Source organism: Streptomyces sp. I05A-00742, from assembly GCF_013055795.1.
In the GTDB taxonomy this organism is placed as follows: domain Bacteria; phylum Actinomycetota; class Actinomycetes; order Streptomycetales; family Streptomycetaceae; genus Streptomyces.
In genome coordinates, this window is the sequence record NZ_JABETO010000001.1 from 1 (window position 1) to 57671 (window position 57671).

The window sequence follows — 57671 nt, forward strand, 5'->3', positions numbered from 1 at the left end:
CCGTCGGGCGCGGCGAGCGCCCCGGGGGCGTTGCCGAGCAGCCCGCCGAGCAGCGCGGCGGCCAGCACGGTCACCCCGGCACGGCGCGGACGGCCGGCCGACGGGCCGGTGAACCGGCCGGTGCCGATGGCGCGGCCGGGCCGTGCCGAGCCCTGAACGCCCTGTTCGGAGCCCTGTTCGCCGTACGAGGGGCCGTCGCCCTGGAACCGCGCCACCTTCTCCTCGCCCCTCATCTGTCCTGCGTGAGCGATGAGCCCATCACCAGGGGAGGGGCGTGTCAACGCAGCTGACCGAACTGCCGGTAATGCCCGGCGTGCCGGGTGAGGCGGACGGTGGCGGAGCCGGGGCGGAATGGCCAAAGGCCCGTCAGCGGCCGTACACCGAAAGTAAGCTGACAAGCTCCCGGCCGTCGCCGGGGAGCACCGTGCCGACCGCCGTGCGATCCCCGGCGGCCCGCGCGGCCCGTTCCCCGCCGTCCTCTGGAGGCAGGCATGGACCGAGCACACCTCGCCGGACTGCACGGCGTGGCCACGTCCTACGAGCCCGCCCCCGGGCAGAGCGTCCCCGTCCCCGAGGACACCGTGGTCGCCGTCCTCGCCGCGCTCGGCGTCGACGCCTCCACCCCGAGGGCCGTCCGCGACGCCCTGGACGCCCACGACCGCGCCGGACGGAACCGCCTGCTGCCCCCGGCCGTGGTCCTGCGGGGCACCGCCCGGCCCCGGCCGCCGGGCCTCCCCGAGGACACCGCGCTGCGCGTGGAGACGGCCGACGGACAGGGCCTGGGCTGGGACGATCCGCTGCCCCTCGGCACCCACCTGCTCCGTGCCCGGACCCCCGACGGGCGCGCGGCCACCGCCCCGCTGATCGTGGCCCCCGACCGCGTCCCCCAGCCGCCCGAGCGCTCCCACGGCTTCCTCGTCCAGCTCTACTCCCTGCTCTCCGCCCGCTCCTGGGGCATGGGCGACCTCGGCGACCTGGCCGAGCTCGCCGCCTGGTCGGGACGCTCCTTCGGCACCGACTTCCTCCAGGTCAACCCGTTGCACGCGGCCGTCCCCGGCACCCCGGAGCGGCCCGCCGACCCGTCCCCGTACCGCCCGTCCTCCCGCCGCTTCCCCGACCCGGTCCACCTGCGCGTCGAGGAGATCACCGAATTCGGCTACCTCACCGGACCCGGCCGCGAGGAGGCCCTGCGCCTGCTCGCCGCGGCGGCGGAGCTGAACGACGCCGTCCTCCGCCGGGGCGAGCCGATCGACCACGACGCCGTCCGGGCCCTCAAACTGCGCGCCCTGGAGCTCGTCCGCGCCGTCCCGCTCAGCCCCGGACGCCGCGCCGCCTACTGCGACTTCCTCGCCGAACAGGGCCAGGCCCTCGACGACCACGCCACCTGGTGCGCCCTCGCCGAGGTGCACGGCCCCGACTGGCACGGCTGGCCCGGCGGCCTCCGGGACCCCCGGTCCGCCCGGACCGCCCGTGCCCGCGGCGAACTCCTCGACCGCGTCGACTTCCACTGCTGGCTCGCCTGGCTCACCGACCGTCAGCTGGCCACCGCCCAACGCGCCGCCCGCGACGCCGGCATGCGCGTCGGCCTCGTCCACGACCTGGCCGTGGGCGTCCACCCGGGCGGCTCCGACGCCTGGGCGCAGCAGGAGTCCCTCGCCGCCGGGATGTCCGTCGGCGCGCCCCCCGACGCGTTCAACTCCCGCGGCCAGGACTGGGGTCTGCCGCCCTGGCGCCCCGACGCCCTGCGCGCCACCGGCTACGCCCCCTACCGCGACCTCCTGCGCGGTCTGCTGCGGCACGCGGGCGCGCTGCGGATCGACCATGTGATGGGGCTGTTCCGGCTGTGGTGGGTGCCGGAGGGCCGCGAGCCGGGGCAGGGCACGTACGTCCGGTACGACGCGGAGGCCATGCTCGGCGTCCTCGCCCTGGAGGCCCACCGCGCCGGGGCCGCCGTCATCGGCGAGGACCTGGGCACCGTCGAGCCGGGCGTGCGCGAGGCACTGGCCGAGCGCGGTGTGCTCGGCACCTCCGTGCTCTGGTTCGAGCGCGACTGGTCGCGCGGCACCCGCCGCGCCGCGCCGCTGCCGCCCGAGCGGTGGCGCGAGGGCTGCCTCGCCACCGCGACCACCCACGACCTGCCGAGCACGGCGGCCCGCCTCACCGGCGACCACGTCGCCCTGCGCCACCGGCTGGGCCTGCTCCGCCGCCCGCTCGCCGTCGAGCAGCGCGAGGACGCCAAGTCCCTCGCCGAGTGGCTGGCCCTCTTCGGCCGGCTCGGCCTCCTCCCCGAGGGCCCCGGCGACGAGGAGGCGGCCGTCCGGGCCGTCCACCGCTTCCTGCTGCGCACCCCCGCCCGGATGGTCGGCGTCTGGCTGCCGGACGCCCTCGGCGACCGCCGCCCGCAGAACCTGCCGGGCACCTGGGACGAGTACCCGAACTGGCGCCTCCCCGTCGCCGACGCCGCCGGCCGGCCCGTCTCCCTGGAGGAACTCACCTCGTCCCCCCGGCTGCACGCCCTGATGGAGGAGGTCCGCGTCCTGACGGCCACCCCGGACGCGCGGGGTCCGCGAGGGTCCGATACGTTGAGCGCGTGAGCAATAAGAAGATGAACGCCAAGCGCGCCGGGGTCGTGTCCGCCGGCACGCTGCTGATGCTGCTGATGTCGTCCCCCGCGTTCGCGCTCACCCGCGACGACGGCGACGACCCGGGCCCCGGCCTCAGCGTGATCAACACGCTCGGCCTCTACGTCGCCGCGCCGATCGTGCTCTTCCTTGTGATCGCCGGCCTGACCATGGTCCTGGCCCGCAACTCCGACAACGTGCGCACGCACGACACGCACACGCACTTCCCGCGGACGTCGCGCTAGTCGCGGCCGGCCGCCACCCCTCTCCGTACCGCGCCGCGCCGCGGCGTTCCGGACGTCAGCCCGTTCCGGAACGCCGTGGCGCGGTGCTGTTCCCTCACGCCCCTCACCACCTTCACCAGCTGTCCCGCAGCACCCGCACGGTGTCGAGCACGGCCGTCGCCGCGAAGTCCAGGCCGAGGAGGAGCAGCACCAGGCCGATGGCGCCGACGACGGCGTGCGCCGGGAGGCTCATCCGGTCGCCGGGGGCGTAGCTCCGCTCGGGCGCCCGGGGGTCGTAGGTGATGCGCGTCGTCCTTCCGTCGTCGGACAGGGGCCAGCCCTGGCCCTCGTGGTGGTGCACCGTCCCCTCCCGGTCCGTGAACGCGTAGCGGTACGTGGCCGGTTCGCCGGTGCCGCTCCGGCGGGTGGTGCCGGTCAGCGATCCGGTGACCGTGACGCCCCGGAGGCGCAGGAGGCAGGCGGTGCGGACGGCGGAGGCTGTCAGGCGGGCGAGCAGGGTGCCCGGCACCAGGAGCGCCCCCGCGCATACCCAGTCGACGAGGGAGTCGACGGGGTTCTCCGAGGCCAGGACGACGACGGGGAAGGCGACCACGTAGAGGACCGTGAGGGTCCGGAGCGCCGGGACCCCGTCGGCCGACAGCAGGTCGCGCGCCGGGACGAGGGCGATCGTCTCCACGCTCATCAGCCGTCGGCCGTCCTGGCGCGGCTCCCCCCGAGGGCGGGCCGGGAGGGCCGACGCGAGGGCGGTGGCGAAGCCCCGGAGGGCCTCCGCGTCGTCGCCGCGCAGGGTGAGGATCTCACCCGCGCCATGAGCCGAGGTGAGCTCGATCCGCAGTGTGCGGTTGTCCTGTCCGGGCCCGTCGACGCGCTCGACGGCCTCGAACGGGATCCGGCGGCGCGATCTCTTCCGGACGAGCACGACGGCGTCGTCGTGGAGGAGGGCCCTGGTGCTTCCGGCCGGAAGGGCGGCCCGGGGAAGCCGGCCCGTGTCCGGAGGAAGCCGGCCCGTGTCCGGAGGAAGCCCGTCCGTGTCCGGAGGAAGCTCGTCCGTCTCCGTGGGAGGTCCGTCCCTCTCCGCTTCTTCGAACATCCGTGCACAGTAGGGCGCCCCCGGCCGTCCGGCCAGGGGCGCTCCGGGCGTCAGACGGAAGCGGCGGCCGCGTCCGCCGCCTGGGCCTTCAGCGCGCGCTCGACGCCCGCGCGGGACTCCAGGACGAGCCGGCGGAGACCGGCGGTGGGGTTGGCGGAGGCGAGCCAGGCGTCCGTCGTGTCCAGGGTCTCCCGGGAGATCTGGAGGCTGGGGTAGAGGCCGACGGCGATCTGCTGGGCGACCTCGTGGCTGCGGGTCTCCCAGATCTCCTTGACGACGGCGAAGTACTTCTCCGCGTAGGGCGCCAGCAGCTCGCGCTGGTCGGCCACGACGAAGCCGCTGATCACGGCCTCCTGGACGGCGTTGGTGAGCTTGTCGGACTCGACGACGGACGCCCACGCCGCGGCCTTGGCCCCGTCGGTCGGGCGCGCGGCGCGGGCCGCCGCGGCGTGCTGCTCGCCGGCCGAGGTGCGGTCGCGGTCGAGCTCGGCGGCGATGGCCTGCTCGTCGGCGCGGCCGGTGGCGGCGAGGCGGATGAGCAGGTCCCAGCGTAGGTCGGTGTCGACGGCGAGGCCGGTGACCAGCTCGGTGCCCTCCAGCAGACCGGCCAGGAAGTCCAGCTGCTCGTCGGTGCGGGCGGTGGCGGCGAACGCGCGGGCCCAGGCCAGCTGGTGGTCGCTGCCCGGCTCGGCGTCCCGGAGGTACGCCCACACGGACTCGGTCCACATCCGGAGGCCCGCCTCGCGCCAGTCCGGCGCCGCGTAGAGGTCGAGGGCGAGCTTGACCTGGCGCTGGAGCGACTGGACGACGCCGATGTCCGACTCCTTGGCGATGCCCGAGAGCACCAGCTCCAGGTAGTCCCGGGTGGCCAGTTCGCCGTCGCGGGTCATGTCCCAGGCCGAGGCCCAGCACAGGGCGCGGGGCAGCGACTCGGCGAAGTCGCCCAGGTGGGCGGTGACGACGCGCAGCGACTCCTCGTCGAGGCGCACCTTCGCGTACGACAGGTCGTCGTCGTTGAGCAGGACGACCGCCGGGCGGCGCTTGCCGGCCAACTGCGGGACCTCGGTGCGCCCGCCGTCCACGTCGAGCTCGATCCGCTCGGTGCGGACCAGCTTGCCGTCCTTCAGGTCGTAGGCGCCGATCGCGATCCGGTGCGGACGCAGCGTCGGCTCGCCCTTGGCGCCCTCGGGCAGCGGGGTGGCCTCCTGGCGGACGGCGAAGGAGGTGATGACCCCGTCGTCGTCCGTGGTGATCTCGGGGCGCAGGACGTTGATGCCGGCCGTCTCCAGCCACGCCTTCGACCACGTCTTGAGGTCGCGCCCGCTCATCAGCTCCAGCGCGCCGAGCAGGTCGGAGAGCTGGGTGTTGCCGTAGGCGTGGGTCTGGAAGTACGCCTGCACGCCCTGGAAGAACTTGTCCTCGCCGACGTACGCCACCAGCTGCTTGAGCACCGACGCGCCCTTGGCGTACGTGATGCCGTCGAAGTTGACGAGGACGTCGTCCAGGTCGCGGATCTCGGCCATGATCGGGTGGGTCGAGGGCAGCTGGTCCTGCCGGTAGGCCCAGGTCTTCATGGAGTTGGCGAACGTGGTCCACGAGTGGGGCCACTTGGAGCCCGGGGCCGCCGCCTGGCAGGCGATGGAGGTGTAGGTGGCGAACGACTCGTTCAGCCACAGGTCGTTCCACCACTTCATGGTCACGAGGTCGCCGAACCACATGTGGGCCAGCTCGTGGAGGATGGTCTCGGCCCGCACCTCGTAGGCCGCGTCCGTCACCTTGGAGCGGAAGACGTACTGGTCGCGGATGGTGACCGCGCCCGCGTTCTCCATCGCGCCCGCGTTGAACTCGGGCACGAACAGCTGGTCGTACTTGGCGAACGGGTAGGCGTAGTCGAACTTCTCCTGGAACCAGTCGAAGCCCTGCCGCGTCACCTCGAAGATCGCGTCCGCGTCCAGGAACTCGGCGAGCGACGGCCGGCAGTAGATGCCCAGCGGTACGGTCCGGCCGTCCTTCTCGTAGGTGCTGTGCACGCTGTGGTACGGGCCGGCGATCAGTGCGGTGATGTAGGTGGAGATCCGCGGGGTGGGGTCGAAACGCCAGACGTTGTCCGCCGGGGCCTTCGGGGTGGGCGAGTTGGAGATCACCGTCCAGCCCTCGGGGGCCTTGACGGTGAACCGGAACGTCGCCTTCAGGTCGGGCTGCTCGAACGACGCGAACACGCGGCGGGCGTCCGGCACCTCGAACTGGGTGTACAGGTACGCCTGGTCGTCCACCGGGTCCACGAACCGGTGCAGCCCCTCACCGGTGTTGGTGTACGCGCAGTCGGCCACCACGCGCAGCTCGTTCTGCCCGCCGTGCAGCGACGGCAGGGTGATCCGGCTGTCCGCGAAGACCGCGGCCGGGTCGAGCGTCTCACCGTTGAGCACGATCTCGCGCACGGTGGGGGCCACCAGGTCGATGAACGTCCTCGCGCCCGCCTCGGCGGAGTCGAACCGCACGACGGTCTCCGAGCGGAACGTGCCGCCCTCCTGGGCGCCGGAGAGGTCGAGCTCGATCTCGTACGCCTCCACCGTCAGCAGCGTCGCCCGCCGCTCGGCCTCTTCGCGGGTCAGATTCGTGCCTGGCACCTGGGCATCTCCTTCGCATCACGCGTGTCATGACGTTCCCGGCCATCCTTCCACGGCGGTCGTGTCAGGTGCCCGAGGTGATCCTCCACTTCTGCCAGGCGCGGACCTGGAGGAAGCCGGTGGGGACGTGGTGCACCCCGATCCCGGCGGCGACCCGGTGCAGCGGCGACAGCTCCTCGTCGAGCGCCCACAGCTCCGGCCGGGGGACATCGTCGAGGAGCGGGCCGCCGTCGTCGAAGTCGTAGTCGAACCGGACGGGCCCGGGCGGTCCGTCCCATCGGACGACGTCGTGACCGTGCCCCGTGACGGTCCCGTCGAAGGCCCGGATCTCCTCCGCCGGCCGGAGCGTCAGCTTCCATTCCTGGTCCGCCGCAGCCGTCACGAGGACGTATGTGGGCGCGCCGGGCCGGGCCCGGAGCGGGCCGCGGGCCGGGCGGGAGGTGTGTGCACGCGCCACCCGCACCCGCGCGAGCTCGCCCGGGGAGAGGCTGGTGACGTGGGCGAAACCGCCGTCCTCCAGCTCCAGCGTGAGCGCGGCCGGCGGGCCGGTGTGCACCAGGACGTCGCAGCCGGTGCCGGTGACCGGGCCGGACGCCGGGCCGGAGGCAGTGCCGGACGCCGGATCGTACGCCGGATCGGACGCCGCGCCGGACAGCGGCCGGGCGGCGGAGAGGTCGCGGAGCCGGAACCGCCAGCGGGGCAGCGCCCCCAGCTCCAGCCGGGTCGTGGCGCCCCCGTCGGCGAAGAGCAGCCGGCGGCCCTCGAAGCCCTCGTCCTTGGAGATCAGCTCGCGTGTGCCCCCGTAGTCGTCGGCCTCGGTGACCGCGAAGTACTCGGAGCCCTCCAGGTCGTACTCCAGGATCACGGGCGAGCCCGGTCTCGGGTTGGTGATCTCGACGACGTCCAGGTTCCGGCCCTGGCCCGAGTACTCGGCGAGGACGCCGTCCGAGGGCTCGGGCGCGGCGGACGTGCGGGCGGTGAGCGACCAGGGGCTTCCGGCGTCGAGGATGAGCAGGCAGGGGCCGGCTACGGGGACCACCTCGACGAGGGCGCCGTACCCCTGGGCGAGGACGTCCGCGCCGTCCCGGTCGGCCGGGTCGCCCCCCGGATAGACGGCTAGCAGGTTGACACCGTCGCCGGCGTTGCGCCCGTCCGGGTGGTTGATACGCAGGTCGGCGGCGGGTCCCGTGTAACGCAGCACGTCGGAGCCGGTGCCCTGGAGCGCGCCGTCGGCTTCGAGGACACGGGCCTCGGCGAGCGGCAGGAACTTCAGGGTCCAGTCCCGTCTCGCCTCCACCCGCAGTCTCGGCCGGCGGCGGGGCGGGGAAGCGAGCACCACCCGGCCGCGGATCCCGTTCGTGGCGGAGAGGAGATGGGGCCTTTCCGCGTCGCGCGCTTCCAGCGATGCCCAGCCCTCCGGGCTCGTGAACTCCACCAGGGCGGCGCCGGGGGGAAGCGGCCGGTCCGGCACGACTTCCCTGTTCCCGCGGCCGGTCTGCTCCCAGGGGGCGAAGTCCGGGCCGTAGGAGGCGGTTGCCGGGGACGGGGGCGCGTCTTCGGGCTCGGTCCCTGGCTCGGTTCCGGGCTCGGTTTCGGGCTCGGTTCCGAGGACGTCAGGACGGGACGCGTCGACAGGCGGCGCGTCCACGACCGGTGCTTCCCCGACGGGGGCCGGGGCGTCCGGAACGATCCGGGTCAGCACCTCCGTGGCGCGGTCGTGGGGGAGGAAGGCGCCGGCGCCGACGGCCGGGGAGGGCGCGGGGGCGGCTCCGAGTGCGCCTTCGGGTACGGCCGGGGGATAGGCCGGGATCTCCGGTATGCGGCTCGGTTCCGGAGCGCGGTCCCGAGCGTGGTCCGGCGCGGGCTCCGCCTCGTACGCGTCCTCCGGCCGATAGGGGGCGGCCGCCGGTACGGGCGCGTCCGTCGTCCCATACGCGCTCTCGGGCGCGTACGCGGCTGAGTCGCCGAGCGCGTCCGGGCCCGAGCCCATGTCCGCCGTCCCGTACGCGCCCGGGCCGGTGCGCGCACCCAGGTCCGCACCCGACGCCGCGCCCAACTCCGCGGCCGGGTACGCGTCCAGGTCCGCGGCCGGATGCGCCTCCGCCCCGCTCCGCCGCCCGTCCTCGTCCGCCGTCCCCGCCCGGTGGGCCTCGACCACGCCGCCGAGCCCGGAGGCGTACCCCCGCAGGACCGCCCCGAACTGCCAGCCGCCGTCGCCCTGCCGCCGGAACTCGCCCAGGACGGCCGCCGTGGGGGCCGCCACCTCGCCGGCCTCGGCGCCGGGACCGGCACCGCCGTCCCCGCCGTCCTCGAAGCGCACGCCGTCCTCGACGGGCACGTGGGCGACCGGCGCGCCGGTGGCGGTGGTGACGGCCAGTCCGAGGCCGGGCACGCGCCCCAGGGCCCGGCCCTTGGTGGCGGCGGCCACGACGACCCGTGTCACGTCCGGCTCGACCTGCGCGGGGTCGAACACCAGCCACTCGGCCCGCAGGCCCGCCTCGCCCTCCGAGGTGCCCAGGTGGTGCACGGCCCCGGAGGGGTGCCCGGCGTGGTGGGAGGAGACGAGGTCGGCGTCATCGCGGAGCGTCCCGTGCCCGTCGAGGAGCAGGGCGGCGACGGCGATGGCCCCGGCGTCGGGGAGGGCGGGTACGGCGGTCCAGGTGACCGCGGCGTGCAACGGCTCGGCCGGGACGGTCAGATGTTCGCCTCTGGCAATCCGGTTCATGGACGGCACTCTCCCACGGGGGTCTGACAGTGCGGCCCGAATTACGCCGTGAGCGGCGAAGAGGGCGGGGCACGAAGGACCCCGCCCCGTGGTGTGCCGTCGTGCTCAGCCGCGCAGTTCGGCCGCCACCAGCTCCGCGATCTGCACGGCGTTCAGCGCCGCGCCCTTGCGCAGGTTGTCGCCGACGACGAAGAACGCCAGCCCGTGCTCGACGGTCTCGTCCACCCGCACGCGGCCCACATATGTGGTGTCCTTGCCCGCCGCCTGGAGCGGGGTCGGGATGTCGGACAGCTCGACGCCCGGGGCGTCCTTGAGCAGCTCGTAGGCGCGCTCCACGCTCAGCGGGGCGGCGAAGGAGGCGTTGACCTGCACCGAGTGGCCGGTGAAGACCGGGACGCGGACGCAGGTGCCGGAGACCTTGAGGTCCGGGATCTCCAGGATCTTGCGGGACTCGTTGCGGAGCTTCTGCTCCTCGTCCGTCTCGAACCGGCCGTCGTCCACGATCGCGCCGGCCATCGGCAGCACGTTGAAGGCGATCGGCCGCTTGTAGACGCCCGGCTCGGGGAACTCGACGGCCTCGCCGTCGTGCGTCAGCTCCGTCGCCCGGTCGGCGACCTTGCGCAGCTGCCCGTCCAGCTCGGCGACGCCGGCCAGGCCGGAGCCGGAGACGGCCTGGTACGTGGTGGCGACGAGGCTGCGGAGCCCGGCCTCCCGGTGCAGCACCTTCAGGGCCGGCATCGCCGCCATCGTGGTGCAGTTCGGGTTGGCGATGATGCCCTTGGGGCGGTCCGCGATCGCGTGCGGGTTGACCTCGGAGACGACCAGCGGGACCTCGGGGTCGCGGCGCCAGGCGGAGGAGTTGTCGATCACGACGGCGCCCTGGGAGGCGACCTTCTCCGCGAGCGCCTTGGAGGTGGCGCCACCGGCCGAGAAGATCACGATGTCCAGCCCGGCGTAGTCGGCCGCGGCCGCGTCCTCGACCGTGATCTCCGTGCCCTGCCAGGGGATCGTGGACCCGGCGGACCGCGCCGAGGCGAACAGGCGCAGCTCCGTCACCGGGAAGTCACGCTCGGCGAGGATCTTGCGCATGACTCCGCCGACCTGTCCGGTGGCTCCGACGATTCCGACTCTCACAGGGGGGCTCCCATTGCTCATGTAGGACACATGCGTCACTCCGGACGACGGTGGATCCGGTAGGCGCGGTTCCATCATGCGGGAGTGCGGACCCCAAAAGTCCAATCCATTGTCCGGAGGGTGGGACGAGGCCGGGGCAGGCCGGGACGATTTCCCACGGTCACCTTGTCGAGTGACCGGTCGCCGTAGCTGGGTCTCCTTCGACGTCCACGCGTCACTGCGGTCTGCCGTACCGACCCCTGACAGTACCCGTGTGCCCGGAACGGGTGGGGCGGGCGCCCGGAAACCGGGCACCCGCCCCATCGCGATCGTCATCGACCGGTCAGGAAACGACCTTCTCGATCGTCACGCTCCCGCTCCCCGCAACCGTCCCGCGCTCGTTGACGAGCTGGACCTCGCCGGAGAACGTCCGGCCCTCGGGGGCCGTCCCCGCGACCACGACGTCGGCCGTGACCTGGGTGGACTGGCCGGTGCCGAGCTTGACGGACTGGCCGGCCGGGACCTTGACCTCGCCGAGGGAGGGGGCGAAGTAGACGTCGCGGTAGTCGTAGGCGGTGGTGCCGGAGGGCACCTCGTAGCCGGTGACCTCGATCGTGTACTCGCCGGCGGCGGGCTTGGTCAGGACGACCTGCTCGTCGGAGCCGCCGCTGGTGGAGGAGCCCACGGGCTTGCCGTTCCTGGAGACGACGAGGTCCAGGTCGGCCTTGGGGTCGGCCGCGCGGGCGATGGACGCCTCGAAGCGGGTGACGCCCTCACCGAGGGTGACCTTGGTGACCTGCTTCTGGCCCTTGCCGATCTCCGGGCGGGCGACCTTGGACGAGCCGAGCCGGCCGCCCTGGAGCCTGCCGTCCAGCGGCGCGTAGCCGTTGGTGGCCTTCCAGGTGACGGCGGCCGGGGTACCGACCTTCGCCTCCTTCACGGTCTGCACGGCCGGGTCGAAGGTGGCACCCAGGACGGTGGCGGTCACCGTGTAGGGGTTGTCCAGCAGCGGCGAGGTGCGCCGCGACTCGACCTCGATCTCCCAGACGCCCGGCAGCGGGTTGGCGTACGAGCGCACGTCCGGGCGGCAGGTGTTCGCCGGGTTGTTGTAGTTGGGGTAGCAGTTGATCGTGGAGGTCGGGTCGACCGGGACACCGTAGGAGTTGATGGCGATGAACCGGGTCTGGCTGTCCTTCGCCAGGCCGCTCATCGCGATCTCCAGCGACTTGGCGCCCTTGGGCACGGTCACGAAGTACGAGGTGCTGGCGTTGCGCTGGGCCGTACCGCTCTTCTGCACCCGGCGGGCCGGGGCGGCCAGCGGCTCGGCGGCCACGACGGTCGTCATGATCTGCTTGTCGATGCCCTCGGTGCGGTCGTCGTCCACGGTGAGGATCGCGCTGTGGATGCCCGCCGACTTCGGCTTCGCGGTGACCTTGACGGTGACGGGCTTGTTCAGCGGCAGCCGGACCTCGTCACGGCTCGCCAGCTTGAACGTTCCGTCGTTGTTGCGCCACTTGAGCTCGTGCCAGACGTCCTTGGCCGGGCCGGAGGTGCGGGTGACGGTGACGTCGTACGTCTTCGACTGGCCGGCCTTGAGGCCGCCCTCGCGGTCGTAGACGCCGGTGCCGAAGCCGGGGGTCTTCAGGGCGCCCGACAGGGCGGTGGAGACCGGCGCCTTCACTGTGTATTCGTGCGCGGTGGCCTTGTGCCGCAGCGCCTCCCACGCCTCGTTGATGTCGATCAGGCCGGAGCCCTGCTCGTGCGCCTGGAAGCCCTTGATCTTCTTCGCGGTGCCGGTGAGCGCCGTGCGCAGGTCGGCGGGGGCGAGTTTCGTCCCCTTCTCCTTGGCGGCCGAGATCAGCAGCGCCGTGGCGCCGGTGGCCTGCGGGGCGGCCATCGAGGTGCCCTGGAGCATGCCGTAGCCCGGCGGCAGCTCGTAGCCGGACTCGGCGACGGGCGCGCCCGGCTCCCAGGTCGGCGTGGTGTTGACGGACGCGCCCGGGGCGGTGATCACCGGGGCGAAACCGCCGTCCTCGCGCGGGCCGCGGGAGGAGAACGGCATCATCGCGTACTTGGTCCGCACCTCGGACCCGTAGTTGGCGGCCCAGGTCTCCTTGGAGACGGAGGCGCCGACGTTGAGGACCTTGTCGGCCAGGGCCGGGTCGCCGATGGTGTTGGTGCCGGGGCCGCTGTTGCCGGCCGAGATGACGAGCTGCACGCCGTAGGTGTCGATGAGGCGCGTGTAGAGCTCGGAGCGGGCGTTGTTGCCGTCGTTGAGGGCCGGCAGGCCGCCGATCGACATGTTGACGATGTCGACACCGCGGTTGACGACCAGGTCGATCATGCCCTCGGTGAGCGCGACGTTGGTGCAGCCGCCGCCCCAGGTGCAGGCCCGGGAGGAGACGAGCTTCGCGCCGGGGGCGGCGCCGTTCATCCTTCCGCCGAACAGGCCGTTGGCCGCGGTGATGCCCGCGACGTGCGTGCCGTGCTCCGACTCGATGACGCCGATGCTGACGAAGTCGGCCTTCTTGCCGATCCAGTCGCCGCCCTTGGGGTCCATCGGGACGTCCTTGCGGACCTGTACGACGAAGGGGATCCGCTCGGCGATCGCGGTCTTCGGGTCGTCCTTGCCGAAGTACCCGACCTGGAAGCCGTCCTTGTACGGCTTCATCTCCGCGTCGTTCCGGAAGTCGCCGTCGTCGTCCAGGTCGACGCGGACGGTGCCCTTGGCCTTGTCATAGAGGACGGCCCAGGAGTCGGTCGTGTCGCCGTCCCGGTTCAGATCGCCCTTCATGTCGCCGCCGGCGGTCGCGCTCTCCCGGAACAGGGCCACCTGGTAGGAGCCCGCGGAAGCGGTGTACGAACGGCCGTTGAAGGAGAACGAGGGGCCCGACGCGTCCTGCGTCATGGGCAGCCAGGTGTCGTCCTCGTCGGTGACCGGGTCGGTGGCGGTGACCCAGTCGACGATCTTGCGCTCGCCCGTCGTCGTCTTCTGCAGCGCGGGGTGGGCCAGGTCCACGCCCGAGTCCAGGACGCCGATGGTCACGCCCCGGCCGTCGGCCTTGGGGTGGTCCTCGACGAAGTCCACGGCACCGGTCTCGAAGGCCGGCTGGTACGGGTTCTTGGCGGGGGTCCGCTTGTCGGGCGCCGGGTAGGAGCGGCTCTTCGGCCCCTTGGCGCCCGCCACCGCGTCACCGCGCGGCGTCGGGTCGGGAAGCTTGATCTCCTGCTTGAGGTCGATGCCGTGCACCGACGAGAGCCGCTGGGCCTCGGCGATCACGGCGTCGGCCTTCGCGGTGGGGACGGTCGCCCGGACATAGCCGAGCTTCTCGTACTCCTTGCCCACCGAGGCGCCCCGTACGGAGTCGAGCTTCCCGGCGATCTGCCCCGTCTGCCCCGGAGCGGTGGCGATCATCATCGTGACGGTCCGGTCGCCCTCGGACTTGGCCTTGGCGAGCAGGCCGGCCCCGTGCGAACCGAGCTTGTCCTTCTGCGGGTTGACCGGCTTGACCGGTCCCGGTGCCGGGGGCTGCGGCCCGTCGGCGAAGGCGGGGGCCGCGCCCGTGGCGGCGAGGGCGACCGCGGCGGCGGCCGCGACGGCTATTCGGGTCGCGCGTCTGGCGCCGCCGCGGGACGCCTGGCGAGATGTGGGGGTGGTCATGAACATCCCTGGCTCGTGGGGTGAACGACTGCCGACGGCAGGTCCGGATATCGGAACCGGATGAGGGCTCACTTTTATGGAAGTGACGGGCGTTTGGGGAGAGTTGCCAGGGCGGGAAAATAAAGATGGCGTAAACCCGCCAGAGAGCACTTCGGGAGGAAGCGGGACAGAGGCCGTGAAGCGCCCGGAGCGGGGCCGGCACGGGAGCCGCGGTTCAGCCATCCGGGGCAAACGGAGTACACCGGGACCGGCGGGGCCATAGGGTTTCCTGAGCTCCGTTCCCTGTCGGGTGAACGCTGAGTGAGCCTCAGCGCTCCAGGGGACGAGTCCTGTATGTCAGTTCGCAGTAGCCAAGATCGATGTGAGGTGATCGGCGGCGACCGTTGCCGCCCTGTTCACGCCCAGGTCATTCGCGCTGCCAACGATCCTCGGTGACAGCAGCCGCAGCTCATCTGCACCACCGCTCGCCTTCGCGTTCGCACTCGGGGAGACCGCCATGCACAGCAGATCCGGCAGATCAGCCTCGCACCTCGACCGCCGTGGGTTCCTGGCCGCCACGGGCGCCGTCGGCGCCGTCGTCGCCCTGGGCCCGGCCGACCCGGCCGCCGCCGACGAGCCCGCCCCCGTGGCCCCTGGAGGGGCCCCGGAGGGCGCTCCGGCAGGCCCCGCGGCCGACGACAGCGCCGCGGCGGCACCGTCGGGTGCCGGCACCACCCTCGTCTCCGTCGCCACGCCCCGCGGCACGGGCGCCTACCGGCGGCTGGGCGACGGCCCCGGCTGGCCCCGCGTCGTCCGGACGGAGCTGGCCGCCGCCCGCCCCGACCGCAACCGCCGCCGTACCACACTCGCGTCGTTCGTGCAGTTCACCGACCTCCATCTGACGGACGTCCAGCACCCGTTGCGGTACGAGTTCTTCCGGGCCGGCGGCGAGGGCGCCTGGCGCCCGCACGAGGCCCTGACCCTGCCCGGCGTGGTCTCCCTCGTCGAACGCGTCAACAAACTCCGCCGCGGCCCGGCCACCGGCACCCCGCTGCGCTTCGTCATCACCACCGGCGACAACGGCGACGAGAACGCCCGCATCGAGGCCGAGTGGTTCCTCACCGCGCTCAGCGGCGGCCGGATGAACCCCAACACCGGCGACCCGCGCCGCTACGAGGGCGTCCAGAACAGCGGCCTCAAGCTCTACTGGCACCCCGAGAGCTCCCTCCGCGACCAGGACAAGGCCGTCGGCTACCCGCGCATCCCCGGCTATCTGAACGCCGCCATGCGCCGCGTCAACAGCCCCGGCCTGAACATCCCCTGGTACTCCACCTTCGGCAACCACGACCTGCTCTCCGGCGGTTGCTATCCGGCCGCCGGCTCGTTCATCGCCGACGTCGCCGTGGGCGGCAAGAAGCTGTACACGATCCCCGCCGACGAGGCCAAGTGGCTCATGGAAGGCGAGCTGCACGGCGTCGACCCCAAGGGCAAGCGCATAGAGGAACTGCTGCGCAAGCACAAGAAGGAGCTGCGCGGCGTCACCCCGGACCCCGCCCGGGTGCCCCTGACCCAACGCCAGTACGTGGCCCTCCACCTGGAGCGCAAGTACGCCGGCCGCGGCCCGGTCGGCCACGGCTACACCAAGGACAACCTCGACTCCGGCACCCTCTACTACAGCTTCCGCGTCTCGGACCGGGTCATCGGCATCAGCCTCGACTCCACCGACCCCGGCGGCCACTACCAGGGCTCCCTCGGCACCGCCCAGCTCAACTGGCTGGACCGCACCCTGAAGGCCCACCGGAACGAGTACGCCCTCGTCTTCAGCCACCACCCCAGCTGGAGCATGAACAACACCGTCCCCGACCCCGCCCGCCCCAACGAGCAGCGGCACGGCGGCAGCGAGGTGATCGCCCTCCTCCAGCGCCACAAGAACGTCCTCGCCTGGATCAACGGTCACAGCCACCGCAACCGCATCCGCCCCCGCGGCTCCTTCTGGGAGATCGCCACCGCCTCCCACGTCGACTACCCGCAGCTCGCCCGCGTCATCGAGATCACCGACAACCGCGACGGCACGATCTCCCTCTACACCACCCTCGTCGAATCCGCCGCCCCCCACCGCACCGACTACCACGACCTCTCCCAGACCGGCCTCGCCTCCCTCTACCGCGAACTCGCCTTCAACGCCCCGGGCGGCGACCGCACCCTCGCGGGAGACCCCACCGACCGCAACACGGAACTCCTGCTCAAACGCTGACGGCCCCCGGGGCGCGCAGATGCCGCACCAGCCCGTCCAGCGCGCTCCAGCCGTCGCCGTGCGACGTTCCGTCGCCCAGCGGGTAGTACAGGCCGGGGCGGCGGGACGGGCGCGGCCACCCCCTCACCGCGGCAGCACCACCACGTACCCCGTCGGGCCCCGCTCCGCCGACGTCACCAGGGCCGTCCGGATCACGGAGGCCTGCTGCTCCGCGGACTCGCGCAGCTTGCGGGGGGTGACGTGGACGACGGTGAGGCCGAGGCGCTCCAAGTGCTGGCGCTTGCGGGATTGTTGGGTCCAGATGGCGTCGACTTCCTGGCGGGGGGCGCGGGCGTCGATTTCGACGACGACGCCGTGGTCGGGCCAGTAGGCGTCGACGGGGCCGAGGGAGGGGCCGCCGGGGAGGCGGAGTTCGACGTTCCAGAGCGGGGCGGGGAGGGCGTGGTCGGTGACGAGGGCGTAGAGGCGGTCCTCGGCGAGGGAGCGGCCCTCGGCGAGGAGGACGTCGACGGCGTCGACGATGTGCGGGCGGTTCAGCAGCCGGGCGCGGGAGAGCTCGCGGACGAGGCGGGCGGCCTCGCAGTGGCCGCCGCGGACGGCCTCGGTGAGGAGCCGGCGGATCTGCGCGGGATCGGTGAGCCGGGCGACGGCGTCGGCGACCGCGCGGGCGGCGGGGGCCACGGGGACGCCGGTGACCAGGCGGGGGCGGGGTACGGCGTGGGTGCGGACGGGGCGGACGAAGCCGGTGGCGCGGAGCCGTCGGGTGCCCGGGACGAGGACGTCGATGTGGTCGATGCGCAGCAGCGGGGGAGCACTGGTGAAGCGGTAGAGGGCGAGGGCCGCGAGGCCGGTGACCATCGCCGCGCCGTAGGGGGCCTCCGCCTGTGCGCCGGGCGAGCCCTGGGCGCTGCGAGAGCCCTGTGCGGCGCGAGAGTTCTGTGCGCCGCGCGAGTCCTGAGTGCTGCGGGGGTCCTGCGCGCCGCGAGAGCCCTGGGCGCCAGGAGAGTCCTGTGCACCGCGCGAGTCCTGTGCACCGCGCGAGGCCCGGGCGCCCCGCGCGTTCTGGACGGGGATGCCCTGCGTGCGCGCCCGGGTGTACATGAGGGCGGCGTGCAGCCGCTCCTCGCTGGTGGCGGGGCCGGTGTGGAGGAGGTAGACGCCGGGCAGGAGCTGCTGCCAGGGCCCGCCGGGCCGGCAGCGCTCGTTGACCGCGGCGGACGGGACGCCGTGCTCCCGGAGCTGCCGCGAGGTCATGACGCGGTGGCGGACGTCGGAGAGGTGGTGGAGCGGGCGCGGGGAAAGGGGGGTCTCGTAGCTCATGCCCCGGCCATTCCCGCTGTGCGCCCACCCCTTAACCCCTGTTACAGGCTCGTCGACAAGTAGGGACAACTCCGCACGGATGGACGGCAGTTCGACCGTCGCAGACGTGTTTAAGGCAACCGGCGTCAGGCCGCCGCCGCGTCGCACTCCTGTGCCCTCAGAGCCCGCGCCAGGTCGTCCCGCGCCTCCAGCACCAGCCGCCGCAGCGCCGGGGCCGCGTCCGTGTGGCCGGCGAGCCAGGCGTCGGCGAGCTCCAGGGTCCGCCGGCCGTCCTGGAGCCTCGGGAACAGCCCGCGCACGACGGCCATGGCGATCTCGATCGACCGCTCCCGCCAGAGGCGTTCCAGCGCCGCGAAGTACGGCTCGGCGTAGGGCGCGAGCAGCTCCCGCTGCCCCGGCCGGTCGAAGCCGGCGAGGGTGGCCTCGGTGAGGGCGTTGGAGAGGGTGTCCGACTCGACGACGGTCGCCCAGGCGTCGGCCTTGACGTCGGGGTCGGGGCGCGAGGCGAGGCAGCGGACGTGGTGGCGGCGGCCGGACGCGGTGTCGTCGCGGGCCAGCTCGGCGTCGATCCGCGCCTTGCCGGCCGCGCCGGCCGAGGCGAGGGCGGCAAGGAAGGACCAGCGCAGCTCCTGATCCACGTCCAGGCCGTCGATCCGGGCGGTGCCGTCGAGCAGCCCGCGCAGCAGCTGGACGTCGGCCTCGGTGCCCGCGGTCCTGGCCAGGAAGCGGGCCCACGCCAGCTGGTGGCCGCTGCCCGGCTCGGCGAGCCGCAGTTCGCGCAGCGCGCTCCGGGCGAGGTCGGCGGCGCCGCGCTCGCGCCACGCGGGGGCCGCGTAGTGGACGAGGGCGTCGTGCGCGCAGTTCTGGAGCATCTGGAGGACGCCGATGTCGGTCTCGGCACCGGCGAACCGCTGGACGAGGTCCAGGTAGTCGCGGGCGGGCATCAGCCCGTCCCGGGTGAGGTTCCACAGGGCCGACCAGCACAGCGCCCGGGCGAGCGGGTCGGTGAGCTCGCCGAGGTGGCCGCGCAGGGTGGCGAGCGAATGCTCGTCGAAGCGGACCTTGCAGTACGTCAGGTCGTCGTCGTTGACCAGGACGAGGTCCGGCCGTTCCGCCCCCGCCAGCTCCGCGACGACGGTGCGCGGCCCGGCGACGTCCGCCTCGACGCGCGCGTACCGCACCAGCGCGGTGTCCTCCCGGCGGTAGAGGCCGATCGCCACCCGGTGCGGGCGCAGCTCGGGGTGGTCGGCGGGCGCCTCCTGGAGGACGGCGAGCTCGGTGATCCGGTCGGCGGCGTCGTATGTCAGCTGCGGGGTCAGCGAGTTGACGCCCGCGGTCTGGAGCCAGGACCGGGACCAGGCGGTCATGTCGCGCCCCGAGGTCTCCTCCAGGACGGACAGCAGATCGGTCAGGCGCGTGTTCCCGTACGCATGGCGCTTGAAGTAGCGGCGCGCGCCCTCCAGGAACGCGTCACGGCCGGCGTAGGCGACGAGCTGCTTGAGGACCGAGGCGCCCTTGGCGTACGTGATGCCGTCGAAGTTGAGCTTGGCGTCCTCCAGGTCGCGGATGTCCGCCGTGACCGGGTGGGTGGAGGGCAGCTGGTCGGCCCGGTACGCCCACGCCTTGCGCTGGTTGGCGAAGGTGACCCAGGCGTTGCCGTAGCGGGTGGCCTCCACCTGCGAGAACGAGCCCATGAAGTCGGCGAACGACTCCTTGAGCCACAGGTCGTCCCACCACTCCATGGTCACCAGGTCGCCGAACCACATGTGCGCCATCTCGTGCAGGATCACATTGGCCCGGCGCTCGTACGACGACCGCGTCACCTTGCCGCGGAAGACGAACTCCTCACGGAAGGTCACACAGCCCGGGTTCTCCATGGCCCCGATGTTGTACTCCGGGACGAACGCCTGGTCGTACTTGCCGAAGGGGTACGGGAAGTCGAAGTGCTCGTGGAAGAAGTCCAGGCCCTGCTTGGTGACGGTGAAGATCTCGTCCGCGTCGAAGTGCCGGGCCAGCCCCTTGCGGCAGAGGGCGGTCAGCGGGATCTCCAGCACGGTGGAGTCGGGGAGCTTCCGGCTGTAGTGGTCACGCACCACGTGGTACGGGCCGGCGACGACGGCCGTGATGTAGGTGCCGATCGGCTGGGTGGGGACGAAGCGCCAGGTCGCCGAGGTGGCGTCGGCCGGCTCCGCCGGGCCGTCCTGGGCGCCGTTGCTGATCACGGTCCAGTCGGCGGGGGCGGTCACGGTGAAGGTGTAGGGGGCCTTGAGATCGGGCTGCTCGAAGTTGGCGAACACCCGGCGGGCGTCGGCCGGTTCGTAGTGCGTGTAGAGGTAGATCTCGCCGTCCTCGGGGTCGACGAAGCGGTGCAGCCCCTCGCCCGTGCGGCTGTAGGCGCACCGGGCGTCGACGACGAGGACGTTCTCGGCCTCCAGGCCGTCCAGCGCGACGCGGGTGCCGTCGAAGACGGTGGCCGGGTCCAGCGCGCGGCCGTTGAGCGTCACCGAGGTGACCGACGGGGCGACGAGGTCGGCGAAGCTGTCCGCGCCCGGCTCCGCGCAGCGGAAGCGGATCGTGGAGACCGACCGGAAGGTGCGCGGGCCGCCGTCCGCCGGGACTTCGGGGCCGACCGCCGACCGGAGGTCGAGCGCCACCTCGTAGGCGTCCACGGCCAGCAGCGCGGCCCGCTGCCGGGCCTCCTCACGGGTCAGGTTCTCACCGGGCACGGCGGGGCTCCCTCGGCATCGACTTCGGCATCGTGTTCGTCATCGTCTCTCGAACATCAGGAATCATGGCACGCACACCTTCGTTGCAACCGTGACCGTCCTGTTTCTCCTGAGGAGACCACCGCATGACCGAGACCGAGAAGGTCACCGCCGATTTCTGGTTCGACCCGCTGTGCCCGTGGGCGTGGATGACGTCCCGCTGGATGCTGGAGGTGGAGAAGGTCAGACCCGTCCGGGTGCGCTGGCATGTGATGAGCCTCGCCGTCCTCAACGAGCACCGGCTCGACGAGGTGGACGAGAAGTACCGCGAGATGATGATCCGCGCCTGGGGCCCGGTGCGGGTGTGCGTCGCCGCCGCGCAGGAGCACGGCGAGGAGGTGCTCGGCCGGCTCTACACCGCGATCGGCACCCGGTTCCACAACCAGGGCCTGCCGCAGGTGCGGGAGACGATCGTCGCCGCCCTGGAGGAGGCCGGACTGCCGGCCTCGCTGGCGGACGCCGCCGACTCGGAGGCGTACGACGCCGAGCTGCGGGCCTCCCACAAGGCGGGCATCGACAAGGTGGGCGAGGACGTCGGCACCCCCGTGATCTCCGTACCGGGTCCGGACGGCAACGAGGTGGCCTTCTTCGGCCCGGTCGTCACGCCCGCGCCGAAGGGCGAGGCGGCGGCGCGGCTGTGGGACGGCACGCTGCTGGTGGCCTCGACGCCGGGCTTCTACGAGATCAAGCGGACGCGGACGCAGGGGCCGATCTTCGACTGAGCGGGAGCGGGAGCGGGCGCGGGGGCAAGGCGCGGGCGATCCCGACTGAGCGGGAGCGGGCGCGGGGGCCGGTCCCGAATGAGCGGACGCGGACGCGGCAGCTGATCTCCGGCCGGGCGGACGCGGACGCAGGGGCCGTCTTCGGCCGGGCGGCGAGGGGAAGCAGGGGTCAGGTCCCCCGGCCGACCCCGGCCGGCGCGCGCCCCGGCGAAGGCTCGCTTAGGGTCCCAACCATGGGCCAGACCGACCTCTCCCGGCCGCTGGGCCGCGACGGCGGCTGGGCCGACGCGGAGCCGCCCTGCGGCAACGCGGCCTTCGCGGAACTGCCCGTACGCCCGTACGACCTGCTCACGCTGGGGGTCTGCCGGGTGCTGGCACCGCTGTGGTCCCTGCTGGGGCTGCGGCGGGCCGCCGGCATGCTGCGGCACTATCTGCGCGGCACGGGCGGAGTCTGCCGCGTCGACGCCGAGGAGATCCTCGCCCTGCCCGCCGTCCGCGCCGCCGTGGACGAGCAGCTGACGCGCTGGCGCGCGGAGGCGCTCGACCGGTGGTGCGGCGGTGACCGGACGCCGGCGGCCTATCCGGCCGACAGCGGCTGGCGCGACCAGCTGATCACCTGGCGGATCCACCCCGACTGGTGGCTGGCCCTGCGCGGCGTGGAGTTCCGGCTCACGGGCACGGTACGGGTGGACGCCGACGGGGGCACGGCCGTGGACTACCGGTTCGCCGTGCACAAGGGGTGGAACTTCGACCGGGGTGGATCGGAACTGGGCGTTCCGTTCACCCCGTTCGCCCGCCTCCACGAGACCGGCCTGGCCCGGGAGTTCGCCGTGACGGGCGAGGCGTTCGGCCACGGCTGAGGCGAGGCGTTCGGCCACGGCCGAACGGAAGGGTGCGACCATGGAAGAAGGCCCCGCGCGCATCGACCGCGCGGGGCCTTCCCGTGCCTGCCCCGTGACACGGGTGAGAAGACGATCACGAGCAGGCCGCTCGGTGGCGCCTCACGGCGCGTCCGCCCGGGTCAGGGGGCGAGGAGCAGCGCGTTGACGCGCTCCTTGGCGGCGGCGTAGCGCTTGGCCACGTCCTGCCAGTTGACGACCTGCCACATGGCCTCGATGAAGTCCACCTTCTGGTTCTTGTACTGCAGGTAGAAGGCGTGCTCCCAGGCGTCGAAGACCAGGATCGGGGTGGAGCCCTGGCCGACGTTGCCCTGGTGGTCGTAGACCTGCTCGACGATCAGCTTGCCGCTGAGCGGCTCGTAGGCGAGGACGCCCCAGCCGGAACCCTGCGTGGTGGCCGACGCCTTGGTCAGCTGCGCCTTGAACTTGGCGAAGGAGCCGAAGGACTCGGCGATGGCGTCCGCCAGCTCGCCCACGCCGTCCTTGTCGAGGGGCTCGCCGCCGCCGTCACCGGTCATGTTCTGCCAGTAGATGCTGTGCAGGATGTGGCCGGAGAGGTGGAACGCGAGGTTCTTCTCCAGACCGTTGACCGCGCCCCACTGGTCCTTGTCCCGGGCCTCGGCAAGCTGCTCCAACGTGTCGTTGGCGCCCTTGACGTACGCCGCGTGGTGCTTGTCGTGGTGCAGCTCGATGATCTTCGCGTCGATCACGGGCTGGAGCTCCGCGTAGTCGTACGGAAGTTCAGGAAGTGTGTAGATGGCCATGCCGAGCCCTCCAACTGCTTATTGCAATTAACTTGCAGGTAGACGCTATCAGCAAGTGCTCAGCTCTTCCCGTCGGACTGCCGTACAGGGGGACAACTCCGCCAAAAGACCGAGGCGGGGTCGGTCCTGGAGATCAGGACCGACCCCGCCTCGGGTCGGAGGGGGACGGAGAGAGGTGTCGGGACGTCAGTTCCGCGCGTCCGTCGTGCCCGTCGTGCCCGCCTTGCGGGCGTTGGCGCGCTGGCGCAGGTAGCCCCCCACGGCGAGGGCGACGGTGAGGCCGGCCGTGGCGTAGAGCTGCTCGGCCGTGTCCTCCTCGCGGAGCATCAGGCCGAGGGTGCAGAGGATGCCGAGGAGGGCGACGACCGTCAGGTACGGGAACCACCACATGCGCACCACGAGCTTCCCCGGCTGCTCGCGCTCCAGCCGGTAGCGCATCATCAGCTGGGTGACGGCGATGAAGCCCCAGACCACCAGGATGGCCGCGCCCGTCATGTACAGCAGCCACTTGAAGACGGTGTCCGGCCACCAGTAGCTCAGCAGCACCGCGAAGAAGCCGAAGGCGGACGAGGCCAGCACGGTCCGCCGCGGGACGCCGGAGGAGACCTTGCCGAGGAAGCGCGGGCCCTCGCCGCGCTCGACGAGCGAGTGCGCCATCCGGGACGCGCCGTAGATGTTGGCGTTCATGGCGGAGAGCAGGGCGATCAGCACGATCACGTTCATGATCTGGCCGGCGGCGGGGACGTCCAGGTGGTCGAGGACGGCCACGTACGGACCGGACAGCAGCGACTTGTCGGTCCACGGGATCAGCGTGACGACGACGAGCATGGAGCCCACGTAGAACAGCGCGATCCGCCACATCGCCGTCCGCACCGCCTTGGCGACGCCCTTGACCGGCTGCTCGGACTCCGCGGCGGCGATGGTCAGCGTCTCCAGGCCGCCGTACGCGAAGACGGAGGCGAGCAGTCCGGCGAGCAGGCCGTCGGTGCCGTTGGGCAGGAAGCCGCCCTGGCCGGTGAGGTTGGACGAGCCGGGGGCGTCGGTGCCGGGCAGCAGTCCGCAGATGGCGAGCGCGCCCAGGACCAGGAAGATGCCGATCGCCGCGACCTTCAGGGCGGCGAACCAGAACTCGAACTCGCCGAAATTGCCGACGGCCGCCAGGTTCGTACCGCAGAAGACGGCCATGAACAGCAGGACCCACATCCAGGAGTCCGTGGCGGGGAACCACTTCACCATGATCGCTGCCGCGCCGATCGCCTCGACGGCGATACCCACGCAGAGCTCGACCCAGAACATCCAGCCGGCGGCGAAACCCGCCCAGGGGCCGATGGCCTTCTCCGCGTGCACCGAGAAGGTGCCGGACGACGGGTTGGCCGCGGCCATCTCGCCCAGCATGCGCATCACCAGCATCACGAGGAGGCCGGACACCGCATAGGCGAGCACGATTCCCGGGCCCGCGGCGGCGATACCGGCGCCGGAGCCCACGAAGAGGCCGGCGCCGATCACCCCACCCAGGGCGATCATCGAAAGATGGCGCTGCTTGAGGCCGTTCGACAGGGCGGTGCCGTGGCCCGGCGCCGCGTCGGTGACCTCGCGCTCGGGCGCGGAGGTCGCATCTATCCGAGTCATGGTCGTGTCTGTCCCCGTGAAATGAGTGGTGAAAGGTTGAAACAACTCTGAAAAGTTGCCTCAGTGTGGGGGTGATGTTCGCTCAGGACAACACTTGTCACACGGATGTCCGATATTTAGACGCGAGGATTACTCTCCGCACCTGAAATATCGCCAGAATTGATAAGTTTGCAGATTATGCCTGCCGGGTACGGCGGAGCCGGAGCTCACGGAGGCCCGCCACGGCGAGCACCGCGCCGGTCGCCGCCGCCGACCACAGCAGCTGCGGCCGGGCCGCCTCGTCGGTCAGCATCAGTACCAGAACCGCGGCCATACCGGCCAGCGCGGCCCAGGTGAGATACGGGAAGCACCACATCCGCAGGGTCAGCCGCTCGGGCATCTCCCGCTCGATCCGGCGGCGCAGCCGCAGCTGGGAGACGGCGATCAGGCCCCAGACGAAGAGCAGCACGGCGCCGACCGAGTTGAGCAGATAGTGGAAGATCGAGTCCGGCCACTTCAGGTTGAGGACCACCGACGCGAAACCGAACGCCACGGAGGCGAGCACCGCCCGGCGCGGCACGCCGCCGCGGGAGACCGTCAGCAGGGCGCGTGGGGCCTCGCCGCGCTCGGCGAGCGAGAAGACCATGCGGGACGAGCCGTAGAGGTTCGCGTTGAGCGCCGACAGCAGCGCCACGAAGATCACGATCTGCATGATCTGCCCGGCCGACGGCACCCCGATCCGGTCCAGCACGGCCACATAAGGACTCTGGCCCGGTTGCAGCGAGGACCACGGCAGGAGGGTCACGATGACGACCATCGAGCCCACGTAGAAGAAGAGGATGCGCCACACGGCGCTGCGCACGGCACGGCCCACCGCGCGCTCGGGGTCCTCGGACTCGGCGGCCGCGATCGTCACGACCTCCAGGCCGCCGAAGGCGAAGGCCACGGCGAGGACGCCGGAGATCACACCGCTCCAGCCGTTGGGCAGGAAGCCGCCCTGCCCGGTGAGGTTGGCGAGGCCGACGGCGTCGGTGTCCGGGAGCAGGCCGAAGATCGCCAGCAGGCTCAGGCCGAGGAAGAGGAGGATGGCGCCGATCTTCAGCGCGGCGAACCAGAATTCGAACTCGCCGAAGTTCTTGACGGCGGTGAGATTCGCGGTGGTGAACACCACCATGAACACCAGCACCCAGGCCCACTGCGGCATCCCCGGCACCCAGCCGTGCGCGATCTGCGCCGCGGCCGTCGCCTCCACGGCGAGCACGATCACCAGCAGGAACCAGTAGAGCCAGCCCACCGTGAACCCGGCCCAGCGGCCGAGCGCCCGCTCCGCGTGCACCGAGAACGAGCCCGAGGCCGGCATCGCCGACGACAGCTCGCCCAGCATCCGCATCACCAGCATGGCGAGGGCGCCCGCTATCAGGTACGAGACGATGATCCCGGGCCCCGCGACGGAGATCCCGGCGCCCGAGCCGACGAACAGGCCCGCGCCGATCACGCCGCCCAGCCCGAGCATCGTCAGATGCCGCTGCTTGAGCCCCGCGGACAGCGGCTCTTTCTCACCGGCGAGCGACTCGGCGGCGGGCGGTGCGTCGTGCATCTGGGCTCGTACTCTCGGTTGGTGCGGAGGGCGCCCGGGGCGCGCGCCGGGTGCGGAGGCGCGGGGGCGGCGGTGGGCGCAAAGCATGCGACACGTGAAAAGTGCGCGCAAGTTCCACCATTCTCCCCGCGAGACGGCCGGAGCCAAGCCGTGCGGGCCCTTCGGTGACAAGCATCACTCCGCTTGTCGCCTTCTTCGGGAACCCCACCAAAGCGGGTGGCGGGCCTTTGTGACCGCCGCCCCATGCCGATTCGAGTGAGCTGGGCTAACGTCGCGGTGTTCTTGTACGTGCCCCTTATTCGTCCCCTCTTTCCAGCGGAGTACCGATGGCCACCGCCGCAGCTTCAGTCCCCCGGACCGGTACGGTCCTCGCCGATCTCCTGCCCGCGTCCTCCACCCGCGCCCGGGACATCGCCCTCGTCGTCGGCGGCGCCGCCCTCACCGGGGTCGCGGCCCAGCTGACCGTCCCGGTGCCGGGCTCCCCGGTCCCGGTCAGCGGCCAGACCTTCGCGGCCCTCCTCGTCGGCACCGCCCTCGGCGCCCGGCGCGGCTTCCTCTCCCTGGCGCTGTACGCGCTCGCCGGTGTGGCGGGCCTGCCCTGGTTCGCCGAGGCGCGGTCCGGCGCGGCCTTCCCCTCCTTCGGCTACGTCCTCGGCATGCTCCTCGCCGCCACTGTCGTCGGCGCCCTGGCCCGTCGCGGCGCCGACCGCTCGGTGCTCCGCACCGCCGGGACCATGGCCCTCGGGTCCGCGATCATCTACGCGGTGGGCGTGCCGTACCTGGCCCTCTCCCTCCACCTGTCCCTCGGCGACGCCGTCGCCGCCGGTCTGACTCCGTTCCTCATCGGCGACGCGCTGAAGGCGGCGCTGGCGATGGGGGCGCTGCCGGCGGCGTGGAAGCTGCTGGGGCGGCGGGGCTGACCTTCCCCGTACGACCGGAGCCCGCTGCCCCGACCTCGGGGCGGCGGGCTCTTCCGTCTTCCGCCCTGTCAGCGTTCGTACCGGGGCAGGTCCGCCGTGGGCATGTCGCCACCGAGGTGTCCGGGAAGGGGGACGGGGTCGCCGTACTTGCCCTGGGCGAGGGTGCGGTAGCCCTCGTCGGAGGGGCGGGAGTGCAGGGTCCACCTGCCGGTGGCGGGGTAGAGGTAGAGGAGCACAGGGACGCGGGCCTCGGCGTACCAGGCGATCTTGTCGGCGACGGCGACGGGGCGTTCGGACGGGGAGGTCACCTCGATGGCGAGCTCGACGTCCTCGCCGGCCAGCAGCCAGTCGTCGGAGTCCATCATGTCGCTCTGGCAGATCAGCATGTCCGGGGTCGCGTAGTCATCCGGGTCGTCCGGCAGCGGGATGGATACGTTCTCGTAGGGGCGCAGGCCGTCCGCGCGGCATGCGCGCAGCAGCTCCCGCAGTTGGTCCGCGGTCTGCGCGTGGCGACGCCGCGGCGTGGGGGACATCATGAGTGTTCCTCGGAGGATTTCGACCCGGAGGCCGCTCGCGTTCTCGATCTGTTCGGCGATCTCCCGCGGCTCCCCCGTGATCCTCGACGCCGCCTGCGGGTCCCTGTGGGGCTCGGGGTCCGGGTACTCGTAGTGGACCGGCTGCGCGGACATGCTCACTCCTTCCCGTGGTGATGCCCAGTCTGCCCAATGACGGGAGGGGGCGGCCGGGTGCCGTCCTCCGACGCTAGGGGGACGAGCGGCTTTCCTCCCCCGGCGACGGATCTTTTCGCCCGATCGCTCGCTCTCCGCTCACTTGTGCCACATGTGGCATCCATAGCCGCCCGTCCCGTGACGGAAAACGAAAGACGCCCGGTCCGCCGCTGGGGAGGGCGGGGAACGGGCGTCCGTCGTGGAGGCCGGTCACTTCCCGGCGTTCACCGCTCGCCGCCGCCGGTCCAGGACCAGGCCGATCGCCAGGACCACCACGGCCACCAGCACGGAGAGCATGACCTGCTGACGGTTGTCGCCACCGTCGTAGACCATGTAGCCGAGCACGAAGAGGATCATGCCGATCGTGGCCCAGGTCAGATACGGGAAGAGCCACATCCGCACCACGAGCTTCTCGGGCGTCTCGCGCAGGATGATGCCGCGCATCTTCAGCTGGGTGACGCAGATGACCAGCCAGACGAAGAGGGCGACCGCGCCGGACGAGTTCAGCAGGAACTTGAAGACCGTGTCGGGCCACATGTAGTTGAAGAAGACCGAGAGGAAGCCGAAGACGACCGAGCCCAGGATCGCGGCCCGCGGAACGCCCTGCTTGTTGACGCGGGCGAACGCCTTGGGCGCGTCGCCGCGGCGGCCGAGGGAGAAGGCCATGCGGGAGGCGGTGTAGAGGCCGGAGTTGAGGCAGGAGAGGACGGCGGTCAGGACGATGACGTTCATGACCTGGCCGGCGTGCGGGATGCCGATCGAGTTGAGCGCCGCGACGTAGCTGCCGTCCTTGGCGATCGCCGAGGAGTTCCAGGGCAGCAGGGTGATGACGACGAAGATCGAGCCGAGGTAGAAGACGGCGATGCGCCAGATGACGCTGTTCGTCGCCTGCCGGACGGCGCGCTGCGGGTTCTCGGACTCGCCGGCGGCGAGGGTGACGATCTCGCTGCCCATGAAGGAGAAGACGACCATCAGGACACCGGTGAGGATCGCCCCGGGACCGTTGGGCAGGAAGCCGCCCGCGTCGGTGAGGTGGGCCAGCCCCGCGCCCGGGTTGTCCGAGCCGGGCAGCACGCCGAAGACCGCGAGGCCGCCGATGATCACGAACGCCGCGATGGCCACGACCTTGATGCCGGCGAACCAGAACTCGAACTCACCGTACGAGCTGACGGAGGCCAGGTTGGTGGCGGTGAGGACCACCATGACGATCAGGGCCCAGGCCCACTTCGGGACGTCCGGTACCCAACTGTTGAGGATCGACGCGCCCGCCGTGGCCTCGACCGCCAGCACCACGACCCAGAAGAACCAGTAGAGCCAGCCGATGGTGAAGCCGGCCCAGCGGCCCAGACCCCGGTCCGCGTAGGCGGAGAAGGAGCCGGAGGTCGGATTGGCGGCGGCCATTTCGCCGAGCATCCGCATCACGAGGACGACCATGGCGCCCACGAGGGCGTACGAGACGAGAATGGCGGGGCCGGCGGCGGCGATACCGGATCCGGATCCCACGAAGAGGCCGGCGCCGATGACGCCACCAATGGCGATCATGGAAAGGTGGCGGTTCTTGAGGCCGGCCTTGAGGCCGTCCCCCGATCCGGGCACGGCGTCCGCGGGATCGCCGGACGTCGACGCCTTTGTCATGGTCGGCGGTATCGCGCTCATGGGTAGTTTCCTTCGGTTCTCGGGTTACGAGCCCCCGCATTAGAACTTTTCGAAGGCGTATTTCGGAAGACCCGAATCCGTATCGTTGCATTCACGTCCGGTACCGGCGGGGGCCCTGGCGCGGGTACCCCCGGGGACGTGCCACACTCGGACGCATGCGCGTGTACCTCGGCTCCGACCATGCCGGTTACGAACTCAAGACCCACCTCGTCGAGTGGCTGACCGCCCAGGGCCACGAGCCCGTCGACTGCGGCCCCCACATCTACGACGCCCAGGACGACTACCCGCCGTTCTGCCTGCGCGCCGCCGAGCGGACCGCGGCGGACGAGGGCAGCCTCGGCATCGTGATCGGCGGTTCGGGCAACGGCGAGCAGATCGCCGCGAACAAGGTCAAGGGCGTCCGCGCGGCCCTGGCCTGGAGCGAGCAGACCGCCGCGCTGGGCCGTGAGCACAACGACGCGAACGTGATCGCGGTCGGCGCCCGGATGCACTCCCAGGAGGACGCGACGAAGTTCGTCGAGGTGTTCCTCGCCACGCCGTACTCGGGTGAGGAGCGTCACACCCGCCGTATCGAGATGCTCAGCCGCTACGAGACCACGGGCGAGCTGCCGGACATCCCGGCCCACCACCCGCAGCAGGGCTGATCTCCCCGGACGCCCCCTCGGGCCCGCCGCACCGCGCGGCGGGCCCCTTGCCGTTCCCCGGGCCGGCACCCGCCGGGGACCTCTAGGCATTCCGCCGCGCCCGCGGGCGCCGACACCCCGTCCGGGAGGACGCAGCCATGCCCGAAGGGCACACGATCCACCGCCTGGCGGCGGACCACCGCGCCCTGTTCGCCGACCGCACGGTCCGGGCGACCAGCCCGCAGGGCAAGTTCTCGGACGGCGCCGCCCTGATCGACGGCCGCCCCCTGGAGGAGGCGGAGGCCCACGGCAAGCACCTGTTCCTCGGCTTCGGACCCACCGGCTGGATCCACGTCCACCTGGGCCTCTTCGGCAAGTACACCCTCGGCGCCGCCCCCGCGCCCCCGCCCACCGACACCGTGCGGCTGCGGCTCGCCACCCCCGACGCCTACGCCGACCTGCGCGGCCCGACCGCCTGCGCCCTGCTCACCGACGGCGAGAAGCAGGCGATACACGACCGGCTCGGGCCCGACCCGCTGCGGGACGGCGAGGACCACGAGCCGGCCTGGCGGCGGATCTCCCGCAGCAGGACCAGCGTCGCCGCCCTCCTCATGGACCAGAAGGTCATCTCAGGCGTCGGCAATGTCTACCGCGCCGAGGTGCTGTTCCGGCACGGCATCGATCCGTACCGGACCGGCCGTGACCTCACCCGGCCGGAATGGGACGCGATCTGGCACGACCTGGTCGCCCTCATGCGCGAGGGCGTCCGGAACAACAGGATCGACACCGTGCGGCCCGACCACACCCCGGAGGCCATGGGCCGGCCGCCGCGGGTCGACGACCACGGGGGCGAGGTGTACGTCTACCGGCGCGCGGGACAGCCGTGCCACCTCTGCGGGGAAGAGGTCCGCACGGCCGGGCTCGCCGCCCGCAACCTCTTCTGGTGCCCGGGGTGCCAGCGGCGCTGAACCGGCGGACGGAGCCCGCGGTGCGTTGTCGAAACATCGAACGACCCCGCGCGCACGGGGCAGTTGGCGCACGGACCGCACGACCCGCGCGTCCCCGGGCTCCGGTACGCGGCGCCGCGCACCCGCCGCCCGGTTCGTTCCGCCGGTTCCCTGTGTGCCGTCCGGGACTCAAGGGGCGCGCGGTCATCCGGCGCGCTCCGGTTGTACGACCGGATTCCCCGCTGTACAGCCATGCGTCCACCCGTATAACCGATCAGGTGCGCACCTTTCGCATAGGGTTGCGCCCCAGGTGCCCTGCGGGCAGCCGTGTCGGCGCGGCGTGAATCGACGCGCCGCCGAATGGGTGGATAAGGTCCCGAAGCAATGACTGGCGGTGCGGAGACCCCGACGGCCCGGATGCGCAAAGCACTGCACCGGGTCCGCACGAGCGTGCGCAAGGCCGGGGTCGACTACTTCCGCGGCGACGGCTCCGACCGGGTCGCCCTCAGCACCCTGCTGCTCTCCGTACCCGCCCTCGCCATCGGCACCATCGCCCAGCCCGAATGGTGCGCCCCCACCGCCCTCGTGCTGCCCATCGTCGCCGGGGGCCTGCTGCTGCGCCCCGCCAGCCTCCTCGGTCTCTACGCCGCGGCGGCGACCGCCCTCATCGTCGAGTCGGCGGTCCTCGACCCCGCCGCGTACGGCACCGACCGCGTCACCCCCGGCACCATCCTCGTCGTCGCCGCCGTCGGCTTCCTCGGCCTGCTCATCGCCCAGTTCCGGAGCCGTGTCGGAGTGCCCTGGCGGCGCGGCGGAACGATGCTCTTCGACCTCCGCGAACGCATCCGGGTCCAGAGCAAGCTGCCCAAACTGCCCCGTGGCTGGCACCGCGAGATGGCCCTCCGGCCGGCCGGAGGGCAGTCGTTCTCCGGCGACTTCGTCGTCGCCGCCCGCACCGGCGGCGGGCGCAGCCTCGAAGTCGTCCTCACCGACGTCTCCGGCAAGGGCATGGACGCCGCCTCCCGCGCCCTCCTGCTCTCCGGCGCCTTCGGCGGCCTCCTGGGCTCCCTGCCGCCGCACGCCTTCCTCCCCGCGGCCAACGGCTACCTGCTCCGCCAGGACTGGGACGAGGGCTTCGCCACCTCCGTGCACCTCGTGCTCGACCTCGACAGCGGCGACTACGAGCTCTTCTCCGCGGGCCACGTCCCCGCCCTCCAGCTCAGCGCCGGCTCCGGCCGCTGGGAGGAGAAGACCGCGGAGGGCCCGCTCCTCGGGGTCTACGACGGCGCGGAGTTCGACTCCGTGAAGGGCAGGCTGCGCCCCGGCGACGTCCTGATGCTCTTCACCGACGGCCTGGTCGAGACCGCGGAACGCGAGCTCACCGAGGGCATGGACCGGCTGACCGGCGAGGCCGACCGGTACGTCACCACCGGATTCGCGGGCGCCGCCTGGCATTTGATCGAGGCCGTCGCCAAGGACGTGAACGACGACCGCGCCCTGCTGCTGATCTGCCGCGACCGGCGCGATTGAGACCGGGGGCGGGGCACGCGGGGGATACGGGCCCGAAACCCGTCGGATTCCCCCCTCCGGAACGAGACCGATTCCCATCCGATTCGAGGGAAATGCGAGGGAGCTTCGAGGGAGAACCGCCGGAATTCCGTGCGCGGACGAGCGGCACCGGTGAGCGGGTCCCATTTCTCCCCTCGTTGCGGTTTCCGCGAGCTCGTTGATAGACATGTCCGTCGCCGGTCGCGCCGACGGGCGCCCACGCCGCCGTGCCGTCACCGGCATTTCCGTCGAAGCCCGTCATTCGGCCGCACGTACATCACCGCTTCACACGGGGGGAATTCCTGTGACCACACCCCAGCCGCCGCAGCAGCCGTACGGATATCCGCAGCAGCCCCAGCCGCCGCAGGGCGCCGCGCCGCCGCCCGGCCCGTACGCCTCCGGGGCGCCCACGGGCCCGTACGCGGCCCCTCAGCAGGCCCCTCAGCAGGCCGCCCCGCAGCCGGGGCCGTACGCCCAGCAGCAGCCGGGCGCGTACGCCGCACCTCCGCAGCCCAATCCGTACGCCGCGCCGCCGCAGGGCAACCCGTACGGCGCCCCGCAGGGGAACCCGTACGGGGCCGGCCAGGGGCAGCCCCAGGGCAATCCCTATGGCACCCCGGAGGGCGGTCCCTATGCGGCGCCCCCGCAGTCCGACCCCTATGCCGGAGCGCCGCAGCCGACGCCGCAACCGGGGGCGCACGGGAATTGCGAGATATGCGGCGGATTCCCGGCCGCGCAGATGACCGTCCGCCGCCACCAGGGCCTCGTCCTGATGATGCGGTTCTTCTCGCGGCCCGGCCGGTTCTGCCGCACCTGCGCCACGGCGCTGCACCGCGATATGACCGCGAAGACCTGCTGGCAGTGGTGGAGCCCGTTCTCCCTGATCATTTTCACGCCGCTCACCCTGTTCTGGAATCTGGCGGTGCACGCGAAGATCAGGAAACTCGCGCCGCCGGCGCCCGGCAGCCACGGCCCCCAGCTCGACCCGGGGGCCCCGCTGTTCAAGCGCCCGGGAGCGATCGGTCTTATCGTTCCGGTGGGCTGGTACGTGGCGCTGGCGGTCCAGATCCTGCTGCACATGTAGGACGCGCGGGCAGCCGGAAGGCCCAGTCCATCCGCGGTTCGACGACCCGGCGGAACACCCGCCGGACGGGGGACGTGCACAGCACGGTGATCAGGGCGACGGCGAGGACCGACACCAGGACCTCGCCCGCCGGCCGGCGGATCCAGTCGTAGAGGTCGTACCACTCCCGCCACCGCGACAGCTTGATCACGAAGCCGTGCAGCAGGAAGCCGTACATCGTCCCGGTGCCCAGCGCCGTGAACCAGGTCCGCCGGCGCGGCACCCAGGCCAGGAAGCCCACCGTCAGCGCGGCGGCGCAGAGGAAGAGGGCGAAGGTCATCACGGGCGCCGTCCAGGCGGGCTCGTGCAGGTCCCGGACGCCGGCGTTGCGGTAGAACCAGCCGCTGTCCAGCTCCGGGGCCAGCAGGTACGCCGTGGCCACCGCGCAGCCGAGGAGCGGCACCGCCGCGATCCGCACCCAGCGCCGTCGCACCAGCTCGAAGTGGGACGGCTTGAGGTGCAGCCCGATCACGAAGAACGGCAGGAACTGCATCACGCGCATCAGGTCGAACTCGCTGCCGACCTCGGGGGTGAGCATCGCCATGACCGCGACGGCGAAGGCCACCGGCACCGGCCACCGGATGGTCTTCCAGATGGGCGTCGTCAGCCGCCATACGAACAGGGCGGCCAGGAACCAGTTGAGGTACCACGGTTCCAGCAGGGTGAACGGTTCCGGGTCCGCGTCCTTCTCGGCCAGGTGCTGGAACTCCACATAGCCGATCTGGAAGATCAGGTACGGCACCAGGACGCTGGTGATCAGGCGCTTCAGCCTGGGCGGGCTCATATCGAAGCCCCGCGAGAAGTAGCCGGAGATCAGGATGAACGCCGGCATGTGGAATGTGTAGACCGTGAGGTACAGCGCCGTCGCTGCACGGCTGGTGTGGGTGAGCGGCTCCCAGGCGTGGCCGAGCACGACGAGGACGATGGCCAGGTACTTCGCGTTGTCGAAGAACGGGTCGCGCGACGCGGCGGCGGAACCGGCCTGGGGCGGGCCGGGAGCGGGGGCCGCGGCACGCGCCGGGGACGTGGCGGTGCGGGACATTCGACGCACCCTAGCGGGGACGGGCAAAGCGGTGGCAATCCTTCCCGGCGGCGCGACTTTTCGGAGACCGGCCACCGCGGCCGGAAATCGACCCCTGACGGAGTCGGTCAAATCGTCGATGAATCGTCACAGCACCTCCGTGGACGGCGAGTTGATGGCACGATGGTGCGGTGGAGCACTGCGAGGCGGTGCTCCAGGGGCCGGGCCAGGTGTCTTCGACCGAGGGTGTGATCAGTTGTGGCCATATCGGTGTCAGCGGTGCTGCTCTTGGCGATCATCGTGGTGATCATGATTCGCGGCGGAAAGATGAAGACCGGGCCGGCGATCGTCGCGGCACTCTTCGGCTTCTTCCTGGCGTCGTCGGGCATGGCGCCGTCGATCCACCGATTCCTCAACTCGCTCGCCCAGACGATCAACGGGATCAAGCTGTAGCCGGCCCCGCCCGGCTCCGGCGGCCCGAAGGACGTCCTCGGGTCCGGAGGCACGAAGAACGCCCCCGGCCGTGGGCCGGGGGCGTCGTCCGAGCGGGCGACGGGAATCGAACCCGCGTAGCCAGTTTGGAAGACTGGGGCTCTACCATTGAGCTACGCCCGCGCGCGCCGTCCGACCCGGTAGGGCCCTCGGCGCTGACGTGCATCGTAGCGGGTCCGGGCCCCTCGCCGCACACCCGGTACCGCGTTCGCTCCAGCAGTCGTCCCGGCGTACGTCCCGGCGTTCGTCCGACGGCCGCCCGCGGCCCCTCCGCCCGGCCCCCGCCGCGCGCCCCGCCCGCCTCACGTTCCCCGTGGTCACCCCTGGTCGTCGCCGCCGGGTCAAAGGTCGGCCACCGCTCTCGCGGGCATGTACCCTACGTGTCGCACCGACGGGGTGTGGCGCAGCTTGGTAGCGCGTCCGCTTTGGGAGCGGAAGGTCGTCGGTTCGAATCCGGCCACCCCGACCAGCAAGATCACATTGTGGGGCTCATCCTGCGTGCGGTTACTATGCAAGCTGCGCGTCTGTGTCTCTCTACCGGGCGCGATCCGCTGAACCTCAGCAGAATCCCAAAGTCAGCCCCAAGGAGACCGAACCGTGAAGAGCGCCGTGGAGACCCTGAACCCGACCCGGGTTCGGCTCACTGTCGAGGTGCCCTTCGAGGAGCTCAAGGCCAGCCTCGACGCGGCGTACAAGAAGATCAACAGCCAGGTCTCGGTGCCGGGCTTCCGCAAGGGCAAGATCCCTGCCCGAGTGATCGACCAGCGCTTCGGCCGCGGTGCGGTGCTGGAGGAGGCCGTCAACGACGCCCTTCCGAAGTTCTACACCGAGGCCGTCAACGAGGGTGAGCTGAACCCGCTGGGTCAGCCCGAGGTGGACATCACGGAGCTGAAGGACGGCGAGCTGCTGACCTTCACCGCCGAGGTCGACATCCGTCCCGCCCTGGAGATCCCGGACTACTCCGGCATCGAGGTCACCGTCGACGCCGTCGAGGTCAGCGACGAGGACGTCGAGAAGTCGGTCGAGCAGCTCCGTGAGCGCTTCGCCACCACCTCCCCGGTGGAGCGCGCGGCCGCCGAGGGCGACATCGTCACCGTCGACCTGGAGGCCAAGGTCGACGGCGAGGTGCTGGAGGACGGCGTCGCCCAGGGCGTCGACTACACCATCGGCTCGGGCCAGCTGCTCGACGGCATCGACGAGGCCGTCACCGGCCTGGAGGCCGGCGGCACCGCCACCTTCACCTCCGAGCTCAAGGGCGGCAGCGCCGAGGGCAAGGAGGCCGAGGTCAAGGTCGACGTCACCGCCGTCAAGTCCCGCGAACTGCCCGCCCTGGACGACGAGTTCGCCCAGCTCGCGAGCGAGTTCGACACGCTGGAGGAGCTCAGGGCGGACAGCCGCGAGCGCCTCGCGCGGATGAAGAAGTTCGACCAGGCCACCCAGGCCCAGGAGAAGGTCCTCGACGAGCTCCTGAAGCTGGTCGAGGTCCCGATGCCCGAGAAGCTGCTCGAGGACGAGGTCAACACTCGTAAGCACAACCTGGAGCACCACCAGCTCGGCCAGATGGGCCTCACCCTGGAGAAGTACCTGGAGATCCAGGGCAAGAGCGCCGAGGAGTTCGACGCCGAGCTCAAGGAGCAGGCCGAGAAGGGCATCCGCACCCAGTTCGTCCTCGACGAGATCGTCAACAAGGAGAAGCTGTCGGTCGGCCAGGACGAGCTCACCGAGCACCTGATGCGCCGTGCCCAGTCCTCCGGCATGAGCCCCGACCAGTTCGCCCAGGCCGTCGTCGAGCAGGGCCAGGTCCCGATGCTCGTCGGTGAGGTCGCCCGCGGCAAGGCCCTCGCGACCGTCGTCGAGGCCGCCACGGTCAAGGACTCCAACGGTGAGGTCGTCGACCTGGAGGACGAAGAGGACGCCGCGGAGGCTGCCGCGGAGACCGCTGAGGTCACCGAGGCCGCCGAGGCTGCCGAGGCCAAGAACGAGGGCTGACGCCCACCGGTCGCATCCCACGGCCGCCGCGCCCCGGTGCGCGGCGGTGCGCGGTACGACCTTCCGGGACGGGCCCGGACGCGACCCCGCCGCCACCCGGCGCGGGCCGCGTCCGGGCCCGTCCCGCTCCGGGCGGTGGCGGCGCCCCCGCGGGGGAGACGGGCCGCGTCGGCACCCGGCGGGCGGAACGTGCCGGAACCTGCGCTCAGAGCGAACAGTTCCTCATGCGGGATGGCGCCCGCCGACCAGCGCGTTAGGGTCCGTAGATACGAGGGCAGGGGAGACTTTGAGCGCGCCGGACCTTACCGGCCCTGAGCACCCCCGGCCCCGAGTGAAGACGCGGAGACGGCCCGTTGCCGTCAGAGACGAGCAGGTGGATCACGTGACGAATCTGATGCCTTCCGCCGCCGGCGGACCTTCCATCGGTGGTGGCCTCGGCGACCAGGTCTACAGCCGACTGCTCGACGAGCGGATCATCTTCCTGGGCCAGCAGGTCGACGACGACATCGCCAACAAGATCACTGCCCAGCTGCTGCTCCTTGCCGCCGACCCCGACAAGGACATCTACCTCTACATCAACAGCCCCGGCGGCTCGGTGACGGCCGGCATGGCGGTCTACGACACCATGCAGTACATCCCGAACGACGTGGTCACCATCGGCATGGGCCTCGCCGCCTCGATGGGCCAGTTCCTGCTCACCGGTGGCACCCCGGGCAAGCGCTTCGCGCTGCCCAACACCGACATCCTCATGCACCAGGGCTCCGCGGGCCTCGGCGGCACCGCCTCGGACATCAAGATCCAGGCCGAGCAGCTGCTCCGCACCAAGAAGCGCATGGCGGAGATCACCGCCCACCACACCGGTCAGACCGTGGAGACGATCATCCGCGACGGCGACCGCGACCGCTGGTTCAGCGCGGAGGAGGCGAAGGCGTACGGGATCATCGACGAGATCATCACGCACGCCTCCGGCGTTCCGGGCGGCGGCGGCACCGGGGCCTGAGCCCCGGCAGTACCGCCCGACAGCCGATTCCCAGCCAACGACCGCCATCAGGATGGTGAACACCCGCATGAACAACTTCCCCGGCAGCGGCCTCTACACGGGCCCGCAGGCGCAGTTCTCCGGTCTGCCCGCCGAGGCGCGCTACGTCGTTCCCCGCTTCGTCGAGCGCACCTCCCAGGGCGTGCGTGAGTACGACCCGTACGCGAAGCTCTTCGAGGAGCGCGTGATCTTCCTCGGAGTGCAGATCGACGACGCCTCCGCCAACGACGTCATGGCGCAGCTGCTGTGCCTGGAGTCGATGGACCCCGACCGGGACATCTCGATCTACATCAACTCGCCCGGCGGCTCCTTCACGGCGCTGACCGCCATCTACGACACGATGCAGTTCGTGAAGCCGGACATCCAGACGGTCTGCATGGGCCAGGCGGCCTCCGCCGCGGCCATCCTGCTGGCCGCCGGCACCCCGGGCAAGCGCATGGCGCTGCCCAACGCCCGGGTGCTGATCCACCAGCCGTCCAGCCAGACGGGCCGCGAGCAGCTCTCCGACCTGGAGATCGCGGCGAACGAGATCATGCGCATGCGGACGCAGCTGGAGGAGATGCTGGCCAAGCACTCCACCCAGCCGGTCGAGAAGATCCGCGACGACATCGAGCGCGACAAGATCCTCACGGCCGAGGACGCGCTGGCGTACGGTCTGGTCGACCAGATCGTCTCGACCCGCAAGTCGTCCGTCGCGGTCTGACGTGACGGTCCGGGAGCCGGTCCGCATCCGGTTCCCGGACACTGTGCCGCCGGTACCCCCCTTGGCCGAGTAGGTACGAGGGGGGCCCGCACGGGGGGCCCGGCAAGGTACCGTCGATAGGCAAGCACTCGGGTTCGCAGAGCAAGGCGGATCCCAGGCGAAGGGGAAGCACCTCGTGGCACGCATCGGTGACGGCGGCGACCTGCTCAAGTGCTCGTTCTGCGGCAAGAGCCAGAAGCAGGTGAAGAAGCTCATCGCGGGTCCTGGTGTGTACATCTGCGACGAGTGCATCGACCTCTGCAACGAGATCATCGAGGAAGAGCTCGCGGAGACCTCCGAGGTGCGCTGGGAGGAACTGCCCAAGCCCCGGGAGATCTACGAGTTCCTCGAGGGCTACGTCGTCGGCCAGGAGGCCGCGAAGAAGGCCCTCTCGGTGGCGGTCTACAACCACTACAAGCGCGTTCAGGCCGGTGAGGCCGGCGGACGCGACCGTGACGACGCCATCGAGCTCTCCAAGTCCAACATCCTGCTGCTCGGTCCGACCGGTTCCGGCAAGACGCTGCTGGCGCAGACGCTCGCGCGCATGCTCAACGTCCCGTTCGCCATCGCGGACGCCACGGCGCTGACCGAGGCGGGCTACGTGGGCGAGGACGTCGAGAACATCCTCCTGAAGCTGATCCAGGCCGCCGACTACGATGTCAAGAAGGCCGAGACCGGCATCATCTACATCGACGAGATCGACAAGGTAGCCCGAAAGAGCGAAAATCCGTCGATCACTCGGGACGTCTCCGGCGAGGGCGTCCAGCAGGCCCTGCTGAAGATCCTGGAAGGCACCACGGCCTCGGTTCCCCCGCAGGGCGGCCGCAAGCACCCGCACCAGGAATTCATCCAGATCGACACGACGAACGTGCTGTTCATCGTGGGCGGCGCGTTCTCCGGCCTGGAGAAGATCATCGAGTCGCGGGCGGGTGCGAAGGGCATCGGCTTCGGGGCGACGATCCGCTCCAAGCGCGAGATCGAGGCGAGCGACCAGTTCCAGGAGGTCATGCCGGAGGACCTGGTCAAGTTCGGCATGATCCCGGAGTTCATCGGCCGGCTGCCGGTCATCACCAGCGTGCACAACCTCGACCGGGCGGCCCTGCTGCAGATCCTCGTCGAGCCGCGCAACGCGCTGGTGAAGCAGTACCAGCGCCTCTTCGAACTCGACGGCGTGGAGCTGGACTTCGACCGCCCGGCGCTGGAGGCCATCGCCGACCAGGCGATCCTGCGCGGCACGGGCGCGCGTGGTCTGCGGGCCATCATGGAGGAGGTCCTCCAGTCCGTGATGTACGAGGTGCCGTCCCGCAAGGACGTCGCACGGGTCGTCATCACGGCCGACGTCGTGCAGTCCAACGTCAACCCCACCCTGGTGCCGCGCTCGCGGGGCAACGGGCCGGGCCCGGGGGAGCGGCACGAGAAGAGCGCGTAGCGGCAGTTCGTTCGTTCACGGAAGGGGCGCCCGCCCGGACGGCGGGCGCCCCTTTCGCGCGTCTCAGGTTTCTTTCCGTGCGTCCCAGGTTTCGCGTGTCTCAAGTTCCGTGTATCTCTGGTGGTTCGGTGATCACCGGCCACGCTACCCGCCGTGCGGGACGGCGAACGGGCCCGGCCCCGGCGGCCGGATGTGTGGGGACACCCGGTCCGCCCGGCGGGTCACTTCTCGCGTTCGACGCGGATCTCGTCGCGGAGCCTGGCCGCGGTCCCGGCGCACCGGTCGAGCGTGGCGGTCCCGGCCAGCAGGGACGCGCGGTCCATGTTCATCACCATGGCGACGGTGCTGTGGTCGGCCCATGCGCAGAAGGGCATGTCGACGTTCCTGCCCCCGGGCACGCTGACCCTCATGGCCTGGCACTTCATCACGGCGCCCCCGCCAAGGCCCTTCGGGGTGACCTTCCGGGGACTTCCCACGTACTGGGTCGCATCGTCGCCGTCGTTTCCGTCGTTCTTCTTCAGCAGCTCGAAGAGGCGGTCCACGGTGGTCTCGGGGCTGTCGATCCGCCCCCACACGCCGTGGAAGGAGAGCCGTTTCGCGTCGGCACCCGCACCGGACCGGTATTCGCCGCCGACCGGATGGGCGCCCTTGATCCCCAACTTGGCGTTGACCTTCTCGTCCTTGGGGTCGACGGGGCCGCTGCTGTCCGACCCGTTCTTCTTGTACTCCCCGAGCACCGTCTCGGGCGCGGTGAGGCGGTAGCGCTTGTCACCACCGCTCCCCTGGAAGAAAAAGAAGCCGCCGACGAGGGCGCCCACGATGGCGAGCGCGCCGACGGTGATGCCGATGGCCTTGCCCTTGCCGGAGCGCTGCGGGGGGAGGGGCGGCGTGGTGGGGTACTGGCCGTACGGGGTTGGCATCCGGGGTTGCCCGTAGGGCTGCCCGTACGGGCTCGGCGGTTGCTGCGGGGGGTGCCCGTACGGGTTCGGCTGCTGCTGGGGCGGCTGCCCGTACGGGTTCGCCTGGGGGTGGGGCGGTTGCTGCCCGTACGGGCCGGGATGCTGGTCGGTCACTTCCCGACCTCGACGCGGACCTCGTTGCGGAGCTTCGCTGCCTGCCCGGCCGCCCGGTCCAGCGACGCGCCGCCGCCCATCGAGGCCGCGAGGTCCGCCTGCATGACGACGGCGGCGGTGCTGTGATCCGCCCAGATGCAGATCGGCGCCCTGAAGTTCTCGGGCACCTCGTCGGAGCCACCGCCGCCCTCGGCCGTCTTCACGTACTGGCACTTCATCACGGCGTTCTCCAGGCCCGCGGGCGTGACCTTCTGCGGGCTGCCCTCCAGCTCGCCCTTCCCGCCCTTGGCGTCCTTCTTGAGGGATTCATTCATCAAGCCGAAGAACTTGTCGAGGGTGGCCTCGGGGTTCTTGATCTTCCCGTGGACGCCGTTGAAGAAGAGGTACTTCTGCGTCATCCCGTTGCCGGCCTCGTAGCCGGCGCCCGCGTTCTCCGCGTCGGCGACGCCCAGTGCCGTCGCCTTCTCCTTGCCGTTCGGCCCGAAGCCCTTGACCGTCTCGCCGGGGTCCTTCTTGAACTCCCCGAGCACCGTCTCCGGCGCCGTGAGCTTGTACCGCTTGCCGTCGTCCGGCACCGAACTGCCGCCGTCCCCCCTGAAATAGAAGAAGCCCCCGATCACGGCACCCACGACGACGAGCGCGCCGACGGTGATGCCGATGGCCTTCCCCTTGCCCGGGCGCTGCGGGGGTATCGGCGGCGGGTACGGCGCCGGCGGCATGCCCGGCTGCTGCCCGTACATGGGCTGCGGCGGCTGCGCGGGCGGCGCCCCGTACGGACCGGCCTGCGCCGGCTGCCCGTACGGGTTGGGCGGCTGCTGCGGGGGCTGCCCGTACGGGTTCGGGGGCTGCTGGGGCGGCTGCCCGTACGGGTTCGCCTGCGGCTGGGGCTGCTGGGGCGGTTGGCCCGGAGGGTAGCCGTAGCCCGGCTGTCCGCCTGGCGCGCCGCCGCCCTGCCCGTAGGGGTTGGGCTGGTTGGGCTGACCGTACGGGTTGGGCTGGTCTGAGCTCATTTCTTTCCCTTCGGGGCCAATCGCTCCATGGAGCCTGCTACTTCTCCTTGCGGACCTCGTTGCGCACCTTGGCGGTCGCTTCCGACATCTCCTCGGCGGACATCACGTCACCAGTGGAGTTGGTGCTGGAGCCGAAAGAGGAGGTGCTCTTCTGCACCCTGTGCTGCACGATGCCCATGGCACTGCTGTCGCCCCAGATGCACCGGCTGACCTGCATCTCGGAGGAGACCGAGCCGTAGCTGCTGGTGAACTTGGTGAGGTCGCACTTCATCACCGCGCCGTCGAAGCCGGCCGGGTGGTACTCCTTGAACGGCGTGACTGTTTCGGTCTTGACGCTGCTCAAGGTGGACTTCTTCTTGTCCATGTCGGCGATCATGTCGTTGACCGCCTTCGTCGGGTCGTTGACCTCCCCGTAGATACCGGTGATCCCCAAGCGCTGCTTGGCGTCGTTCTCGTAAGAACCAGTGACGCCCGTTCCCTTGGTGATGCCGTGCTTCTGGAGCTCCTTGTCGTTGCTCAAGTTCTGCGTCTTGTCGGCGCCGCCCAGTTGGCTCTTCGTGTACTTGCCGTCCAGCAGCTTCTCCGGCAGGACGATCGTGTACGGCTTCACGTCGCCGTCACTGTCCTTGTTGAGGAACACGAACGCCCCCGCGACGATCGCGCCCACCAGCACCAGGCCGCCGATGACGAAGCCGATCGTCTTGCCCTTGCCGCCGCCCTGCGGCGGGATCGGCGGCGGGTACGGGCCGGGCATGCCGGGCTGCTGGCCGTAGGGGGCCTGCGGGGGCTGGCCGTACGGGCCCGGCTGCTGTGGGGGAGCGCCGTAGGGACCGGGCTGCTGGCCGTACGGGGCGGGCGGGCCCTGTGGGGGGTAGCCGTATCCGGGCTGGCCGGGGGCGCCGCCCTGGCCGTAGGGGTTGGGGCCCTGCGGCTGCTGTGGGGGCTGGCCGTAGGGGCCCGGCTGGTTGAAGCTCATGGTGTTCGGTGTCTCTCTCAAGTCGTGGGGGGAAAAGGGGCGGCGTTCCGCGACATCCTCGCCGATGCCTTATTCCGGCCTTACCTCGGGTCGGCAACGGTTTCGGCACAGCCGGAGGGGTGGTGCCGGGCCGGGATCGCCGGTCCGGGGCACCTGCGCGTCACGGGCGTCGCGCGTCGGGTGCCGGCCGCGTGGGGGCGGCCGGGAAGCGGACGTTCGCGGCAACAGCCGCCGGGGGAACGGCAGTCGGGGGCGCGGGCGCGGTCACGGCACACGGGCGCGGCCGCCCGGATCCGGGCAACCTGATGTGACCCATCGCGTTCTCCCCCCGTCACGGCCGCTCCCCGCGGCCGTCTACTTCTTCTTGCGCGCTTCGTTCCGCACCTTAGCCGCCGCCACCGACAGCTCCTCGGCCGACATCACGTCGCCGGTGGCGCCCGTGGCGCCGCGGGCCTCGGCCGGCAGGCCGTCGAAGGCCGTCACCGTGTGCTGGACGGCGCCCATGGCGCTGCCGTCCGCCCAGAAGCACTGGCTGATTCCGAACCGGAACGACGCGGTGCCCGTCTTGTGCTCGCTCTTCGAGGACGTGCACTTCATGATCACGCCGTCGAAGCCGGCCGGGTGGTACTCGGTCCACGGGGTGACCGTTTCGGGCTTTCCGCCGGGCGCTCCCGCCGGGTACTTCCTGGCGCCCTTGTCGGACTCGGCCGTCATGGCGTCGAGGGTCTTCCTCGGGTCGGCGATGTCGCCGTAGACGCCGATGACGTTCAGGTCCTGCTTCTTGTCGTTGACGTACTCGCCCATGACGGCCGTGCCGTTGGCGATGCCCATCTTCCTGGCCGTCCTGTCGTCGGTCAGGTCCTCGGTCGCCTTGGCGTCGTCGGACTTCGTGTCCTTCTTGTACGCGCCGTCGAGGACCGTGTCGGGCAGGGCCATGGTGTAGGCCTCCATGCCGCCGTCATCGCCGCCGGGCCAGAGGAGGGCGCCCACGACCGCGCCCGCGACGACGAGCACGCCGGCCGCCAGGGCGGCCGTCCGGCCCCTCTTCCCGCCGCGGCGAGGAGGCTCCTGGGGCAGGGTGGCGGGGGCGGGGTGGGGCGTGTTCATCGGGAGTGCCGTTCTCGGGTGGTTCTCACGGGACCGGACGGTCTCCGCCGCCGCACGGGAAGGGTGCGACATTTGTGCCATTTTCCCTGACTGTCCCCTAGGGCTTCACTCCGGGTGATGTCGGGGGCAAACGGGTTCGTGGCGAGCGGCCCCCGCCCCGTAGAATTTCCCCCGTGACCGAGAACACTCAGCAGCAACACGACAGCGCCCCCGAACTGCCGACCCAGTACGCGCCGGCCGAAGTAGAGGGGCCCCTGTACGAGCGCTGGGTAGAGCGGGGCTACTTCACGGCCGACGCCGAGAGCGACAAGAAGCCGTACACGATCGTCATCCCCCCGCCCAACGTCACCGGCTCCCTCCACCTGGGCCACGCCTTCCAGCACACGCTGATGGACGCCCTCACCCGCCGCAAGCGGATGCAGGGCTACGAGGCGCTGTGGCTCCCCGGCATGGACCACGCCGGGATCGCCACGCAGAACAAGGTCGAGCAGCAGCTCGCCGAGGAGGGCAAGTCCCGCCACGACCTCGGCCGCGAGACGTTCACCGACCGCGTCTGGCAGTGGAAGGAGGAGTACGGCGGGAAGATCCTCGGGCAGATGCGCCGGCTCGGCGACGGCGTCGACTGGTCGCGCGAGCGCTTCACCATGGACGAGGGCCTGTCCAAGGCCGTCCAGACGATCTTCAAGCGGCTCTACGAGGACGAGCTGATCTACCGCGCCGAGCGCATCATCAACTGGTGCCCGCGCTGCCTGACGGCCATCTCGGACATCGAGGTGGAGTACCAGGAGGACGCCGGCGAGCTCGTCTCCATCCGCTACGGCGAGGGTGACGAGTCGCTGGTCGTCGCCACCACGCGCGCCGAGACGATGCTGGGCGACACGGCCGTCGCCGTCCACCCGGAGGACGAGCGCTACGCCCGTCTCATCGGCAAGCGGATCAAGCTGCCGCTGACCGACCGGACGATCCCCGTCGTGGCCGACACGCACGTGGACCCGGAGTTCGGGACGGGTGCGGTCAAGGTGACCCCGGCGCACGACCCCAACGACTTCGCCATCGGCCAGCGCCACGGCCTGCCGTCGATGTCCGTGATGGACGAGCGCGGCGTCATCACCGTGCACGGGCCGTTCCTCGGCCTGGACCGCTTCGAGGCGCGTTCGGCGATCGTCGGCGCGCTGCGCGAGCAGGGCCGGATCGTCGCGGAGAAGCGCCCGTACGTCCACTCCGTCGGCCACTGCTCCCGGTGCAGCACCACCGTCGAGCCGCGGCTGTCCATGCAGTGGTGGGTCAAGGTCGGCCCGCTGGCGCAGGCCGCCGGTGACGCGGTCCGCGACGGCCGGGTGAAGATCCACCCGGAGGACATGTCGAAGCGCTACTTCGACTGGGTCGACAACATGCACGACTGGTGCATCTCGCGCCAGCTGTGGTGGGGCCACCGCATCCCGGTCTGGTACGGCCCGAACGGCGAGGTCGTCTGCGTCGGACCGGACGAGCAGCCGCCGTCCGGCGAGGGCTGGCACCAGGACCCCGACGTCCTGGACACCTGGTTCTCCTCCGGCCTGTGGCCGTTCTCCACGCTCGGCTGGCCGGAGCGGACGCCGGACCTGGAGAAGTTCTACGCAACCGACGTCCTGCTCACCGGTCACGACATCATCTTCTTCTGGGTCGCCCGGATGATGATGTTCGGCCTCTACGCGATGGACGGCGTCGCGCCGTTCCACACCATCGCGCTCACCGGCCTGGTCCGGGACGAGTTCGGCAAGAAGATGTCGAAGTCCAACCCCAACGCGGTCGACCCGCTGGACTGGATGGACGCCTACGGCTCGGACGCCGTCCGCTTCACCCTGGCCCGCGGCGCCAACCCGGGCGCCGATGTGCCGATCGGCGAGGACTGGGTCCAGGCGTCCCGCAACTTCGCCAACAAGATCTGGAACGCTACGCGGTTCGCGCTGATGAACGGCGCGACGGTGGAGGGCGAACTGCCGCCCGCCGAGAAGCTGTCGGCGACCGACCGCTGGATCCTCTCCCGGCTCAACGCGACCGTCGCCGAGGTGGACGCGCTCTACGAGGACTACCAGTTCGCCAAGGTCTCCGACGCGCTCTACCACTTCGCGTGGGACGAGGTCTTCGACTGGTACGTGGAGCTCTCCAAGACCACGTTCATGGGCGGCGGCGAACAGGCCGCGGTCTCGGCGCGTGTCCTCGGCGAGGTCCTGGACGTCACGCTCAAGCTGCTCCACCCGATCGTCCCCTTCGTCACCGAGACGCTGTGGACCACGCTCACCGGCAAGGAGACGCTGGTCGTCGCCGAGTGGCCGGCGGACAGCGGGTTCCGTGACGCCGCGGCCGAGGCCGAGATCGAGAACCTCCAGCAGGTGATCACCGAGGTCCGCCGGTTCCGCGCCGACCAGGGGCTCCAGCCGGGCCAGCGGGTTCCCGCGCGGCTCGGTCTGGCCGGGACCGCCCTCGCCGCGCACGAGGGCGCCATCCGGCAGCTGCTGCGTCTGCAGCCCGCCGGGGAGGGTTTCCAGGCCACCGCGAACCTCACGATCGGTGGGGCCACCGTTGCTCTCGATCTGTCCGGCACGATCGATGTCGAGGCGGAGCGGAAGCGGCTTGCCAAGGCGTTGGCTGCGGCGGAGAAGGACAAGGCGCAGTGTGTGGGGAAGCTCGGTAACGAGGCGTTCCTTGCGAATGCGGCCGAGGTGGCTGTGGTGAAGATTCGTACGCGGTTGGCGAAGGCGGAGGCTGATATCGAGCGGATTGGTGCGCAGCTGGCGGCTCTGCCGGGCGCTTAGCCGCTCCGGAGGGGCGGGGTGGGGGGTTGCCCCTGTCCCGCCCCTTCCCGTTTCTTGCAGGGGCTGCGCCCCCGCACCCCCGCGAAGCGCGCTGCGCGCGCTGTCCTCAGACGCCGGACAGGCTGGTTGTCGCACCCGGGCGCACATTTCAGCCTGTCCGGCGTTTGAGGACAAGCGGCGAAGCCGCTTTCAGGGGTCTGGGGGCTTGCCCTCAGGAATCGGCGAAGGGGAGGGACCGGGGCACCCCTCACCGCGACCACGGTCGCGTCCGCCCCGGATCCCACATCGGCCCCCACGGCCCCTCCACCGGCTGCTCGTCCGGACGCTCACGGGGCCGCCGGCCCCGGTCGCGCACCGGCGCGAAGAGTACGTATGCCGTCGAGACCACGACGAAGGTGAGCCGGATCAACCCCCGCGTCGAGTCGTCGTGCACGACGAAGACGCTGCCGTAGAGAGCGGCCAGGGCCAGCCAGCTCCAGAGCGGCACCAGCCGCCGCTGGCCGCACACGTCCCACAGCAGAGTGCCGAGCAGCACGGACGCCGTGTAGTACGTGTAGACGCTGGGGTCGAGGACGATCCGGGCGTTGGCGCCGATCAGGACGACGGCCGCCCAGCGGCCGCGCCATACGGCGACCGCGCCGAGGAGGAGGCCGAGGGCGGCCTGTGCGGGGCGGGCCCAGCTCGGGGTTTCGGGGTCGTTGGCGCCGAGCCAACGGAGGGCGGAGGCGGGGTTGTTGGGGATGGTGAACTCGGCGGCGGCGAAGGAGTGCGAGTCGACGAGGAAGAAGGGCACCCAGGCGACGGCGACGAGGCCGGCGCACCAGAGTCCGGCCCGTAGCCAGCGGTCCTTCGGCAGGGCGAGCAGCAGGGGCAGGAAGGCCAGGGCGGTGGGCTTGGAGTCCAGGGCGAGGGCCATGCAGATGCCGGTGGCGGCCGCGTCGCAGCGCGTCATGTAGCGGACGGCCAGGGCGGTGAAGAACAGCGCGAGGACGTCGTCGAGGTGGGCGAAGCGGACCGAGACCTCGATCCACATCGGGATGAAGGCCAGGCCCGCGACGAGGACGCGCCGCCGCAGCCGCTGGTGGTTGGTGCCGGTGCCCAGGAAGTGACGGGCGGCGCTGCGGCCGGCCAGCACCAGGACGACCAGGCCGAGCAGCGACATGAACGCCTCGGCGAGCACCTGCCCGACGGCGTCGGGGAAGGGGTTGAACAGGCCCGCCACCAGGAAGCTGACGGGACCCATCTGGAGCTCGGGGTGGCGGGCGTAGAGGTTGAGGCCGCCGTCGCCGGACGAGCCGTCGTAGATCAGCTCGCCGCCGGTGCGCAGGTAGTGCCAGGAGAATCCGCCGCTGGGCTCGACCACGACGAACCAGAGCGCGGCCCACGCGGTGAGCAGCAACAGATGCGTCCGCGTGCTGAGTTCCGGTATCCGCACAATGCTCCCGTTCCGCCGCCCGGGCCGCCGTCGGCTCCGGGCACAACTCCCACCGCGGGTCAGAGGGCGGAAGGGAGTTGGCGGTTCCGGATCTGGCGGGGATGTGAGCGGCGGAACACGGGGTCAGGCCTCGATGGCGACCGGCCCGGAGTCCGTGCGCTCCGCGTTGCGGCGGGTTTTGGCCCAGCCGTTGCGGCCGCGCAGCATCCGGACGAAGCCGCGGGCGGACGCCGGGAAGAGGTGGTACGCGTACAGCCACAGGGCCAGCCCCCACAGCAGGGCCGTGAGCAGCGAACGGTCGTCCGCGCGGTCGCGGCGGTAGACCGGGCCCCACAGGACGAACGGCAGGACGGAGACGACGGCCAGCGCGATGACCAGCGGCCACAGAGCCAGCATCCCGCCGAACGCGGCGCCGGGACCGTCCTCGGCCGCGGTCAGGCCCAGGAGCGCGAACATGAGCGCGCACAGCGCGAGCGTCACCAGGTGGGCGACCGGCTGGAGGAAGGTGTAGAGGGTCTCCAGGATGCCCCGGCCGCCGTAGTGGCGCGAGGAGATGATGCGTGGCGCGTACCGGACGCACTGGAGGTTGCCCTGCGCCCAGCGGGTGCGCTGGGTGAGGAACCGGCGGCCGTGCGGCAGGCCCTCCTGGGAGACCCAGGTGTCGGCCAGGTGGTTGATCCGGTCGCCGGTGAGGATCATGTGCAGGCCCAGCTCGTAGTCCTCCAGCAGGGCGCCGCGCTGCCAGGGCCGGCGCTCGGCGGCGGCTATGCGGTCGAGGGACGCGAGCCGGGTGAACTGGCCGTTGCCGCCGAGGCCGACCGAGCCGGTGCGGGCCCGGAGCAGCTGCATTCCGGCGTTGGAGACGGAGAACTCCATGTCCTGCATGCGCACCAGCAGCCGCGCGAAGGCGTTGCGCACCCGGCCGCGGTCCGGCAGCGGGCGCGGGTCCCCGGTGTTCCGCATCCGGACGCTGACCTGCACACCGCCGGTCTCGGGGTCGCCGAAGCCGCCGGGGCCGCTGACGACGTTCAGGGCGTTCGGGTCCAGCTGCCCGTCGGCATCGACGACGCAGACGACGATCCGCTCGCGGTCGGCCTCGCGGGACAGGAACTGGTTCAGCTCGTCGTACGCGGCGTTGAGCGCCGCGCCCTTGCCCTGCCGGGCGTCGGGGCGGTGCCTGCGCACCAGGTGGACGCGGCGGTCGCGCTCGGCGAGCTCGGCCACGATCGCGCCGGTGCGGTCGTCGCTGTCGTCGTCGATGACCCACACATGGGCGCGGGGGTGGTCGGCGCGCAGCCGGCCGACGGTCGTGGCGACGACGGCCTCCTCGTCCCGGCAGGGCACGAAGAAGTGCCAGTCGAAGGCGCCGGGGTCGCCGTGCTCGGCGCGGGGGCGGCGGGTGTAGGCGTGCCGGGCGCCCGCCCAGTAGAGGAGGAAACAGGTGAGGAGGAAGAAGGGGAAGGCGAGGAGCAGGGGGTTCTGGAACACGGGGAAGTCCTTGAGGGGTGGCGCGGTGGCGCGGGGCGCGGCGGGTGCGGGCGGTGCGGCGGGGGCCGGTGGGCCCCCGGGGGTCACGCCGCCAGGCGCACCGGCGTGGCGATCCCGGCGAGCAGCGCCGTGATGCGCTCCGACGCGAGGCCGTCGCCGAACGGGCTCGGCAGCGCGGCCAGCCGGTCCAGCCCCCGCTCGCCCTCCGCCAGCCGGCGGCGGGCCGCGGTGCCGATGCCCGGACCGGGCTCGACGAGGTCCGCGAAGTCGGTCATCGCCTCCGGCCGCTCCGTGGAGCGGCGGACGACCACCAGCGGGCGGCCGAGGACCGTGCACTCCTCCTGGATCCCGCCGGAGTCGGAGACCAGCAGCGCCGCGTGCCGGGCCAGGGCCAGGAACGCGGAGTAGCCGAGCGGGGCGGTCACCGTCAGCGGCGCGAGCAGGCCGGTGAGGCCGGCCGCCTCGATCCGGCCCCGGGTGCGGGGGTGCAGCGGCAGGACGACCGGGCGGCCGTCGGTGACCAGCGCGGCCAGCTCGGTGAGGACCGCGCGCAGGGCGGCGGGGTCGTCGGTGTTCTCCGGGCGGTGCACGGTGGCCAGGACGTAGCCGTCGGCGGTCAGCCCGTGCGCGCGCAGCAGCGCGGCGCGCTCGTCGGCGTCCGGGAGCTGGTTGCGTACCGCCTCGACGACCGTGTTGCCGGTGACGGCGATCCGGGCGTCCTCGACGCCCTCGGCGAGGAGGTTGGCGCGGTTGTCCTCGGTGGCTGCGCACAGCACGTCGGCGATGCGGTCGATGAGGACGCGGTTGTGCTCCTCGGGCATGTTGCGGTCGTGGCTGCGCAGGCCCGCCTCGACGTGCACCAGGGGGATGCTCCGGGCGTTGGCGGCCAGCGCGCCCGCCAGTGCGGCGTTGGTGTCGCCCTGGACGACCACCGCGAGCGGGGGCTCGGCGGTGAACAGCTCGTCGAGCTGCTCCAGGGCGGCGGATATCTGCACGGCGCGCGGCTTGCCGCCCACGCCCTTCAGGTACGTCGGCTCCGGCAGCCCCAGCTCGGTCAGGAAGCGGCCCGACAGGTCCTCGTCGTAGTGCTGGCCGGTGTGGACCAGGTGGGCGGCGGGGCCGAGGAGGCGGACGAGGTCCGTGAGCTTGACGAGCTCGGGGCGGGTGCCGAGGACGAGGGCGATGCTGCGGTGGGGCAGGGTCACTGTCGCGGGCTTCCTGTGCTGTCTGGGGGGCGGACAGCACGAGGTTGCGGGGTGTGGGTTGCTCCTCCGGATGGGGGTTGGTTGCTGGATGGTTGCGGGTTGAGGTCGGGACTTTGGTCCCGGTGGGGGAGGGGTGCCCCGGTCCCTCCCTTTCACCGTTTCTGCGGGGGCGACCCCCGCAACCCCCAGAAGCGCGCTGCGCGCGCTGTCCTCAATCGCCGGACGGGCTGAAATGTGCCCCGCGCACCGCCCTACGTCCGATACCGATACCCCAACCCCCGCACCGCCTCCACCGGATCCGCCGCCTCGTCCCCCGCCGCCTGTCGCAGCTTGCGTCGCAGCCGGAGGACGGCGAATTTGACGCGTTCGCGGCCGGTGCCGTTGTGGTCGTCCCAGACGCGGTCGAGGAGTTGTTCGGTGGTGATGACGCGGCCGCGGTTGCGGACGAGGATCTGGAGGAGGCGGTATTCGATGTCGCTGAGGCGGGCTTCCTGGCCCTGCCAGACGGCGGAGCGGCGTTCGGGTACGAGGCGGAGGCCGTCGTCGAAGGATTCGCCGGCCCAGCGGGCGGGGGCGGCGCGGCGCAGGAGGGCCTCGACGCGGGCGAGGAGCTCGTCGTTGCCGAAGGGCTTGGGGAGGTAGTCGTCGGCGCCGGAGCGCAGGCCGCGGACGCGGTCGGTCTCGGCGCCGCGGGCGGTGAGCAGGAGGACGGGGAGGTCGCTGAGGTCGCGGGTGCGCTCCAGGACCTCCCAGCCGTCGAGCTCGGGGAGGCCGATGTCGAGGATGACCAGGGCCGGGCGCTCGGCGAAGAGCAGCCGCAGGGCCTCGCGGCCGTCGTCGGCGGGGATCACCGCGTAGCCGGTGCGGGTGAGGAGGACGCGCAGGGCGAGGGCGAGGTCGGGGTCGTCCTCGACCACGAGGATGCGGGTCACGGCACGTCCTCCTCGGCGGCGCCCGGCGGGCCCGCCACCGGCAGCAGGATGCGGAAGACCGCGCCCTCGCCCTCCGTGCCGCCGGCGGTCAGGGTGCCGCCGTGCAGTTCGACGAGGGTGCGGCCGATGGCGAGGCCGAGGCCGGTGCCGGGGTAGCCGCCGGAGCGGGCGTTGGCGGCGCGGACGAAGCCGCTGAAGATCTCCTCGCGGGCCCCCTCGGGTATGCCGATGCCGGTGTCGGCGACCTCGATCTCCCAGTGCCCGCCGAGCGGCGCGGCCGTGACGGTGATCCGCCCGTCGGGCGGGGTGAACTTCGCGGCGTTCTCCAGCAGGTTCCCCAGGACGTGCTGGAGCCGGTGGCGGTCCCCGCGCAGGGGCGGCCCGGGGGCGCAGTCCAGGACGGTGAAGACGGGCGGGGGGCCGTCGGCGGTGGTGCAGAGGGACTCCAGGACGGCGTCCCGCAGCATGCCGGGGACGTCCACCCGGCCGATCTCCAGCTCGGGGCCGGTGGCCCGCATCCGGGTGGTGAACAGCAGGTCGGCGATCACCCGCTGCATCCGTTCGCCGTTGCGGCGGATGGCGTCGACGAAGGCGCGCTGCTCCGCGGTGAGGGCGCCGAAGGCCGGGTCGACGAGGAGTTCGCCGAAGCTGATGACGGTGGTGAGGGGGGTGCGCAGCTCGTGGGAGGCGGCCGCGGTGAAGGCGTTGCGCTGCCGGGCCAGCTCGGTGAGGGCGACGTTGTCCCGTTCGAGGTCGTGTTCGCGCTGTTTGCGTTCGGTGATGTCGGTGAAGAACCACAGGGCGCCCAGGTAGGTGCCGTCGTGGCGCAGCGGTTCCACCTCGCGGCGGATGATCCGGCCGTCGGTGAGCGGGATCTCGGCCTCCCGGTGGACCGGCCGCCGGGCCAGGATCTCGCCGGGGCTGCCGGGGGCGGTGTAGCCGGCGGCGAAACAGGCGCGGACGAGCGGGACGACCGGCCGCAGGGGGGCGCCGCGGGACAGGTCCACCCGGCCGTCAAGGTCGAACATCCGGGCGAACCGCCGGTTGACGGCCAGGATCTCGTCGGCGGGACTTTGCAGGAGCGCGCCCGCGGGCAGGGCCTCCAGGACAGCCTGGAGCAGGTCACGGTCCTCGGAGCCCATGTTTCTCACCCGCTCCCACGGACGTTCCCGGCGTTCCGTTGGCAAACTGCACTAAAACCGCACTAAAACCGTAGGGCAAAGCGGAACATAACGCTTCCGCAGTCCCACCGGCCCCCCGGCCCCTGCCCCTGCGGGCCGCCCCGGATCCGTAGACTGGGCCGCGTGAGCGAGCGCCCCCAGAACGACGACCACGACGACCGCGGACCGGACGGCACCGGCGACGCCGACCGCTTCGAGGAGATCGTCGAGACCGAGACCGACCGAGACCCCGATCTGGCCGTGATCGAGGCCGGCAGCCGCACCCTGCGCACCCAGGGCGGCCCGCCGCCGGGCGACGGCGTCCCGGCCCGCCCGGAGGACCCGGAGGTCGAGCGGGCGCTGCGCGAGGTGGAGGCCGAGCTGGCGGGCCGCTGGGGCGAGACCAAGCTCGACCCGTCCCTGGTGCGCATCAGCAAGCTGATGGACATCCTGGGGCAGCCGCAGCGCTCGTACCCCTCCATCCACATCACCGGCACCAACGGCAAGACCAGCACCGCCCGCATGATCGAGGCGCTGCTCGGCGCCTTCGACCTGCGCACCGGCCGCTACACCAGCCCGCACGTGCAGTCCTACACCGAGCGGATCAGCCTGGACGGCGCGCCGATCGCCGCCGAGCGCTTCGTCGAGACCTTCCGCGACATCGAGCCGTATGTGCGGATGGTCGACGAGCAGGAGGAGTTCCGGCTCTCCTTCTTCGAGGTCATCACCGGCATGGCCTTCGCCGCCTTCGCGGACGCCCCGGTGGACGTCGCCGTGGTCGAGGTCGGCATGGGCGGCACCTGGGACGCGACCAACGTCGTGGACGGCACGGTCGCCGTGGTGACGCCGATAGCGCTCGACCACACCGACCGGCTCGGCTCGACGCCCGGGGAGATCGCCCTGGAGAAGGCCGGGATCATCAAGCAGGACGCCACCGTCGTCCTGGCCCAGCAGCCGGTGGACGCGGCGCAGGCGCTGCTCAAGCGCGCGGTCGAGGTGGACGCGACGGTTGCCCGCGAGGGCATGGAGTTCGGCATCGTGGCCCGTGAGGTCGCGGTCGGCGGCCAGCTGCTGACCCTGCGCGGGCTGGGCGGCGAGTACCCCGAGGTCTTCCTCCCGCTGTACGGCGCGCACCAGGCGCACAACGCCGCGGTGGCGCTCGCCGCGGTCGAGGCGTTCTTCGGCATCGGCTCGCAGCACGCCCGCACGCTCGACCTCGACGTGGTCCGCCGCGCGTTCGCCTCCGTCACCTCGCCGGGCCGGCTGGAGGTCGTCCGCCGCAGCCCCACCGTGGTGCTGGACGCCGCCCACAACCCCGCGGGCGCGCGGGCGGCGGCCGAGGCGGTCACCGAGGCGTTCGGGTTCAGCCGGCTGATCGGCGTCGTCGGCGCCAGTCGGGAGAAGGACGTCCGCGGGATGCTGGAGGCGTTCGAGCCGGTCTTCGCCGAGATCGTCGTCACCCGCAACTCCACCGACCGGGCCATGGACGTGGACGAGCTGGCCGCGCTCGCCGTCGAGGTCTTCGGCGAGGAGCGGGTCCAGGTGGAGCCGCGCCTGGACGACGCCCTGGAGGCGGCCATCACCCTCGCGGAGGAGGAGGGCGAGTACGCCGGCGCCGGTGTGCTGGTGACCGGCTCCGTCTTCACGGTGGGCGACGCCCGCCTGCTGCTGCTCGGAAGGGACTGATATGCGGACGCTGTGCGCGAGCACCCTGATCGGTGAATTCTTCGTCATCGGCTTCGCCGGGCTGGTGGCGATGAAGGACGACGACCTGTCGACCGGGACGGTCTGGGCGGTCAGCGGAACCGCCATGCTGCTCAGCGTGCTGCTGTGCGGGGTGATCACTCGTCCCGGTGGCGTACAGCTGGGCTGGCTGCTCCAGGCCGGGCTGATCGCGAGCGGTTTCGTGGTGCCCACGATGTTCGTCCTGGGCGTGGTCTTCGGCGCCCTGTGGTGGGCCTCGGTGCACTTCGGCCGGAAGATCGACGAGGCCAAGGCACGGTTCGCGGCGGCGGAGGCCGAACCGTCCTGAGCCCCGGCCCGCCGCCCGGGTGCGGGCCGGGCGCGCGGGCCCCTGTACCCTCTGGCCCCACACATACGATCACCCGCAAGGAGCCGCAGTATGAGCCAGCGCACCCTCGTCCTCCTCAAGCCCGACGCGGTCGCCCGCAAGCTCATGGGCGAGATCATCGCCCGCATCGAGCGGAAGGCGAACTGGACGATCAGCGCGCTGGAGCTGCGCACCCTGGACCGCGGCACCCTCGAACAGCACTACGCCGAGCACGTCGGCCGCGACTTCTACGAGCCGCTGATGGGCTTTATGTCCTCCGGCCCGGTCGTCGCCCTGGTCGTCGAGGGCGAGCGCGTCATCGAGGGCGTACGGGCGCTCGCGGGCCCGACCGACCCGATTTCGGCCGCCCCGGGCTCCATCCGTGGTGACTTCGGCACCATCACGCGCGAGAACCTCATCCATGCCTCGGACTCCGTGGAGTCCGCCGAGCGGGAAATCAAGATTTTCTTTCCCGACCTCGGCTGATACTCGATCAGGCAGGCTCCCATTCTGATCAGGGGCGACCGATTTCTTTTCGGTCGCCCTCTGACATATGCGTGCCGATCGGGGGAACCTCTCACTCCGACACGACGTCACCATTACCGGGGCCAGCTTGTGTTCCGCCGACAATGGCGGAGCAGCTGTCGCGTCGCTTTCCGTCGGCGAGACTACGATGAGAGCTTCCGCGCCCCGCAGCGCACCACCTGCCGACCTCAAGTAAGCAATCGCTCCAGCTGGGAAGGCCAGACGTATCCTCATGGGGAACAACATGTCGTTCATCGGCCGTGACATGGCTGTCGACCTCGGGACCGCCAACACGCTGGTGTACGTCAGAGGCCGCGGGATCGTGCTCAACGAACCGTCAGTCGTCGCCATCAATACGAACACCGGTGGCATCCTCGCGGTCGGCGCCGAGGCGAAGAAGATGATCGGGCGGACGCCCGGCAACATCGTGGCGGTACGGCCCCTCAAGGACGGCGTCATCGCCGACTTCGAGATCACCGAGCGGATGCTCCGTTACTTCATCCTCAAAATCCACAAGCGCCGCTGGATGGCCCGCCCGCGCGTGGTGGTCTGTGTGCCCTCCGGCATCACCGGCGTCGAGCGCCGCGCCGTCATCGAGGCCTCCACCCAGGCCGGCGCCCGCCAGGTGCACATCATCGAGGAGCCGATGGCCGCCGCGATCGGCTCGGGCCTGCCGGTTCACGAGGCCACCGGCAACATGGTCGTCGACATCGGCGGCGGCACCACCGAGGTCGCGGTGATCTCCCTCGGCGGCATCGTCACCGCCCAGTCCATCCGGGTCGCCGGCGACGAGCTGGACAACGCGATCATCCAGCACATCAAGAAGGAGTACAGCCTTCTGCTGGGCGAGCGCACCGCCGAACAGATCAAGATCACCATCGGCTCGGCGTACGACCTGGAACAGGACGAGCACACCGAGATCCGCGGCCGGGACCTGGTCAGCGGTCTGCCCAAGACCGTCGTCATCTCCGCCGCCGAGGTCCGCAAGGCCATCGAGGAACCGGTCAACTCCATCGTGGACGCGGTCAAGACCACCCTCGACAAGTGCCCGCCCGAGCTCTCCGGCGACGTCATGGACCGCGGCATCGTGCTCACCGGCGGCGGCGCCCTGCTGCGCGGCCTCGACGAGCGGCTGCGGCGCGAGACCGGGATGCCGATCCACATCGCCGAGGACCCGCTGGACTCCGTCGCCCTCGGCTCCGGCAAGTGCGTGGAGGAGTTCGAGGCCCTCCAGCAGGTGCTGGACGCACAACCCCGCAGGTGACCGGCCGCCCACGCCGTCACTCGTCGGTAACAACCTGATATACAGGCAGAACGCTGCCGATGACCGGCCAGGGCCCGCGGCCGGCCGGTCCGAGAGAAGGGCATGCCGCCGCACGTGAGGGACACACGAGAGAGCCGGCTGCTGTTGGCGCTGCTGATCGCCGTGGCGTTCGCGTTGATCACGGTCGACATCCGCGGCGGCGACCGGTCCCCGCTCGACGGTGCCCGGCGCGCCGCCGCCACCGCCTTCGGGCCGGTGGAGAAGGGCGTCGCCGGGGTCGTCGACCCGGTCGCCGACGCGGTCGCCGCGGTCCGGGACTCCGGCGGCCGCAGCGACCGGATCACCGACCTGGAGCGCGAGAACACCGCCCTCAAGCAGAAGCTCGGCAGCGACGACCGCAACAG

45 protein-coding genes and 2 tRNA genes (1 of these 47 running past the window's edge) are annotated in these 57671 nt (G+C 71.6%); 22 read left to right on the forward strand and 25 right to left on the reverse strand.

Translation table 11 applies throughout. The annotated features are described in order from the left end of the window. Positions 1-233: hypothetical protein (locus HN013_RS00005; RefSeq protein WP_171161558.1), on the reverse strand; the 233-nt coding region annotated here is incomplete at its 3' end. A 258-nt stretch (positions 234-491) separates the two neighbouring features. Here HN013_RS00005 and malQ point away from each other — a divergent pair. Continuing rightward, positions 492-2594, forward strand: a complete 2103-nt coding sequence (malQ, locus tag HN013_RS00010) for a 4-alpha-glucanotransferase (RefSeq protein WP_171161560.1) — start codon at positions 492-494, stop codon at positions 2592-2594. Between the two features lie 11 nt (positions 2595-2605). Then, positions 2606-2866, forward strand: coding sequence for a hypothetical protein (locus HN013_RS00015; RefSeq protein ID WP_171162198.1), 261 nt, complete (start codon positions 2606-2608; stop codon positions 2864-2866). 112 nt (positions 2867-2978) lie between these two features. Here the strand turns inward: HN013_RS00015 and HN013_RS00020 are convergent, their stop codons facing one another. The 5 genes from HN013_RS00020 to HN013_RS00040 all read right to left on the reverse strand — a co-directional run bounded on the left by HN013_RS00020 (position 2979) and on the right by HN013_RS00040 (position 14088). Then, the gene (locus HN013_RS00020; protein WP_171161561.1) at positions 2979-3956 is read right to left on the reverse strand and encodes a DUF3592 domain-containing protein; all 978 of its coding nucleotides are present in this window, start codon (positions 3954-3956) and stop codon (positions 2979-2981) included. A gap of 50 nt (positions 3957-4006) precedes the next feature. After that, complete coding sequence (gene pepN, locus HN013_RS00025) at positions 4007-6583, reverse strand: aminopeptidase N (RefSeq protein WP_171161563.1); 2577 nt, start codon at positions 6581-6583, stop codon at positions 4007-4009. Between the two features lie 64 nt (positions 6584-6647). Then, positions 6648-9308 carry a TerD family protein gene (locus tag HN013_RS00030; protein ID WP_171161565.1) on the reverse strand — a complete coding sequence of 887 codons (2661 nt, stop codon included), beginning with the start codon at positions 9306-9308 and terminating at the stop codon, positions 6648-6650. A 105-nt stretch (positions 9309-9413) separates the two neighbouring features. Beyond that, on the reverse strand, positions 9414-10442 hold the full coding sequence (locus tag HN013_RS00035; protein ID WP_171161573.1) for an aspartate-semialdehyde dehydrogenase: 1029 nt from the start codon (positions 10440-10442) through the stop codon (positions 9414-9416). Positions 10443-10764: 322 nt separating this feature from the next. After that, on the reverse strand, positions 10765-14088 hold the full coding sequence (locus HN013_RS00040) for a S8 family serine peptidase (RefSeq protein ID WP_398977727.1): 3324 nt from the start codon (positions 14086-14088) through the stop codon (positions 10765-10767). A gap of 490 nt (positions 14089-14578) precedes the next feature. On the opposite strand from HN013_RS00040, the gene HN013_RS00045 reads away from it, so the two are divergent. Continuing rightward, a complete protein-coding gene (locus tag HN013_RS00045; protein ID WP_171161577.1) occupies positions 14579-16315 on the forward strand; it encodes a TIGR03767 family metallophosphoesterase in 1737 nt (578 codons plus the stop codon). On the opposite strand, the gene HN013_RS00050 is transcribed toward HN013_RS00045, so the two are convergent. The 3 genes from HN013_RS00050 to pepN (HN013_RS00065) all read right to left on the reverse strand — a co-directional run bounded on the left by HN013_RS00050 (position 16305) and on the right by pepN (HN013_RS00065) (position 20361). Further along, on the reverse strand, positions 16305-16442 hold the full coding sequence (locus HN013_RS00050) for a DUF6177 family protein (RefSeq protein ID WP_171161579.1): 138 nt from the start codon (positions 16440-16442) through the stop codon (positions 16305-16307). The genes HN013_RS00045 and HN013_RS00050 overlap by 11 nt on opposite strands. After that, positions 16439-17635, reverse strand: coding sequence for a hypothetical protein (locus HN013_RS32540; protein ID WP_249374627.1), 1197 nt, complete (start codon positions 17633-17635; stop codon positions 16439-16441). The genes HN013_RS00050 and HN013_RS32540 overlap by 4 nt, the downstream gene beginning before the upstream one ends. 125 nt (positions 17636-17760) lie before the next feature. Then, positions 17761-20361 carry an aminopeptidase N gene (pepN, locus tag HN013_RS00065; RefSeq protein ID WP_171161581.1) on the reverse strand — a complete coding sequence of 867 codons (2601 nt, stop codon included), beginning with the start codon at positions 20359-20361 and terminating at the stop codon, positions 17761-17763. Between the two features lie 125 nt (positions 20362-20486). Between pepN (HN013_RS00065) and HN013_RS00070 the strand changes: the two genes are divergently transcribed. Further along, positions 20487-21122 carry a DsbA family protein gene (locus HN013_RS00070; protein ID WP_171161583.1) on the forward strand — a complete coding sequence of 212 codons (636 nt, stop codon included), beginning with the start codon at positions 20487-20489 and terminating at the stop codon, positions 21120-21122. 233 nt (positions 21123-21355) lie between these two features. Next, positions 21356-21982, forward strand: coding sequence for a hypothetical protein (locus HN013_RS00075; protein ID WP_171161585.1), 627 nt, complete (start codon positions 21356-21358; stop codon positions 21980-21982). A 161-nt stretch (positions 21983-22143) separates the two neighbouring features. Here HN013_RS00075 and HN013_RS00080 read toward each other — a convergent pair whose 3' ends face one another. The 3 genes from HN013_RS00080 to HN013_RS00090 form a co-directional block, all read right to left on the reverse strand. Next, a complete protein-coding gene (locus tag HN013_RS00080; protein ID WP_171161588.1) occupies positions 22144-22785 on the reverse strand; it encodes a superoxide dismutase in 642 nt (213 codons plus the stop codon). A 186-nt stretch (positions 22786-22971) separates the two neighbouring features. Next, positions 22972-24414: an amino acid permease gene (locus HN013_RS00085; RefSeq protein WP_171161590.1), complete on the reverse strand. Its 1443-nt coding sequence runs from the start codon at positions 24412-24414 to the stop codon at positions 22972-22974. Positions 24415-24589: 175 nt separating this feature from the next. Next, a complete protein-coding gene (locus HN013_RS00090) occupies positions 24590-25990 on the reverse strand; it encodes an amino acid permease (protein WP_171161591.1) in 1401 nt (466 codons plus the stop codon). A gap of 326 nt (positions 25991-26316) precedes the next feature. Between HN013_RS00090 and HN013_RS00095 the strand changes: the two genes are divergently transcribed. After that, on the forward strand, positions 26317-26910 hold the full coding sequence (locus HN013_RS00095) for a biotin transporter BioY (RefSeq protein WP_171161593.1): 594 nt from the start codon (positions 26317-26319) through the stop codon (positions 26908-26910). A 68-nt stretch (positions 26911-26978) separates the two neighbouring features. Here HN013_RS00095 and HN013_RS00100 read toward each other — a convergent pair whose 3' ends face one another. Then, on the reverse strand, positions 26979-27599 hold the full coding sequence (locus HN013_RS00100) for a Uma2 family endonuclease (RefSeq protein WP_171161595.1): 621 nt from the start codon (positions 27597-27599) through the stop codon (positions 26979-26981). Between the two features lie 249 nt (positions 27600-27848). Beyond that, on the reverse strand, positions 27849-29273 hold the full coding sequence (locus HN013_RS00105; RefSeq protein WP_171162200.1) for an amino acid permease: 1425 nt from the start codon (positions 29271-29273) through the stop codon (positions 27849-27851). A gap of 176 nt (positions 29274-29449) precedes the next feature. On the opposite strand from HN013_RS00105, the gene HN013_RS00110 reads away from it, so the two are divergent. The 4 genes from HN013_RS00110 to HN013_RS00125 all read left to right on the forward strand — a co-directional run bounded on the left by HN013_RS00110 (position 29450) and on the right by HN013_RS00125 (position 33496). Further along, positions 29450-29938: a ribose-5-phosphate isomerase gene (locus tag HN013_RS00110; protein ID WP_171161597.1), complete on the forward strand. Its 489-nt coding sequence runs from the start codon at positions 29450-29452 to the stop codon at positions 29936-29938. 137 nt (positions 29939-30075) lie between these two features. Then, positions 30076-30885 (forward strand): Fpg/Nei family DNA glycosylase, encoded by an 810-nt coding sequence (locus tag HN013_RS00115; RefSeq protein WP_171161599.1) that lies wholly within the window; start codon positions 30076-30078, stop codon positions 30883-30885. 363 nt (positions 30886-31248) lie between these two features. After that, a complete protein-coding gene (locus HN013_RS00120; RefSeq protein WP_171161601.1) occupies positions 31249-32394 on the forward strand; it encodes a PP2C family protein-serine/threonine phosphatase in 1146 nt (381 codons plus the stop codon). A gap of 322 nt (positions 32395-32716) precedes the next feature. Further along, entirely contained in the window at positions 32717-33496 is a 780-nt protein-coding gene (locus HN013_RS00125; protein WP_171161603.1) for a hypothetical protein, read from the forward strand. Here the strand turns inward: HN013_RS00125 and HN013_RS00130 are convergent. Continuing rightward, a complete protein-coding gene (locus tag HN013_RS00130) occupies positions 33438-34577 on the reverse strand; it encodes an acyltransferase family protein (protein WP_171161604.1) in 1140 nt (379 codons plus the stop codon). The two genes, HN013_RS00125 and HN013_RS00130, sit on opposite strands and share 59 nt — an antisense overlap. Before the next feature lie 237 nt (positions 34578-34814). Here HN013_RS00130 and HN013_RS00135 point away from each other — a divergent pair, with 237 nt between their 5' ends. Next, positions 34815-35009, forward strand: a complete 195-nt coding sequence (locus HN013_RS00135) for a hypothetical protein (protein ID WP_171161605.1) — start codon at positions 34815-34817, stop codon at positions 35007-35009. A 91-nt stretch (positions 35010-35100) separates the two neighbouring features. Here HN013_RS00135 and HN013_RS00140 read toward each other — a convergent pair. Further along, positions 35101-35171 (reverse strand) — tRNA-Gly (locus HN013_RS00140). A 269-nt stretch (positions 35172-35440) separates the two neighbouring features. Between HN013_RS00140 and HN013_RS00145 the strand changes: the two genes are divergently transcribed. The 5 genes from HN013_RS00145 to clpX all read left to right on the forward strand — a co-directional run bounded on the left by HN013_RS00145 (position 35441) and on the right by clpX (position 40247). Next, positions 35441-35517, forward strand: a tRNA-Pro gene (locus HN013_RS00145). Positions 35518-35645: 128 nt separating this feature from the next. Continuing rightward, positions 35646-37037 (forward strand): trigger factor, encoded by a 1392-nt coding sequence (tig, locus tag HN013_RS00150; protein WP_171161606.1) that lies wholly within the window; start codon positions 35646-35648, stop codon positions 37035-37037. Between the two features lie 394 nt (positions 37038-37431). Next, a complete protein-coding gene (locus HN013_RS00155) occupies positions 37432-38037 on the forward strand; it encodes an ATP-dependent Clp protease proteolytic subunit (protein ID WP_051072744.1) in 606 nt (201 codons plus the stop codon). Between the two features lie 52 nt (positions 38038-38089). Next, positions 38090-38779 (forward strand): ATP-dependent Clp protease proteolytic subunit, encoded by a 690-nt coding sequence (locus HN013_RS00160; protein ID WP_249374628.1) that lies wholly within the window; start codon positions 38090-38092, stop codon positions 38777-38779. A 175-nt stretch (positions 38780-38954) separates the two neighbouring features. Next, positions 38955-40247, forward strand: a complete 1293-nt coding sequence (clpX, locus tag HN013_RS00165; RefSeq protein WP_171161607.1) for an ATP-dependent Clp protease ATP-binding subunit ClpX — start codon at positions 38955-38957, stop codon at positions 40245-40247. A 221-nt stretch (positions 40248-40468) separates the two neighbouring features. On the opposite strand, the gene HN013_RS00170 is transcribed toward clpX, so the two are convergent. The 4 genes from HN013_RS00170 to HN013_RS00185 all read right to left on the reverse strand — a co-directional run bounded on the left by HN013_RS00170 (position 40469) and on the right by HN013_RS00185 (position 44413). Further along, entirely contained in the window at positions 40469-41320 is an 852-nt protein-coding gene (locus tag HN013_RS00170) for a hypothetical protein (protein ID WP_171161555.1), read from the reverse strand. Then, positions 41317-42330: a hypothetical protein gene (locus HN013_RS00175; protein WP_171161608.1), complete on the reverse strand. Its 1014-nt coding sequence runs from the start codon at positions 42328-42330 to the stop codon at positions 41317-41319. Before HN013_RS00175 ends, HN013_RS00170 begins: the two co-directional genes overlap by 4 nt. Before the next feature lie 37 nt (positions 42331-42367). Then, positions 42368-43306, reverse strand: a complete 939-nt coding sequence (locus HN013_RS00180; protein WP_171161609.1) for a hypothetical protein — start codon at positions 43304-43306, stop codon at positions 42368-42370. A 354-nt stretch (positions 43307-43660) separates the two neighbouring features. Then, a complete protein-coding gene (locus HN013_RS00185; RefSeq protein WP_171161610.1) occupies positions 43661-44413 on the reverse strand; it encodes a hypothetical protein in 753 nt (250 codons plus the stop codon). Between the two features lie 173 nt (positions 44414-44586). Between HN013_RS00185 and HN013_RS00190 the strand changes: the two genes are divergently transcribed. Next, on the forward strand, positions 44587-47208 hold the full coding sequence (locus tag HN013_RS00190; protein ID WP_171161611.1) for a valine--tRNA ligase: 2622 nt from the start codon (positions 44587-44589) through the stop codon (positions 47206-47208). Positions 47209-47455: 247 nt separating this feature from the next. Here the strand turns inward: HN013_RS00190 and HN013_RS00195 are convergent, their stop codons facing one another. The 5 genes from HN013_RS00195 to HN013_RS00215 all read right to left on the reverse strand — a co-directional run bounded on the left by HN013_RS00195 (position 47456) and on the right by HN013_RS00215 (position 53410). After that, positions 47456-48643, reverse strand: a complete 1188-nt coding sequence (locus HN013_RS00195; protein WP_171161612.1) for a hypothetical protein — start codon at positions 48641-48643, stop codon at positions 47456-47458. 123 nt (positions 48644-48766) lie between these two features. Beyond that, positions 48767-50131, reverse strand: coding sequence for a glycosyltransferase (locus HN013_RS00200; protein ID WP_171161613.1), 1365 nt, complete (start codon positions 50129-50131; stop codon positions 48767-48769). An 83-nt stretch (positions 50132-50214) separates the two neighbouring features. Continuing rightward, complete coding sequence (gene wecB / locus HN013_RS00205; protein ID WP_171161614.1) at positions 50215-51336, reverse strand: non-hydrolyzing UDP-N-acetylglucosamine 2-epimerase; 1122 nt, start codon at positions 51334-51336, stop codon at positions 50215-50217. Between the two features lie 251 nt (positions 51337-51587). Further along, positions 51588-52268, reverse strand: coding sequence for a response regulator transcription factor (locus HN013_RS00210; RefSeq protein WP_171161615.1), 681 nt, complete (start codon positions 52266-52268; stop codon positions 51588-51590). Continuing rightward, entirely contained in the window at positions 52265-53410 is a 1146-nt protein-coding gene (locus HN013_RS00215; protein ID WP_171161616.1) for a PAS domain-containing sensor histidine kinase, read from the reverse strand. Before HN013_RS00215 ends, HN013_RS00210 begins: the two co-directional genes overlap by 4 nt. A gap of 162 nt (positions 53411-53572) precedes the next feature. Between HN013_RS00215 and HN013_RS00220 the strand changes: the two genes are divergently transcribed. The 5 genes from HN013_RS00220 to mreC all read left to right on the forward strand — a co-directional run. After that, positions 53573-55114 carry a folylpolyglutamate synthase/dihydrofolate synthase family protein gene (locus tag HN013_RS00220; protein ID WP_171161617.1) on the forward strand — a complete coding sequence of 514 codons (1542 nt, stop codon included), beginning with the start codon at positions 53573-53575 and terminating at the stop codon, positions 55112-55114. Position 55115: 1 nt separating this feature from the next. Next, on the forward strand, positions 55116-55460 hold the full coding sequence (locus tag HN013_RS00225) for a DUF4233 domain-containing protein (protein WP_171161618.1): 345 nt from the start codon (positions 55116-55118) through the stop codon (positions 55458-55460). A 90-nt stretch (positions 55461-55550) separates the two neighbouring features. Further along, the gene (gene ndk / locus HN013_RS00230) at positions 55551-55964 is read left to right on the forward strand and encodes a nucleoside-diphosphate kinase (protein ID WP_171161619.1); all 414 of its coding nucleotides are present in this window, start codon (positions 55551-55553) and stop codon (positions 55962-55964) included. A gap of 283 nt (positions 55965-56247) precedes the next feature. Beyond that, a complete protein-coding gene (locus tag HN013_RS00235; protein ID WP_004950903.1) occupies positions 56248-57267 on the forward strand; it encodes a rod shape-determining protein in 1020 nt (339 codons plus the stop codon). Between the two features lie 114 nt (positions 57268-57381). Next, on the forward strand, positions 57382-57671 hold the 5' end (the start) of the coding sequence (mreC, locus tag HN013_RS00240) for a rod shape-determining protein MreC (RefSeq protein WP_171161620.1). Its footprint extends 643 nt past the window's final position; only the first 290 of its 933 coding nucleotides appear in the window; it begins with the start codon at positions 57382-57384; its stop codon lies off the right edge, out of view.

What these genes read in the sequence shown, in the direction of transcription:
- HN013_RS00235 (WP_004950903.1), top strand. Translation starts at nt 56,248, where the DNA reads ATGTCGTTCATCGGCCGTGACATGGCTGTCGACCTCGGGACCGCCAAC.
- HN013_RS00100 (WP_171161595.1), bottom strand. Translation starts at nt 27,599, where the DNA reads ATGTCCGCGCAGCCGGTCCACTACGAGTACCCGGACCCCGAGCCCCAC.
- HN013_RS00130 (WP_171161604.1), bottom strand. Translation starts at nt 34,577, where the DNA reads ATGTCCCGCACCGCCACGTCCCCGGCGCGTGCCGCGGCCCCCGCTCCC.
- HN013_RS00155 (WP_051072744.1), top strand. Translation starts at nt 37,432, where the DNA reads ATGCCTTCCGCCGCCGGCGGACCTTCCATCGGTGGTGGCCTCGGCGAC.
- HN013_RS00040 (WP_398977727.1), bottom strand. Translation starts at nt 14,088, where the DNA reads ATGTTCATGACCACCCCCACATCTCGCCAGGCGTCCCGCGGCGGCGCC.
- HN013_RS00085 (WP_171161590.1), bottom strand. Translation starts at nt 24,414, where the DNA reads ATGACTCGGATAGATGCGACCTCCGCGCCCGAGCGCGAGGTCACCGAC.
- HN013_RS00095 (WP_171161593.1), top strand. Translation starts at nt 26,317, where the DNA reads ATGGCCACCGCCGCAGCTTCAGTCCCCCGGACCGGTACGGTCCTCGCC.
- HN013_RS32540 (WP_249374627.1), bottom strand. Translation starts at nt 17,635, where the DNA reads ATGAGCTACGAGACCCCCCTTTCCCCGCGCCCGCTCCACCACCTCTCC.
- HN013_RS00185 (WP_171161610.1), bottom strand. Translation starts at nt 44,413, where the DNA reads ATGAACACGCCCCACCCCGCCCCCGCCACCCTGCCCCAGGAGCCTCCT.
- HN013_RS00115 (WP_171161599.1), top strand. Translation starts at nt 30,076, where the DNA reads ATGCCCGAAGGGCACACGATCCACCGCCTGGCGGCGGACCACCGCGCC.
- HN013_RS00225 (WP_171161618.1), top strand. Translation starts at nt 55,116, where the DNA reads ATGCGGACGCTGTGCGCGAGCACCCTGATCGGTGAATTCTTCGTCATC.
- HN013_RS00015 (WP_171162198.1), top strand. Translation starts at nt 2,606, where the DNA reads ATGAACGCCAAGCGCGCCGGGGTCGTGTCCGCCGGCACGCTGCTGATG.
- malQ (WP_171161560.1), top strand. Translation starts at nt 492, where the DNA reads ATGGACCGAGCACACCTCGCCGGACTGCACGGCGTGGCCACGTCCTAC.
- HN013_RS00175 (WP_171161608.1), bottom strand. Translation starts at nt 42,330, where the DNA reads ATGAGCTCAGACCAGCCCAACCCGTACGGTCAGCCCAACCAGCCCAAC.
- HN013_RS00160 (WP_249374628.1), top strand. Translation starts at nt 38,090, where the DNA reads ATGGTGAACACCCGCATGAACAACTTCCCCGGCAGCGGCCTCTACACG.
- HN013_RS00180 (WP_171161609.1), bottom strand. Translation starts at nt 43,306, where the DNA reads ATGAGCTTCAACCAGCCGGGCCCCTACGGCCAGCCCCCACAGCAGCCG.
- HN013_RS00070 (WP_171161583.1), top strand. Translation starts at nt 20,487, where the DNA reads ATGACCGAGACCGAGAAGGTCACCGCCGATTTCTGGTTCGACCCGCTG.
- ndk (WP_171161619.1), top strand. Translation starts at nt 55,551, where the DNA reads ATGAGCCAGCGCACCCTCGTCCTCCTCAAGCCCGACGCGGTCGCCCGC.
- HN013_RS00075 (WP_171161585.1), top strand. Translation starts at nt 21,356, where the DNA reads ATGGGCCAGACCGACCTCTCCCGGCCGCTGGGCCGCGACGGCGGCTGG.
- HN013_RS00105 (WP_171162200.1), bottom strand. Translation starts at nt 29,273, where the DNA reads ATGACAAAGGCGTCGACGTCCGGCGATCCCGCGGACGCCGTGCCCGGA.
- HN013_RS00045 (WP_171161577.1), top strand. Translation starts at nt 14,579, where the DNA reads ATGCACAGCAGATCCGGCAGATCAGCCTCGCACCTCGACCGCCGTGGG.
- HN013_RS00215 (WP_171161616.1), bottom strand. Translation starts at nt 53,410, where the DNA reads ATGGGCTCCGAGGACCGTGACCTGCTCCAGGCTGTCCTGGAGGCCCTG.
- HN013_RS00090 (WP_171161591.1), bottom strand. Translation starts at nt 25,990, where the DNA reads ATGCACGACGCACCGCCCGCCGCCGAGTCGCTCGCCGGTGAGAAAGAG.
- HN013_RS00120 (WP_171161601.1), top strand. Translation starts at nt 31,249, where the DNA reads ATGACTGGCGGTGCGGAGACCCCGACGGCCCGGATGCGCAAAGCACTG.
- HN013_RS00110 (WP_171161597.1), top strand. Translation starts at nt 29,450, where the DNA reads ATGCGCGTGTACCTCGGCTCCGACCATGCCGGTTACGAACTCAAGACC.
- HN013_RS00080 (WP_171161588.1), bottom strand. Translation starts at nt 22,785, where the DNA reads ATGGCCATCTACACACTTCCTGAACTTCCGTACGACTACGCGGAGCTC.
- HN013_RS00020 (WP_171161561.1), bottom strand. Translation starts at nt 3,956, where the DNA reads ATGTTCGAAGAAGCGGAGAGGGACGGACCTCCCACGGAGACGGACGAG.
- HN013_RS00030 (WP_171161565.1), bottom strand. Translation starts at nt 9,308, where the DNA reads ATGAACCGGATTGCCAGAGGCGAACATCTGACCGTCCCGGCCGAGCCG.